Annotated in this window: 60 protein-coding genes and 1 pseudogene (1 of these 61 only partly in view); 35 read left to right on the forward strand and 26 right to left on the reverse strand. The window is 60.6% G+C overall.

Going from position 1 to position 54,690, the window contains the following annotated elements; genetic code table 11:
- The 13 genes from AC2VNM_RS05135 to AC2VNM_RS05195 all read right to left on the reverse strand — a co-directional run.
- A partial coding sequence (locus tag AC2VNM_RS05135) for a class 1 fructose-bisphosphatase (RefSeq protein ID WP_486912985.1) occupies positions 1-950 on the reverse strand: 950 nt, incomplete at its 3' end.
- A 23-nt stretch (positions 951-973) separates the two neighbouring features.
- A complete protein-coding gene (zapD, locus tag AC2VNM_RS05140) occupies positions 974-1,723 on the reverse strand; it encodes a cell division protein ZapD (RefSeq protein ID WP_486912986.1) in 750 nt (249 codons plus the stop codon).
- 63 nt (positions 1,724-1,786) lie between these two features.
- Positions 1,787-2,383: a dephospho-CoA kinase gene (gene coaE / locus AC2VNM_RS05145; RefSeq protein ID WP_486912987.1), complete on the reverse strand. Its 597-nt coding sequence runs from the start codon at positions 2,381-2,383 to the stop codon at positions 1,787-1,789.
- The gene (locus tag AC2VNM_RS05150; RefSeq protein ID WP_486912988.1) at positions 2,380-3,183 is read right to left on the reverse strand and encodes a prepilin peptidase; all 804 of its coding nucleotides are present in this window, start codon (positions 3,181-3,183) and stop codon (positions 2,380-2,382) included. Before AC2VNM_RS05150 ends, coaE begins: the two co-directional genes overlap by 4 nt.
- Positions 3,167-4,531, reverse strand: coding sequence for a sigma-54-dependent transcriptional regulator (locus AC2VNM_RS05155; protein ID WP_486912989.1), 1,365 nt, complete (start codon positions 4,529-4,531; stop codon positions 3,167-3,169). Before AC2VNM_RS05155 ends, AC2VNM_RS05150 begins: the two co-directional genes overlap by 17 nt.
- On the reverse strand, positions 4,528-6,081 hold the full coding sequence (locus tag AC2VNM_RS05160) for a two-component system sensor histidine kinase NtrB (RefSeq protein ID WP_486912990.1): 1,554 nt from the start codon (positions 6,079-6,081) through the stop codon (positions 4,528-4,530). Before AC2VNM_RS05160 ends, AC2VNM_RS05155 begins: the two co-directional genes overlap by 4 nt.
- Before the next feature lie 37 nt (positions 6,082-6,118).
- Positions 6,119-7,819: a type IV-A pilus assembly ATPase PilB gene (pilB, locus tag AC2VNM_RS05165; RefSeq protein WP_483165198.1), complete on the reverse strand. Its 1,701-nt coding sequence runs from the start codon at positions 7,817-7,819 to the stop codon at positions 6,119-6,121.
- Positions 7,795-8,649 (reverse strand): shikimate dehydrogenase, encoded by an 855-nt coding sequence (locus AC2VNM_RS05170; protein WP_486912991.1) that lies wholly within the window; start codon positions 8,647-8,649, stop codon positions 7,795-7,797. Before AC2VNM_RS05170 ends, pilB begins: the two co-directional genes overlap by 25 nt.
- Entirely contained in the window at positions 8,643-9,821 is a 1,179-nt protein-coding gene (locus tag AC2VNM_RS05175; RefSeq protein ID WP_486912993.1) for an anhydro-N-acetylmuramic acid kinase, read from the reverse strand. The genes AC2VNM_RS05170 and AC2VNM_RS05175 overlap by 7 nt, the downstream gene beginning before the upstream one ends.
- Complete coding sequence (locus AC2VNM_RS05180; RefSeq protein WP_483165201.1) at positions 9,793-10,278, reverse strand: FKBP-type peptidyl-prolyl cis-trans isomerase; 486 nt, start codon at positions 10,276-10,278, stop codon at positions 9,793-9,795. Before AC2VNM_RS05180 ends, AC2VNM_RS05175 begins: the two co-directional genes overlap by 29 nt.
- Positions 10,275-11,324, reverse strand: coding sequence for a ferrochelatase (gene hemH, locus AC2VNM_RS05185; RefSeq protein WP_483165202.1), 1,050 nt, complete (start codon positions 11,322-11,324; stop codon positions 10,275-10,277). The genes AC2VNM_RS05180 and hemH overlap by 4 nt, the downstream gene beginning before the upstream one ends.
- Entirely contained in the window at positions 11,321-12,094 is a 774-nt protein-coding gene (gene xth, locus AC2VNM_RS05190) for an exodeoxyribonuclease III (protein ID WP_483165203.1), read from the reverse strand. Before xth ends, hemH begins: the two co-directional genes overlap by 4 nt.
- Positions 12,095-12,104: 10 nt before the next feature.
- Positions 12,105-12,698, reverse strand: coding sequence for a glutathione S-transferase family protein (locus AC2VNM_RS05195; RefSeq protein ID WP_486912994.1), 594 nt, complete (start codon positions 12,696-12,698; stop codon positions 12,105-12,107).
- 110 nt (positions 12,699-12,808) lie between these two features.
- Between AC2VNM_RS05195 and rlmJ the strand changes: the two genes are divergently transcribed.
- Genes rlmJ through prmB form a run of 4 tightly spaced genes read left to right on the forward strand, consistent with a single transcriptional unit; the run spans position 12,809 to position 15,623 of the window.
- Positions 12,809-13,675, forward strand: coding sequence for a 23S rRNA (adenine(2030)-N(6))-methyltransferase RlmJ (rlmJ, locus tag AC2VNM_RS05200; protein ID WP_486912995.1), 867 nt, complete (start codon positions 12,809-12,811; stop codon positions 13,673-13,675).
- On the forward strand, positions 13,672-13,947 hold the full coding sequence (locus AC2VNM_RS05205) for a DUF2322 family protein (protein ID WP_483165206.1): 276 nt from the start codon (positions 13,672-13,674) through the stop codon (positions 13,945-13,947). Before rlmJ ends, AC2VNM_RS05205 begins: the two co-directional genes overlap by 4 nt.
- Complete coding sequence (locus AC2VNM_RS05210; protein WP_483165207.1) at positions 13,948-14,709, forward strand: exodeoxyribonuclease III; 762 nt, start codon at positions 13,948-13,950, stop codon at positions 14,707-14,709. It begins immediately after the preceding gene.
- A gap of 8 nt (positions 14,710-14,717) precedes the next feature.
- Complete coding sequence (gene prmB, locus AC2VNM_RS05215) at positions 14,718-15,623, forward strand: 50S ribosomal protein L3 N(5)-glutamine methyltransferase (protein ID WP_486912996.1); 906 nt, start codon at positions 14,718-14,720, stop codon at positions 15,621-15,623.
- Here the strand turns inward: prmB and AC2VNM_RS05220 are convergent.
- Positions 15,581-16,522 carry a LysR family transcriptional regulator gene (locus AC2VNM_RS05220; RefSeq protein WP_486912997.1) on the reverse strand — a complete coding sequence of 314 codons (942 nt, stop codon included), beginning with the start codon at positions 16,520-16,522 and terminating at the stop codon, positions 15,581-15,583. The two genes, prmB and AC2VNM_RS05220, sit on opposite strands and share 43 nt — an antisense overlap.
- A 90-nt stretch (positions 16,523-16,612) precedes the next feature.
- Here AC2VNM_RS05220 and AC2VNM_RS05225 point away from each other — a divergent pair, with 90 nt between their 5' ends.
- Complete coding sequence (locus AC2VNM_RS05225; RefSeq protein ID WP_486912998.1) at positions 16,613-18,118, forward strand: MFS transporter; 1,506 nt, start codon at positions 16,613-16,615, stop codon at positions 18,116-18,118.
- Here the strand turns inward: AC2VNM_RS05225 and AC2VNM_RS05230 are convergent.
- Positions 18,079-18,984, reverse strand: a complete 906-nt coding sequence (locus AC2VNM_RS05230; protein ID WP_483165211.1) for a mechanosensitive ion channel family protein — start codon at positions 18,982-18,984, stop codon at positions 18,079-18,081. The two genes, AC2VNM_RS05225 and AC2VNM_RS05230, sit on opposite strands and share 40 nt — an antisense overlap.
- 107 nt (positions 18,985-19,091) lie before the next feature.
- Here AC2VNM_RS05230 and argS point away from each other — a divergent pair, with 107 nt between their 5' ends.
- Together argS and AC2VNM_RS05240 are read left to right on the forward strand one after the other, a co-directional pair.
- Positions 19,092-20,834 (forward strand): arginine--tRNA ligase, encoded by a 1,743-nt coding sequence (gene argS, locus AC2VNM_RS05235; protein ID WP_483165212.1) that lies wholly within the window; start codon positions 19,092-19,094, stop codon positions 20,832-20,834.
- Between the two features lie 6 nt (positions 20,835-20,840).
- Complete coding sequence (locus AC2VNM_RS05240) at positions 20,841-21,641, forward strand: SPOR domain-containing protein (protein WP_483165213.1); 801 nt, start codon at positions 20,841-20,843, stop codon at positions 21,639-21,641.
- On the opposite strand, the gene AC2VNM_RS05245 is transcribed toward AC2VNM_RS05240, so the two are convergent.
- Positions 21,610-22,074: a YbjN domain-containing protein gene (locus AC2VNM_RS05245; protein WP_483165214.1), complete on the reverse strand. Its 465-nt coding sequence runs from the start codon at positions 22,072-22,074 to the stop codon at positions 21,610-21,612. The two genes, AC2VNM_RS05240 and AC2VNM_RS05245, sit on opposite strands and share 32 nt — an antisense overlap.
- Positions 22,071-22,889 (reverse strand): 16S rRNA (adenine(1518)-N(6)/adenine(1519)-N(6))-dimethyltransferase RsmA, encoded by an 819-nt coding sequence (gene rsmA / locus AC2VNM_RS05250; RefSeq protein WP_483165215.1) that lies wholly within the window; start codon positions 22,887-22,889, stop codon positions 22,071-22,073. The genes AC2VNM_RS05245 and rsmA overlap by 4 nt, the downstream gene beginning before the upstream one ends.
- A gap of 65 nt (positions 22,890-22,954) precedes the next feature.
- Between rsmA and AC2VNM_RS05255 the strand changes: the two genes are divergently transcribed.
- Complete coding sequence (locus AC2VNM_RS05255; protein ID WP_483165216.1) at positions 22,955-23,509, forward strand: HNH endonuclease; 555 nt, start codon at positions 22,955-22,957, stop codon at positions 23,507-23,509.
- Here AC2VNM_RS05255 and pdxA read toward each other — a convergent pair.
- Genes pdxA through AC2VNM_RS05295 form a run of 8 tightly spaced genes read right to left on the reverse strand, consistent with a single transcriptional unit; the run spans position 23,506 to position 28,732 of the window.
- Positions 23,506-24,507, reverse strand: a complete 1,002-nt coding sequence (gene pdxA, locus AC2VNM_RS05260; RefSeq protein ID WP_486912999.1) for a 4-hydroxythreonine-4-phosphate dehydrogenase PdxA — start codon at positions 24,505-24,507, stop codon at positions 23,506-23,508. The two genes, AC2VNM_RS05255 and pdxA, sit on opposite strands and share 4 nt — an antisense overlap.
- Complete coding sequence (locus AC2VNM_RS05265; RefSeq protein WP_483165218.1) at positions 24,504-24,767, reverse strand: RNA-binding S4 domain-containing protein; 264 nt, start codon at positions 24,765-24,767, stop codon at positions 24,504-24,506. The genes pdxA and AC2VNM_RS05265 overlap by 4 nt, the downstream gene beginning before the upstream one ends.
- Positions 24,760-25,692, reverse strand: a complete 933-nt coding sequence (locus AC2VNM_RS05270) for an ABC transporter ATP-binding protein (RefSeq protein WP_483165219.1) — start codon at positions 25,690-25,692, stop codon at positions 24,760-24,762. The genes AC2VNM_RS05265 and AC2VNM_RS05270 overlap by 8 nt, the downstream gene beginning before the upstream one ends.
- Positions 25,685-25,996, reverse strand: a complete 312-nt coding sequence (locus AC2VNM_RS05275; RefSeq protein WP_486913000.1) for an STAS domain-containing protein — start codon at positions 25,994-25,996, stop codon at positions 25,685-25,687. Before AC2VNM_RS05275 ends, AC2VNM_RS05270 begins: the two co-directional genes overlap by 8 nt.
- The gene (locus AC2VNM_RS05280; protein ID WP_486913001.1) at positions 25,986-26,642 is read right to left on the reverse strand and encodes an MlaC/ttg2D family ABC transporter substrate-binding protein; all 657 of its coding nucleotides are present in this window, start codon (positions 26,640-26,642) and stop codon (positions 25,986-25,988) included. Before AC2VNM_RS05280 ends, AC2VNM_RS05275 begins: the two co-directional genes overlap by 11 nt.
- A gap of 14 nt (positions 26,643-26,656) precedes the next feature.
- Positions 26,657-27,136, reverse strand: a complete 480-nt coding sequence (mlaD, locus tag AC2VNM_RS05285) for an outer membrane lipid asymmetry maintenance protein MlaD (RefSeq protein ID WP_483165222.1) — start codon at positions 27,134-27,136, stop codon at positions 26,657-26,659.
- Between the two features lie 10 nt (positions 27,137-27,146).
- Positions 27,147-27,923 carry a lipid asymmetry maintenance ABC transporter permease subunit MlaE gene (gene mlaE / locus AC2VNM_RS05290; RefSeq protein WP_483165223.1) on the reverse strand — a complete coding sequence of 259 codons (777 nt, stop codon included), beginning with the start codon at positions 27,921-27,923 and terminating at the stop codon, positions 27,147-27,149.
- The gene (locus AC2VNM_RS05295) at positions 27,920-28,732 is read right to left on the reverse strand and encodes an ABC transporter ATP-binding protein (protein WP_483165224.1); all 813 of its coding nucleotides are present in this window, start codon (positions 28,730-28,732) and stop codon (positions 27,920-27,922) included. The genes mlaE and AC2VNM_RS05295 overlap by 4 nt, the downstream gene beginning before the upstream one ends.
- Before the next feature lie 353 nt (positions 28,733-29,085).
- Here AC2VNM_RS05295 and speD point away from each other — a divergent pair, with 353 nt between their 5' ends.
- Positions 29,086-29,487, forward strand: a complete 402-nt coding sequence (gene speD, locus AC2VNM_RS05300; RefSeq protein WP_215872941.1) for an adenosylmethionine decarboxylase — start codon at positions 29,086-29,088, stop codon at positions 29,485-29,487.
- A gap of 44 nt (positions 29,488-29,531) precedes the next feature.
- On the opposite strand, the gene plsY is transcribed toward speD, so the two are convergent.
- Entirely contained in the window at positions 29,532-30,140 is a 609-nt protein-coding gene (plsY, locus tag AC2VNM_RS05305; protein ID WP_483165225.1) for a glycerol-3-phosphate 1-O-acyltransferase PlsY, read from the reverse strand.
- Positions 30,141-30,240: 100 nt separating this feature from the next.
- Here plsY and folB point away from each other — a divergent pair, with 100 nt between their 5' ends.
- The 26 genes and pseudogenes from folB to AC2VNM_RS05435 form a co-directional block, all read left to right on the forward strand.
- Positions 30,241-30,606, forward strand: a complete 366-nt coding sequence (folB, locus tag AC2VNM_RS05310; RefSeq protein WP_483165226.1) for a dihydroneopterin aldolase — start codon at positions 30,241-30,243, stop codon at positions 30,604-30,606.
- 146 nt (positions 30,607-30,752) lie between these two features.
- Positions 30,753-31,100 carry a DUF4168 domain-containing protein gene (locus AC2VNM_RS05315; protein ID WP_483165227.1) on the forward strand — a complete coding sequence of 116 codons (348 nt, stop codon included), beginning with the start codon at positions 30,753-30,755 and terminating at the stop codon, positions 31,098-31,100.
- 95 nt (positions 31,101-31,195) lie between these two features.
- Positions 31,196-31,624: a 50S ribosomal protein L13 gene (gene rplM, locus AC2VNM_RS05320; protein ID WP_483165228.1), complete on the forward strand. Its 429-nt coding sequence runs from the start codon at positions 31,196-31,198 to the stop codon at positions 31,622-31,624.
- A 12-nt stretch (positions 31,625-31,636) separates the two neighbouring features.
- Entirely contained in the window at positions 31,637-32,023 is a 387-nt protein-coding gene (gene rpsI, locus AC2VNM_RS05325; RefSeq protein WP_215872946.1) for a 30S ribosomal protein S9, read from the forward strand.
- A gap of 63 nt (positions 32,024-32,086) precedes the next feature.
- Positions 32,087-33,120: pseudogene (gene argC / locus AC2VNM_RS05330) on the forward strand (N-acetyl-gamma-glutamyl-phosphate reductase).
- Positions 33,121-33,357: 237 nt separating this feature from the next.
- Positions 33,358-36,459, forward strand: coding sequence for a bifunctional diguanylate cyclase/phosphodiesterase (locus AC2VNM_RS05335; RefSeq protein ID WP_486913002.1), 3,102 nt, complete (start codon positions 33,358-33,360; stop codon positions 36,457-36,459).
- A 134-nt stretch (positions 36,460-36,593) separates the two neighbouring features.
- Complete coding sequence (locus AC2VNM_RS05340) at positions 36,594-36,932, forward strand: hypothetical protein (protein WP_483165231.1); 339 nt, start codon at positions 36,594-36,596, stop codon at positions 36,930-36,932.
- A 22-nt stretch (positions 36,933-36,954) separates the two neighbouring features.
- Positions 36,955-37,209, forward strand: a complete 255-nt coding sequence (locus tag AC2VNM_RS05345; protein ID WP_483165232.1) for a hypothetical protein — start codon at positions 36,955-36,957, stop codon at positions 37,207-37,209.
- Positions 37,210-37,300: 91 nt separating this feature from the next.
- Positions 37,301-38,272: a pyruvate dehydrogenase (acetyl-transferring) E1 component subunit alpha gene (pdhA, locus tag AC2VNM_RS05350; RefSeq protein WP_483165233.1), complete on the forward strand. Its 972-nt coding sequence runs from the start codon at positions 37,301-37,303 to the stop codon at positions 38,270-38,272.
- 2 nt (positions 38,273-38,274) lie between these two features.
- Positions 38,275-39,252, forward strand: a complete 978-nt coding sequence (locus tag AC2VNM_RS05355) for an alpha-ketoacid dehydrogenase subunit beta (protein WP_483165234.1) — start codon at positions 38,275-38,277, stop codon at positions 39,250-39,252.
- A gap of 48 nt (positions 39,253-39,300) precedes the next feature.
- The gene (locus AC2VNM_RS05360) at positions 39,301-42,255 is read left to right on the forward strand and encodes an FAD-dependent oxidoreductase (RefSeq protein WP_486913003.1); all 2,955 of its coding nucleotides are present in this window, start codon (positions 39,301-39,303) and stop codon (positions 42,253-42,255) included.
- Positions 42,256-42,260: 5 nt separating this feature from the next.
- Positions 42,261-42,737 (forward strand): phosphate-starvation-inducible PsiE family protein, encoded by a 477-nt coding sequence (locus AC2VNM_RS05365; RefSeq protein WP_483165236.1) that lies wholly within the window; start codon positions 42,261-42,263, stop codon positions 42,735-42,737.
- Between the two features lie 75 nt (positions 42,738-42,812).
- Positions 42,813-43,184 (forward strand): iron-sulfur cluster insertion protein ErpA, encoded by a 372-nt coding sequence (gene erpA / locus AC2VNM_RS05370; RefSeq protein WP_483165237.1) that lies wholly within the window; start codon positions 42,813-42,815, stop codon positions 43,182-43,184.
- 106 nt (positions 43,185-43,290) lie between these two features.
- On the forward strand, positions 43,291-44,454 hold the full coding sequence (locus AC2VNM_RS05375) for a citrate synthase (protein WP_486913005.1): 1,164 nt from the start codon (positions 43,291-43,293) through the stop codon (positions 44,452-44,454).
- A complete protein-coding gene (gshA, locus tag AC2VNM_RS05380) occupies positions 44,451-45,746 on the forward strand; it encodes a glutamate--cysteine ligase (protein WP_483165239.1) in 1,296 nt (431 codons plus the stop codon). The genes AC2VNM_RS05375 and gshA overlap by 4 nt, the downstream gene beginning before the upstream one ends.
- Positions 45,743-46,678, forward strand: coding sequence for a glutathione synthase (gshB, locus tag AC2VNM_RS05385; protein WP_483189614.1), 936 nt, complete (start codon positions 45,743-45,745; stop codon positions 46,676-46,678). Before gshA ends, gshB begins: the two co-directional genes overlap by 4 nt.
- Before the next feature lie 12 nt (positions 46,679-46,690).
- Positions 46,691-47,275: a YqgE/AlgH family protein gene (locus tag AC2VNM_RS05390; protein ID WP_483165241.1), complete on the forward strand. Its 585-nt coding sequence runs from the start codon at positions 46,691-46,693 to the stop codon at positions 47,273-47,275.
- Complete coding sequence (gene ruvX, locus AC2VNM_RS05395) at positions 47,268-47,708, forward strand: Holliday junction resolvase RuvX (RefSeq protein ID WP_483165242.1); 441 nt, start codon at positions 47,268-47,270, stop codon at positions 47,706-47,708. Before AC2VNM_RS05390 ends, ruvX begins: the two co-directional genes overlap by 8 nt.
- The gene (pyrR, locus tag AC2VNM_RS05400) at positions 47,687-48,199 is read left to right on the forward strand and encodes a bifunctional pyr operon transcriptional regulator/uracil phosphoribosyltransferase PyrR (protein ID WP_483165243.1); all 513 of its coding nucleotides are present in this window, start codon (positions 47,687-47,689) and stop codon (positions 48,197-48,199) included. Before ruvX ends, pyrR begins: the two co-directional genes overlap by 22 nt.
- Positions 48,196-49,170, forward strand: coding sequence for an aspartate carbamoyltransferase catalytic subunit (locus AC2VNM_RS05405; RefSeq protein WP_483165244.1), 975 nt, complete (start codon positions 48,196-48,198; stop codon positions 49,168-49,170). Before pyrR ends, AC2VNM_RS05405 begins: the two co-directional genes overlap by 4 nt.
- Positions 49,167-50,453: a dihydroorotase gene (locus AC2VNM_RS05410; RefSeq protein ID WP_483165245.1), complete on the forward strand. Its 1,287-nt coding sequence runs from the start codon at positions 49,167-49,169 to the stop codon at positions 50,451-50,453. Before AC2VNM_RS05405 ends, AC2VNM_RS05410 begins: the two co-directional genes overlap by 4 nt.
- Positions 50,450-51,931, forward strand: a complete 1,482-nt coding sequence (locus AC2VNM_RS05415; RefSeq protein WP_483165246.1) for a HAMP domain-containing sensor histidine kinase — start codon at positions 50,450-50,452, stop codon at positions 51,929-51,931. The genes AC2VNM_RS05410 and AC2VNM_RS05415 overlap by 4 nt, the downstream gene beginning before the upstream one ends.
- On the forward strand, positions 51,918-52,253 hold the full coding sequence (locus tag AC2VNM_RS05420; RefSeq protein WP_483165247.1) for a hypothetical protein: 336 nt from the start codon (positions 51,918-51,920) through the stop codon (positions 52,251-52,253). The genes AC2VNM_RS05415 and AC2VNM_RS05420 overlap by 14 nt, the downstream gene beginning before the upstream one ends.
- Position 52,254: 1 nt before the next feature.
- Positions 52,255-53,628, forward strand: a complete 1,374-nt coding sequence (locus AC2VNM_RS05425; protein ID WP_483165248.1) for a sigma 54-interacting transcriptional regulator — start codon at positions 52,255-52,257, stop codon at positions 53,626-53,628.
- Between the two features lie 23 nt (positions 53,629-53,651).
- Positions 53,652-53,999: a hypothetical protein gene (locus tag AC2VNM_RS05430; RefSeq protein WP_483165249.1), complete on the forward strand. Its 348-nt coding sequence runs from the start codon at positions 53,652-53,654 to the stop codon at positions 53,997-53,999.
- Between the two features lie 44 nt (positions 54,000-54,043).
- Positions 54,044-54,690 carry the 5' end (the start) of a diguanylate cyclase domain-containing protein gene (locus AC2VNM_RS05435; RefSeq protein WP_483165250.1) on the forward strand. 1,474 nt of this gene lie beyond the right edge of the window, so 647 of the gene's 2,121 nt are visible here — the first part of the coding sequence; it begins with the start codon at positions 54,044-54,046; the stop codon falls past the right edge of the window.

Raw genomic sequence — 54,690 nt, forward strand, 5'->3', positions numbered from 1 at the left:
ACTGGTACGCGCTGATGCAGGCCCTCGGGCTGAATGTCAAGGATGCGCTCCCTGCCGGTACTTGCCGCGCCGCCCGCCTGCTCGATCAGAAAGCCCATGGGATTGGCCTCGTAGAGCAGGCGTAGTTTGCCCGGTTTTTTGGGATCCTTGGTGTCAAAGGGGTAGAGGAAGATGCCACCGCGGCAGAGGATACGGTGTACGTCGGCCACCATGGAGCCTACCCAGCGCATATTGAAATCCCGTTCGCGGGGACCTTCCCTGCCAGCATTCAGCTCATCGATATAGCGCCGGACGGGTGCCTCCCAGTGCCGATGGTTGCTCATGTTGATGGCATATTCGCTGGTATCTTCTGGAATCCGCATCTGCGGATGGGTGAGCACGTACTCGCCCACCTCGGGCAAGAGGGTGAAGCCATTGACTCCGAAACCCGTGCTGTACACCAGCATATTGCTGGAGCCGTAAAGGGCATAGCCGGCACAGACCTGCTGCGTGCCGGGCTGTAGAAAATCCTCCAGTTTGGCGTCTTTGCCGGCGGTCGGGGCCTTGAGAATGCTGAAAATGGTGCCAACGCTGATGCCGACATCGATATTGCTGGAGCCATCGAGGGGATCGAAGAGCAGGAGGTACTTGCCACGTGGTATCCCTGCCGGGATCTCGTAGGGCCCATCCTCTTCCTCAGAGACCATGCCCGCCAGATGCCCGGTCCAGTCCATGGACTTGAGAATGGCGTTGTTGGCAATGATGTCCAGCTTCTTTTGCACTTCGCCCTGCACATTACCGGTATCGGCGCTGCCGAGGGCACCGACCAGCGCGCCACGGTAGACCTGGGAGCCGATGAATTTACAGGCGACCGTCAGGTCATTGAGCAATGCCGCGAAATCTCCGGAGGCCTCCGGATACAAACGGGTTTCTTCGATGATGAATTGGCTGAGAGTGGTACCGATCTGCATGCTGGGAGATCCTTTGGCAGGGTTCAACAGGCGCTGAGCGCCAGACGAAATGGGATGGTAGATTCTAGCGCGCGGCTTGGTCCGGGGTCCATCCATTGGAGAAACTGAATGTGCAAGCGATGCATGCCACCACTGATTTTGGGATAGATTTCGGGTGTCTGCACTTCGAGTTGCAGGAGGGAAACAGGTTGTCTCGGGTTGAGTGGCGTTCCAAAGCGTCCATGTTCCGCGCTTTGGAAACTCCAATCGAGGGATTCCCGCAGAAAAAGCAGGATGAGCGCGGCGCTGTCTTCGAGAAGGTGGAAGTGGGCGCGCCAGCGCTGCAGTTGGGCGACGCGGAAGGCCGGCTCCTGTTGCTCCCAAAAAGCCAGCAAGGGCAGATCGGCGCCGCTGAGGCCGCCAGCGACGGCCTGGCGTCCCCGCGCCAGTTGCAACAGTTCCTGGCGTCGCAAGCTCTCGGCGAAGTTTTGCGGGCCACTGCGCAAGGCCTGCTGCTGCGCGTGCAGCCGATCTTCCCAGGCGCGCAGCGCGCCTTGATCGACCAGTTGCGACTCCTTCCATACATGCAAGGCCTGGATCAGGCGGTCCAGCTCGAGAAGCAGATCCACGCGCAATTCGGGTCGCTGGCAAAAATCGAGGAGCTCCAGAAAGGTCCGTAGCAGGGCGCGCAAGCTCTCTGGCGCAGAAAAATCCTGATCCAGACACTGAAAGAGAGTTTCCAGGCGCAGCAAAGACCTTGTCCTCTCTTGTAGAGCAGTCTCGTATCGGGCCATCACTATTTTCTTTCCAATCTCGGGTTTGAGAGTGCCACAAGCCCCGCCCCGAAGCAAAAAGGCTTATGGGTGCAGGGCTTGCCACCAGCGTTGCAAATGGAGTTGTAAATCGGCTGGAGTTTTCTGGTTGGGAAGAATCCAGGTGGCAACCCGGCGGCGTTCTTCGGGATGGATCTGTTGCGCAATCGCCGCCTGCGCCGTCTCGGGATCCCAACCCCGCGCCGCCAAGCGCTCGATCTGTAGCGAGGCTGGGCAATCGATCAGCAACACTCCGTCCAGAAGCTCTGCGTAGCGGTTCTCCACCAGCAGGGGAACGACCCAGAGAATGGTCGCCGCGGGGTCCTGGTTGCCAATCGCGGTGCTTTCCGCAAGAAAGCGTTCTCGGATTTGCGGGTGTAATAGTTCTTCGAGCCACTGTTTGGCGTGGGTATCGGCGAAGATGATCTGGCGCAGCTGCGCGCGATCCAGGCAGCCATCCGCATGCAGGATGCGCGCACCAAAACGCTTGGCAATCCGTTCGAGATTGGGATGACCAGGTGCCACCAGCTCGCGGGCAAACAAATCGGCGTCCAGAATTTTCGCCCCCAGCGACGCGAGAAAATCCGCAGCGAGGCTCTTGCCGCAGGCAATGCCGCCCGTCACGCCGATACGACGGCTCATCCCGGTGCCGCCAGATGCAGGAATTGCTCGATCACGACTTGCGGCCAGAGCAGCAGGATTGCTCCACCCAGAGCGAGATAGGGACCAAAGGGGATGGCGTAATCGCGGCCCTTGCCGAGGCCAAGGAAGACGATCGCCACCAGCCCCCCGCTCAGGGCGGCGATGAACAGCGCCAGAAACATATCCTGCCAGCCCAGCCACGCACCAATCATGCCCAGCAGCTTGAAATCGCCATGCCCCATGCCCTCCCGTCCGCTCAGACGCAGGTAGATTTCTGCCAGACCGCGCAGCAGTCCGTAGCCGAGCAGTAGGCCGAGGAGGGCGTCGAGGGGGCGGGTTAGGGCAAAATCTGGACTGAAAAAGGCCGTGGCGTTGACGAGCAGGCCGAGGAGCATGCCGGGTTTGGTAATGCGATCGGGGAGAAGGTAAGTCTCGAGGTCGATGAGCGTCAGGGCGAGCAAGGCCCAGAGCAGAAGCAGTGCGGGCAGGAGTTGTCCACGCCAGCCGAGGACCGCAGCGGCAAGGAGAGCCAGCAAAGCGGCAGAAAGCTCGACCAGGGGATAGCGCCAGGAGATGGGGGCCTGACAATAGCGACAATGACCACGCAGGAGCAGCCAGCTGAGCAGGGGAATATTGTCCCAGGGACGCAGGGCGTGCCCACAACTCGGGCAATGCGAGCCGGGGAATGCGATCGACTCCTGCCGCGGCAGGCGATGGATGACTACATTCAGAAAGCTGCCGACCAGAAGACCAAGGATGACCAGGAGTGTCCAGGCCAGGGGCTCAAGTGCTGTCGGCATGTGGGTCTCTCTTTGCGCAGAGTTGCAGACGCAGGGCCAGTGAGCGTTGGCCGATGCCCAGATTTTGTGCGCAGGCTGCAGCATCGTTCTGGACAGCCGCGAGCTGCATGCGCAGAAATTCCTGCTCGGCGCTCCGCAGTCGCTCTGCCAGGGGGGAAAGACGCGCCATGCTGGGTATCTGCGCGGGACGGATCGTGTCCTCCGCGCTCAGATCCTGCAGCGTAATCTCCGGCCCGGTGTGGAGGGCGAAGGCGCGTTCCAGGAGGTTTTCCAGCTCCCGAACGTTCCCGGGAAAGGATTGCTGCGCAAGCCACTGGATGGCGGTCGCTGCCATGCCCGGCGGGGTCTTCCCCTGACGTTGGGCGATTTTGCGCAAGAGGGCAGCGACGAGCAGAGGAATATCGCCCTGGCGCTGCCGCAAAGGGGGAATCTGCAGGGGTACCACATGGATGCGGTAGTAGAGGTCCGCCCGGAAGGTGCCGGCATGGACCATCTCTTGCAAATTCCGATGGGTAGCGGTGATCAGGCGGATGTCGACAGGAACTTCGCTACTCGCACCGATCGGTCGAATACTGCGCTCCTGCAGAGCGCGTAACAGCTTGACCTGCATCGCCATAGGTACGTCACCGATTTCGTCGAGAAACAGGGTGCCGCCATCGGCGGCAAGAAAGAGGCCTTCACGCTTCTGGTTGGCGCCGGTAAACGCCCCCCTCTCGCTGCCGAACAACTCGCTTTCCAGTAGTCCTTCTGGAATGGCCGCGCAGTTCACCGCAATAAAGGGTTTGTCGCGGCGTGGCCCCGCGTCGTGTATGGCGCGGGCACTGAGCTCTTTGCCAGTGCCTGATTCGCCTGTGAGGAAGACCGGTGCATTACTGCGGGCCAGGAGTTGGATCTGCTGGCGCAAGGCGCGCATCGGTTCACTATCGCCCACCAGGCGATCGATTCCGTTGTTGGCTCCGTCGGACGTCAGCACGGCCAGCGTCCGTGCCTGTTCGACCAGGCGCCGTAGACGTTTGAGGTCGATAGGCTTGGTCATGAAGTCGAAGGCGCCGGCCTGCATGGCTTCGACCGCACCGTCCGTTGAGGAATAAGCGGTGATGACGGCAACGGGAACTTGCGGTGCATGGCGGTGGATATGCCGGACGAAGTCCAGGCCGCTGCCATCCGGCAGGCGCAGGTCAGTCAGGCACAACGCGTAGCTGTGCAGTTCGAGGGCCTCGCGTGCACCGCGCAGATCGTGCGCAACTTGTACCGAGAAGCCCATCTCCGCGAGGGTGATATCGAGCAGTTCCGTAATCGTCTGTTCATCATCCAGAACCAGCGCCCAGGAAGCGGCCTTCTCATTCATAACGGTGTACCCAGATGCCACTCCCGCAGCCGGAACCAGAATTCCGCACCACCATTACGATGATTCTGGACGCCAATATCCCCATGGTTGGCACGGAGCAATTCGCGCACCAAAGGCAGACCCAGTCCTGTGCCTTGGGATTCCGTCGTGAAAAAGGGTTCAAAAATACGTTCCAGGTTTTCTTCGGGAATGCCCGGGCCGTGATCGCGCACGCGGATTTCCAGTTCTTCCCGGTCACGGAAAGCCACAACCGAGATATCCACTTGCCGGATTTGCTCTTCGCCTTGCCCGTAGCGCGCCGCATTCACCAGCAAATTGGCGAAAATCTGCTGAAGTTGCTCTGAATCACAGCTGGCCAGGGGAAGGCTATTGGGGATGTCGAGTTTCACCTGGAGATCTTTTAACAACGGATCCTCGCGTAGTTGATTCAGGACCACCGGCAACCAGGCGCTGAGAGAAATGGGTTCCGGGTGGGCCGCCCGTGGGCGCGCCATTTCCAGCACGGAGTCGACGATGCGGTTCAGACGCAGCGACTCACGGTCGATGATGCTCAGCAAGCGGCTTTCACTCTTCTTTAGTGCCCGTTCCCCTAACAGTTGTGCGGCGTGGCGAATGGCGCTGAGCGGATTGCGAATCTCATGCGCAATGTTCGCCGCGAGCCGCCCCAACGCTGCCATCTGTATTTCCCGTTGTCGTTCCCAAAGAATCGTTGCATCGCGTAATGTTAGGATTGTATAGGGGGTATTCGGAAGTGGAATACTCTGCACCCAAAAACTCCGTTTGCCGCCATCTGCTGCGGAAAGGACCAGTTCCTTCTCGCTCTGCGGCGCTTTGGCGTAGAGGAAGCCTGCGAGCTCCGGGCGCAACAGATCGAGCGCTTCCGGTAATTCAGAATCTTGCGGCAGATTGATCATGGCGCGGGCAATGGGATTGCTGAATAACGTGCGATGCTGCCGGTCGAGGACCAGAATCCCGACATCACTTTGTTGAATGATTTCTTGATTCAGAGCGTTTAAATCGAGAATTTCCTGTTCTCTGGCGGCATTCCAGATAGCCGCGCGCTCGCGGTTACGCACGAGGTTGTCGGCAAGAAAGGCAACGGTGAGCAGGGCAACCAGGTACATCAACGTGCGGCTGGAAAACCATTCGATATCCTGCCAGCCGCTGATCAAAAAAATGAGCAGGATCAGGATCCAGACAAAGGCGAGGGCCGCTTTGCCGCGCAACTGATAGGCATTGGCAATGAGCAGCAGCAGAGGAAGTATGACGAGGGTTCCGGATAACCCGCCAGTGAGGGCAAAGAGGGTCAGAACCAACGCCATATCGATGATACTGATAAAAAGCTTATTTCTTTCCTGCCAGAAACCTGGCCACAACTGCAATGTAAAGAGAATGCCCAGACTCCAGAGGAGGGCGATGACGCTGGTATCGCGAACCGCAGCGCTTGGCCCGGCCGGCTCGAAGATCAGGCTCTTGCTGGATAACGTACTGATCAGGACGAGAGCGGTACTTACCAGAAGGCGCGAAAGGGCGAGGCTCCAAACCCCCATTGTGAGGCGATGCTGGTTGACAGCTTGCATAGTGCCGTCAGAGGTTGGTGACGCGAAGGACTTCTTCAAGGCTGGTTATGCCTTCTTTGACCCGCAAAAGTCCGGATTGGCGCATGCTGAGAATGCCTTCCGCCGCGGCCTGGCGGGACAGGTCCATCGCCGATCCCCCTCGCAGAATGATCTCGCGCATGGCGTCGCTGATGGGCATGACCTGATACAGACCCATACGGCCGCGATAGCCGCCGTTGCACTGCTCGCAGCCGACCGGGCCCATGGGCTGCAGACCTGCAAGATCCTCGGGCGTGAAGCCTGCTTCCAAGAGTGCCGCCTCCGGTATTTTTTCGGGCTTTTTACAGGCGACACAAAGCTTCCGCACCAGGCGCTGCGCCATGACCAGATGCACGCTGCCAGCGATGTTGTAGGTCGGAATCCCCATGTTTTCCAGGCGGGTGAGGCTTTGCGGCGCGTCATTGGTGTGCAGGGTGGCGAGCACCAGGTGTCCGGTCTGGGCCGCCTTTACCGCGGTCTCGGCGGTTTCTAGATCGCGGACCTCACCCACCATGATCACATCGGGGTCCTGACGCAGAAACGAGCGCAGCGCCGCGGCAAAGTTGAGTCCGATGCGTTCGTTGATGTTCACCTGGTTGATGCCGTAGACGGGGATTTCTACCGGGTCCTCCGCCGTGCTGATGTTGACATCGCCGGTGTTGAGGATGTTGAGCGCAGTGTACAGGGTCGTAGTTTTGCCGGATCCGGTCGGGCCGGTAACGAGGATCATCCCGTAGGGCCGGTGGATGGCATCGTCGAAGGCGCGCAATTGTTGCGGCAGAAAACCCAGCGCTTCGATGGGCACTTTGGCGCTGGCCGGATCGAGCAGACGCAGGACGATGGTCTCGCCGAAATTGGTCGGCAGGAAAGAGACGCGGAAATCGATGATTCTTGCCGGGGGAACGCGAACTCGTAGGCGGCCGTCCTGGGGCAGGCGCCGCTCGGAAATGTCGAGACGACAGAGGATCTTCAGACGAGAGGTGATCCCATCGCGCAGGCCGATCGGGGGGTGGAGCATGTCCTGCAGCACGCCATCGAGGCGATAGCGCACGCGAATGTCCCGCTCATAGGGCTCGATATGAATATCCGATACGCCCTTTTGGATTGCATCGAGGAGGAGCTGCTGGACGAAGCGCACGACGGGGGCGTCTTCCCCTTGGGCATCGCCGGCCAGATCGAATTCATCCTGCTCTTGCTGGGCGTCATCAGGGGCGAAGAATTCTTCGAGCTGATTCTTGAATCCTCCGGAGAATTCCGCAACCGCCTTGGCCAGCTTGTCGGCCTCGACCAGGATGGGATTGATTTGCAGGCCGCCCGCGTTGAAGCGGATGTCTTCGGTAGCCTTGACATCAGTGGGGTCGGCCATCGCCAGATAGAGCGTATCGCGATGCAGCGAAATGGGGAGGACCTGATACCGATCCAGAAGCGCGCGGTCGATGCGATGAATGACGGTTTCGTCCAGTTGCACGGCACCCAGATCGAGCATTGGCATTTTGTAGCGTTCGGAGAGATATTCCATCAAGGCGCTTGCCGAGATGGCCTTCTTTTCGACCAGAAAAGGAAGCAGCGGCTGCTTGCCGCGCGCAGGATCGTTCAGCAGGGCGCGGAGAGAGCTCTCATCCGTCAGGCCTGCCCCCACCAGTCCACGCAAAAGGGGGGTCAAGGTTATAGCTTCGGGGTTTGCAGCCATGTCCGCAGGATTTTCTCCACAGCTCCGGAGTTTGGCAACTGACCGGTCCAGATACGAAAACTTTCTGCCCCCTGCTCCACCAGCATGCCCAGGCCGTCCACGCAACGCAGCCCATGGGCCTTGGCCGCCGCCAGCAAGGGGGTTTGCAAGGGTTTATAGACGATATCACAAACAATGCCGGATTCAGGTATCTGCTGCAGATCGATTTCCGGGTGATTTTCGCCGCGTAGACCCCGACTGCTGGTATTCACCAGTAGTTGGATACAGCGCAAGTGTGGCTCGATGGCCGTGCGGGAAAGAGCCAGCGGACGGATGGGTAGGGTCGGAAACTCGGCTGCCAGGGCCTCGGCGCGGGCCAGGGTGCGGTTGGCCAGGTAGATGGGCGTGGCGCCTTCCCCCGCCAGGGCGTGGAGTATGGCCCGCGCCGCCCCGCCCGCCCCAATCACCAGGCTGGGGCCGCTGATCGTGCCGGCATGGCGGCGCAGGGAGCGGGCAAAACCGGTGATATCGGTGTTTTCGCCCAGAATGCGCCCGTGCTCGAAGAGCAAGGTGTTGACGGCACCGATGGCAGCAGCGCGCGGCGAGAGTTCATCGACGAATGGCAGCAGCGCCTCTTTGTGCGGAATGGTGACATTGATGCCGCGCACTCCCAAGGCCTGCAGCCCGCGAAGGGCACTGGGCAGATGTTCTGTAGCGACGGGAAAGGGCGCGTAAAGAAAATCTAGCCCCAGTTGTTCGGCAAACTGCCGCTGCATCCAGGGTGACAGACTGTGCTGCAAGGGATCGCCGATGATGCCGCAGACCATTGCCCCACCAGTGGGTTTCAGCATAGCTGCTCCCGCAAGCGCAGAACTTGGGACCAGTTTCTCCCTGGATACAGGCTACCGAGGACGACCGCCTCCCGTTGCCCGGTAACCCCGTGCAGATCGATCGGGCGGCCGAGCAGACACTGTCCGCCCAGCCAGGCGAAGGCCAGGGCTTCCATGGCAGCACTGGGGATTCCACTCACCTGTTCACCCATTTCCACAGCCACATCCGGCAGCGCGGTCTGCAAGTTGGCAAGCAGGGTACGGTTGCAGGCGCCACCGCCAAAAACCAGCATCCGTGCCGCCGGCGGCAGCCAGCGCTGCGCCGCCTGGGCGATGCTGCTGGCGGTCAAGGCGCAGAGGCTCGCGAGAAAATCCGCTTTCCTGTCTTGCCAAGCCGACCATTGCGCCTCTACCCAGCGGGCATTGAATAGCTCCCGTCCGGTGCTCTTGGGTGGTGGCCGTTGAAAGTAGTCGAGAGCAAGCCACTCCCGCAGCATGGTTTCCTGCACTCGACCCTGTGCCGCCCAGGCGCCGTCGGCGTCATAGCGCAGTTCTCCGTCGCTCAGGAGTTGCACTGCGGCATCGATCAGGACATTGCCGGGACCAGTATCGAAGGCGCGGATCCTCCCTTCACTGCCGCGCGCGGGAACCCAGGTCAGGTTGGCCATGCCCCCAAGATTCAGGACCAGCAGGGGCCGCTCCGTGGCGAGCAGCGCGCTATGAAAGGGGGGTACGAGGGGTGCACCCTGTCCACCGGCTGCGAGATCGGCGCGGCGAAAGTCATGAGCTACGGTGCAGCCGGTTGCCTGTGCGAGCTCGTAGGCAGAGCCGATTTGCCAGGTGTAGCCGTCGGGTCCATCGGGCTGGTGGGCGACGGTTTGCCCATGCAGGGCAAGCAGATCGAACTGCACTCCGGAAGCAAGAATTTGCTGAGCAAATTCGCCATGCAATCGCCCGATCTCCCGATCGATGGCGAGGAGTGGACGAGCGGCGTCACCTTCCTGTAGGCGAAACAGCCGCTCCTGCAATGCTGGCGGATAGGGAGAGTGCCAATGAGCGCGGAGCTCCCCCGCGCTCAGGGCCGAAAATTCCAGGAGAGCGGCGTCGATGCCATCGGCACTGGTGCCGGACATCATCCCCAGGATCAGCAAGAGCGCTCCCCGATCAGTCGTGCTCGTGTCCGTGCGGACCATGCACGTGGCCGTGCGCGAGCTCCTCGGCGCTGGCGGCGCGCACGTCGAGCACCTTGACGGCAAAATGCAGGTTCATGCCGGACAGGGGATGATTGAGGTCCACGGTGATGTCTTCCCCCTCCATCTCGATCACCGTGGCGATCCGTACGCCCTCGTCGGTGTCGACCTCGAACTGCGCGCCGACCTCGAGTTCTTCGGGGTCGTCAAAATCTTCCTTGCCTACGACGTCGACCAGGTCTTCGTCCCAATCGCCATAGCCATCTTCCGGGCTCACGTCCGCCTCGACCTGATCGCCAACCTGATGACCATTGAGGGCGCGTTCCAGCCCTGGCACGATGTCGCCATGGCCATGCAGGTAGACCAAAGGCTCGTCGCCTTCGGAGCTATCGAGAATTTCACCGTCCTCGTCGGTCAGGGTGTAGTCCAGGGTGACAACGCAGTCCTTGGCGATCTTCATGGCGCAGCTTCCTTCGTGGGTGGGTTTTCCAGGGGCAGTGTAGCCGTTGCCGCTGGGCTGCGCAAAAGCTCGTCGTCGTGGGGAATATGTTCATCGAGGATGCCGCGAAAATCCGCGATCCACGCAGCATCGGCATTGAGACAGGGGATATAATGCATCTGTTTGCCCCCCGCATGGAGAAAGATCTCCTTGCCGCCGATGGCGATCTCTTCTAGCGTTTCCAAGCAGTCGGTCACAAATCCTGGGCAGAGGCAGTCTACTCGGCCGACGCCGGCCTTGCCCAGTTCCTGCAACGTGACCGAGGTGTAGGGTTCGAGCCAGCGCGCTGGACCAAAACGGCTCTGAAAGGTCTGTATCCATTGCTCTGGTTGCAGTCCCAATGCGCTAATCAGCAGTTCCGTGGTCTTTTCGCATTCCGCGCGATAGGGATCGCCGAGGGCGACATTACGCGCCGGCAGGCCATGGAAGGACAGCAGCAGACGATCTGGGCGGCCGGTCTGTTCCCAGTGAGCGCGCACCGAGCGGGCAAGGGCATCGATGTAGCGGGGATGCTGGTGCCAGTCGCGCAGAAAGACCAGTTCGGGAAGATTGCGCCAGCTGCGCAGTTCAGCGCTTACGGCATCGAAGATCGCTGCCGTGGTGGTGGCAGAATACTGTGGGTACAGCGGCACCACGACGATCTTTTCGCAGCCGGCATCGCGCAGGGCACGCAGTCCCGTGGCCACGGAAGGTTGCCCATAGCGCATGGCCAGACGCACCAGGACAGTGCCCGGCTGGCGGGAATCATATTGTTGCTGCAAGCCCGCGGCCAGATTCTGGCTATGCACGAGCAGTGGCGAACCTTCATCCAGCCAGATACTGCGGTAGGCGCGCGCCGAGCGGGCTGGTCGCGTCAACAGGATGGGGCCGTTGAGGATGGGCCACCAGAGGACGCGCGGGATCTCCACCACCCGGGGGTCGCTGAGAAACTCGCGTAGGTAGCGTCGTACCGCCGGGGTAGTGGGGGCCTCAGGGGTACCTAGATTGACCAAGAGAATACCAATCATGCGGATTCCTTCAGGGTGAGGCAGACCGGGGCGTGGTCCGAGGGGCGTTCTGCCGCCCGCGCGGCGCGGTCGATGTGCACTTCCTGCAGGCGGGGTAAGAGGGTTTTGCTGCCCAGGAGCAGATCAATGCGCAGACCAATGTCGCGGCGAAAGCCGGCAGCGCGATAGTCCCACCAGCTCCAGGCGCGCGTTTTTGGATGCTGGTGGCGAAAGAGATCGATGAGTCCCAGATCGAAAAGTCGCTGTAGGGCGGCGCGTTCGGCCGGCGAGCAGAGGATGTCCTCGCCCCAGGCAGCGGGATCGTGGACGTCAAGGTCAGTGGGGGCGATGTTGAAGTCACCGAGCAGCAGTAGATTGGGCGATTGCTGCAACTCCTCACGCAGCAGCCCTTCCAGGCGCGCGAGCCAGGCGAGTTTGTAGTGATATTTGTCACTGTCGACGGCCTGGCCATTGGGCACGTAGACATCGATGATGCGCAAATTGCCGATGCTGGCGGCACAGATGCGTGCCTGGCCGTCACTGCTATCCGGCCAATCGCAACGCGGATCCTGCAGAGGCAAACGACTGAGGATGGCAACGCCATTGTAGGTGCTTTGTCCGTGGTACAGGCTTTGATAGCCGATCTCCTGCAGCGCTAGCACGGGAAAACGTTCATCGGTGAGTTTGGTTTCCTGCAGGCAGAGTACGTCTGCTTCTTCCGCCTGTAGCCAGTCGAGCACCTGCGGCAGGCGCACCTTCAGGGAGTTGACGTTCCAGCTGGCAATTTTCACGCGGACATGCTCATTGCGGGGCAGTTTCGGCGACACTGGGCCGGTCGCGCAGGGATTGATACCAGCGATGCAGGTCGGCGTAGGGGACGAGCAGCTCGGGGGCGCGCAGATCGACGTAGCCAATGGCGGCAATCGCCCCGATCCGGCCCAGATCGAGAGGGCTGTCCGGGCTCCAATCCCGGCTTTGCGTCTGCAGAAAGGCGAGACCATCCTGTACCTTGCTGCGCTGCTTCTTCAGCAGGCTCGGATCTTGACAATCCTTCCTGCGACGATGCTCCTGTACCCAGGCAATGGTCGCGTCCATGATGCCGTCGGCCAGGGCCTCCAGGCGCAGGCAGCGGACCTTATCCATGGGATCGCTGGGGAGCAAGGGCGGCTGCGGATGCAACAGCTCCAGATACTGCAGAATGACCGCGGAATCATAGATCGCCTCGCCATCGTTGCGCAACAGGATGGGGATCTTGCCTAGCGGGTTTTGTTCCTTGCCGGCATGTTCCGGATCGCGCAGATCGACAATTTCGATCTCGCAGGGGAGATTCTTTTCCCGCAGGGCGATGTGGACCTTGCGGGCGTAGGGGCTGGTGGGCGTGCTGAGGAGTCGCATGGCAGGGTTCCTGTGCGCAATGGGCTTGACCCTATGATGACCAATGCCCGCCAGCAAGCCAAGTGCGTGGCCCTTCCCACGCGCACGGGAATGTCGCAGCATTCGCGGTTATGAACTACCGACATCAATTTCATGCGGGCAATGCTGCCGATTGCATGAAGCATCTGGCCCTGGTGCTGGCCTTGACGCAGCTGCTGCGGAAAGATCGGCCCCTGTATTTTGTCGATACCCATGCTGGTGCTGGTCGCTATGCCGTGTCTGCGGAGGGCGAAGCGAAGGACGGCATCCACCGGCTTTGGCCGCAGCGGCGGGAGCTGGCGGAGTTGCGTCCCTGGCTCGATCTCCTGCTGCCAGACAATCCCGGCAAGGAGTTGCAGCACTATCTCGGCTCGCCGCTCCTCGCCGCCCGCCTGCTGCGTCCCCAGGATCCTCTCTTCCTACTCGAAAAAGTGCCGGGAATCGCGCAGGAGCTGCGCCAGGCACTGGCCGGCCGGGGGCAGACGAGCATTCTCCAGGAGGACGCCTATCAGTTCCTACGTCGGCCTGCGCCGCCGGCGGCGGGGCGGGGTCTGGTCTTGGTCGATCCCGCCTTCGAGGTGGCAAAGGAATGGGAGTTGTTGGCGGAAGCCTTGATTGCGGCGCTGCAGCACTGGCCTCTGGCGAGTTTCCTGGTGTGGTACCCCATCAAGATCCGCGGTAAGATTTCGCGTTTGCTGTTGCAGTTGCAGGCACAGACGGCACTACAGAGTATAGAGTTGCTCTGGGAAGCGGGCGCCGGGCAAGAGCGCCTGCGCGGTTCCGGGCTCCTGATCCTGCGGCCGGTGTGGGGTTTCGTCGAGCCCTTGGCTGCGGCCTTGAGTCGTATGGGGCCCTTGCTTGCCATGCAGGGGGAGTGGTCGGTACAGCTGCGTGGCTTGCCGCAGGTCGCCCGTCGCGTGCACGCCCCAAGTGAAAGCATAGGAAAGAAAAGGACATGAATCCGTTGCCCCCAGTCGATCAGATCCGCACCCTGCATTTTTATGGCGGGCCCAAGGCAGAGTTACAATTGTCTCTGCCGCAGCGGCCCGACAACCGCTTGTCCATCCAGGTGCTCTATCAGCTCGCCCTCCGTCATGGTGTCATCAGCCCCAGCGGCGCACGCGAAACTCTGGCAGAGTTGCCGGCGGTAGCAGAGGCCACAGACGCCCGGGTGTTGCTACAGGGCGTGCTGGAGCGCGGAGAATTTCTCGCCGTGCGGGTACAGCGCTGAATGCGCCTGTACAGCTGGAACGTCAACGGCTGGCGGGCGGCCTTGCGTAAAGGCTTGCGGGACTGGGTCGCGGACAGCCAACCCGATGTTCTCTGTGTGCAGGAGACCAAGGCGGACCCAGAACGACTCACGGAAAACGAGCGCGAGTTGCCGGGGTATCGGGGTGACTGGGCTGTCGCCGAGCGCCCCGGATACAGCGGTGTTGCCACCTTCGCCCGCGCCGACTTCCCCTTGCTGCAGCGGGGCTTGGGGAATCCCCGCTATGACCGGGAAGGGCGTGTTTTGGCCCATGACTGCGGCGACTTCGATCTCTACAACGTATATTTTCCCAATGGCAAAAAAGACGCCGACCGGCTGGCCTACAAGCTCGATTTTTACGCCGACTTCCTCGCCCAGATCGAGGCACGGGTGGCGGCTGGGCGTCCGGTGGTATTTTGCGGTGATGTGAACACTGCCCATAACCCCATCGATCTCGCCCGGCCCGCCGAGAATGCTAAAATTTCCGGTTTCTTGCCACAGGAGCGGGCCTGGCTCGATCGCTGGGAGGCCGCCGGGTGGGTGGACAGTTTTCGCCACCTGCATCCGGAAACGCAGTGCTACTCCTGGTGGAGTCAGCGCACCGCGGCGCGGGAGCGGAATGTCGGCTGGCGTCTGGACTATTTTTGGGTACATCGCAGCCTGTTGCCGCGCGTACGCGGCGCCGGAATCGCTACGGAGGTCCTGGGTTCGGACCACTGCCCGGTCTGGCTGGAAATCGACTAGAGGACCCCATGCGTTGGCAGCAATATCGGGAACTCGCAATAGGGTTGGAGAGTATCGAGGATTTCTGGCGCTATGGGCAGAGCCGCTTCTCTCGGGCGGGCATCGATTGCAGTCAGGGGTACCAGACCCCGCAGGCCGAGGCCGCTGCCCTAGTCGCCCGTCGCCTGGCCCTGGAGCCGGAGGAGCTCCCGGAGCTACGGGCAGCAAGGCTCACCGCCAGCGAGCGCGATGCTGTGCTCGATGCCTTCTATCAGCGGGAGATCCTGCGCCGGCCCACGGCGTACATCCTGCAGGAGGCCTGGTTTGCCGGCCTGCGCTTTTTTGTCGATGAACGGGTCCTGATCCCGCGCAGCCTGCTCGAGCCATTCATCGAGGAAGGCTTTGCTCCCTGGCTGCAGGCGGAGCGGGTAGGGCGGATTCTGGAGATCGGCACCGGCTCCGGCTGCATGGCCGTTGCTCTGGCGCAGCGCTTTCCCGAGGCACAAGTCGATGCCGTCGATATTTCCCCCGCTGCTCTGGAGGTGGCCAGGCACAATGTCGCGTTGCATGGCCTGTCCGCGCGGGTACAGCTGCAGCAGTCCGACCTTTTTGCCGCTCTTGCGGGGCAGTGCTACGACCTGATTGTCAGTAATCCCCCCTATGTCGATGCCGCGGCCATGGCAGAACTGCCGCCGGAATATCGCCATGAGCCCCGGTTGGCCCTGGCCGCTGGCGACGACGGTCTGGATTGCCTATTGCCCATACTGCGAGAAGCGCCAGCCCATCTACGCCCCGGCGGGATTCTGGCCCTGGAGACCGGCGATGCAGAGGCGGCCTTGCTGAGCCAATATCCGGATCTTCCCCTGATTTGGCTGGAACATCCCGCAGGCGGCTACGGCGCCTGCCTGTTCCTCGTCGACGAAGCGTCGCAGTGAGCGACGCCCGCCGGCGCAAGCAGCTGGAGAAAGGCGCGCAGGGCGTGCGAGGCGACGGCAAGCTGCGGATGCACCAGATACAAGGTCCAGAATAACCCGCGCGGAGGTTCCAGACGCAGGGAGGCCAAGGGCCAACGTATCTTATCCAGGGCCTCGACCGAGGCAAAACCAATGCCGAGACCGGCGGCCACGGCCTCGCGCAGCGCCTCCACGCCCGTGACCTCGACCGTGTAAGTGGGTTTGAGCCCCGCAGCGCGCAACGCTGCGGCAACGCGCCGGCGAATGCCGGAATGTGGCTCGCGCCAGACAATGGGTTCCTGCAAGATCTCCGTCCAGGTGACACTTTGTTTTCCCGCCAGCACCCAAGGGTGTTGCAAGGGTAGGATCGCCACCAGTTCGTCCTCGCGCCAGGGACTCTGGCAGAAGTCTTCGGGTAGCAGCTCTGGTGCTATGGCCTCTTCGGTAAAGAGCAGATCCCAATCCTTCCAGTTCCAGTCTTCCCAGGCCAGGGCCCCGGTCTGCAGACGGAGCTCGACACCGGGGTAGAGACTGCGAAAGCGCGCCAGGTGTTCCATCAAAAAATAGTTGGCGACGGTACTGCTGGCGGCAATGCGGAGCTGGCCTTCCTGCTGCTGTTGCCGGCGGCTGACCCAGTCCTCGATACGCTGCAGATCGCTACGCAGGCTGCGCAGGAGGGGTACAAGTGCCTCACCAGCGGGGCTGAGGCGAATGCCCCGCCCCTCGCGCAGATATAAGGGCTCACCGACAATGCGCTGGAGCCGTTGCAGGCGGCCGGAGATGGTCGGTTGACTGCGATGTAGTCGTTCGCTGGCGTGCGCAACACCGCCTTGTTCTGCTACCTCAAGAAAACTCAGCAGATCTTCTGGGGATATTTTCATTGAAAATCCCGATCAATAACGCAAAACAATTCCATTGGACCAATATAAGACGCAGCGCTACCGTTGCCTAGTCCAGTTTTGGGGAGAGCGATGACACAGCGCAGCGAGACAATGCCGTGGATGTTGTTTCTCGGTGTGGGCCTGGGGCTTGCAATGGGGTCTTTCGACGGCGCTGCGGTGCAAGGCATCTTTCCCTATATTGCCGGCGGCGTTGCTACCAGTAGCGACCACGCGCTATGGGCGCTGACGTATTTCATTGTCAACTGGTCGGTGGGCATTACCCTGATGCCGTGGACCCATGCCCGTTTTGGCGCGCGGCAGGTATTTCTGGGCGCCTGTTCTCTGGCTACCCTGGGCAGTCTGATCAGCGCTAGTACCGGCAACCTCTGGATTTTGCTCCTCAGCCGCGCGATGGAAGGGATGGCGGCGGGTTTGCTGGTGCCCCTCAGCCAAAGCCTGTTTCTGCGGGCCAGCCCGGCATCACAGCACGGGCCGGTTATGGTATTGTGGAGTAACGCCATGCTGGTGCCCTTTTTTATTGGGCCGGCCCTTGGCGGTTATCTCGCGGTCACCTTGGGTTATCGTTGGATCTTTGCTCTGTCGGTCCCCGTTTGGCTCCTCGCCGCCTGGATCGGCAGTGGACAGATTCGCGAAGAGCGCGGGCCACGACCGCCAGGCTTCGATCTTCTCGGCTTTCTCCTTCTCTACGCAGGTCTGATGGCCCTGCAGATCGTTCTCGACAATGGCGAGCAATACGGCTGGTGGCATTCGCGTTTCATCTTGCGCACCAGTCTAGTGGCTATTGTCTTCCTTGCTCTCTTCGCTTGGCGCGAAGCGACTGCTCGCCATCCCCTCCTGCGTTTTCACTATCTGCGCCAGCGTAATTATTGGCTTGGGCTGCTCTTGCTCTGCTTGGGTTGGGCACTGTTCATGGGCTGGGCATCCTTGCTGCCGCTCTGGGCGGAGGAAAACCTCGGCTTCAATGGCTGGTGGGGCAGCAGTATCCTCATTCCCATCGGTCTCGCCGCGGTACCCCTCTCTATCCTGATGGATCGCTTGCATGGGCTGGTGGGGCTGCGGCGCCTGGCCAGCGCCTGTTTTCTGCTCTTTGCCCTTGCCTACGGCACCGCCTATCTCAGTCCGATGATGAGTCTGGGTGATCTCTTCTGGCCCGTTTTTCTGCTTGGCCTGGGCGTTGGAGCGCTTTTCGTGCCCCTCACTCTCATCATTCTCTCGGGCGTCGACAAAGAAGAAATCCCTGCCGCCAGCACCACCAGCAACTTCATTCGCGTCTTCAGTGCCAATATCGGCGTGACCCTGCTGGAGGTCTTTTGGACCCGTGGCTCGGCCCTAGCAGAGTCCAACATGCGCGCCGACGTGCAGCCCTTACCGGGCCTGCCCTTGCCGGTGCTCGTTCAGCATTTACAGAGCCTAGCTGCCACCTTGAGTCTCGACAATCTACTGCGCCTGTCGATGTGGGTTGCCCTGGCCGCTGCGGCAGTGGCCTACCTCTTCCTAATCTCTCCACGGCGGCTGGCAGCTACCGCCGCAAGCAGCTATGTCGAAGAAATAGAGCGGGAAAGCTCTTCGGCGTAGACCTTGGCATCATCAGATCGGGCAAAGCTGATCTCCTGACGCGGACGCGGGATCTCGATGCCTGCCTTCTCTAGTGCCTCGGCCAGTAACCAATGGTATTCGGCGCGGGTGCCGCCGGGGCGCATCAGGGCATCGCGCGCGACCCAGACGATCATCTCGCAATCATAGCCGGCCTCGCCAAAGGCGCTGATCCATAGATTCGGCCTTTTGCCGTCTACATCCAGGGTATGCTCCGACTGGTACGCGGTAGCAATGACCAGTTCGCGCAGCGTCTCGCGATTGGTGCCGTAGGGGACGCGGAAGGGGATATGCAGGCGCATGGTATTGTCGCTGAGGCTCCAGTTGATGACCTCGCCGTTGATGAACTGGGAATTGGGTACCAGGATATCGACGTTGTCATTGGTACGCACCTGGGTGTAGCGCACCCCCAGATGGACCACCGCGCCGTGCAGGCCATTTTCCTTGAGCTGGATGTAATCGCCGACCTTGATGCTTTGCTCGATGAGGATGATGAGGCCGGAGGCGAAATTGCTGAAGATATTTTGCAGACCGAAACCCAGCCCGACGCCGACCACGCCGCCTAGGATCGACAGGCTGCTCAGGTTGACGCCCATGCTCTGCAGGGCAATCAGGGCGCCGAAGGCGAGAACGAAGTAGTAGCCGATGCGGGAGATGGCATAGGCCAAAGAGGGATCGAGACGCCGACTGAGCAGAACGCGGGTCGCTTTGCGCAACCAACGCGCACCCCACCACAGGAAGATCAGAACGATGATGAGCGCAACAATCCGCACCGGTTCGATGGCAATGCCGCCCGGGAAATGGATTGGCGAGAGGAACCAGGTCCAGATGCCTTCCAGTTGTTTCACAGGTATGTTCTCACAGCATTCATTCCCCGAATAGCCCATAGCCCCTGACGGAAGGGGCAGCTTGGAGTACACTGCAGCAAAAATTCCTTTTGCTCAAGGTTTGTTTTGTGAAAAACTTCGTTGCCGAACCCCTTTTGCTGGCCTTGCAGGCCCTGCAGCAGCAAGGCTTGCTACAGGGTGTCCCCATCCAATTGGACTTCGACCGTCCGCGCCAGCCGGAGCATGGTCACCTGGCCAGCAATGTCGCTCTGCTCCTTGCCAAGGGCGCGGGCAAAAAGCCCCGCGATCTCGCCACCAGTATTCTCGGCGCCCTACCCGAGTCGCCCTGGATCGAGCGGGTGGAGATTGCCGGCCCGGGCTTTCTCAATTTTTTTCTGCGGCCGGCCGCTTTTCACGCGGTAATTGCCCAGGTTCTGGGGCAGGGGCGGGATTTCGGGCGGCAGAATCTGGGTGGCGGCCTGCGCTTGCATCTGGAGTTCGTCTCCGCCAATCCTACCGGCCCTTTGCACGTCGGGCACGGTCGGGGCGCCGCCTATGGCGCGAGTCTGGCCGAGATACTGCGCTTTTGCGGTTATGACGTCTTTTGCGAGTACTACGTTAACGACGCCGGACGGCAGATGGATATCCTCGCCGCCAGTGTCTATCTGCGTTACCTCGAGGCTGCAGGTCATGGCCTGCCCTGGGATTTCCCGCAGAGTGCCTATCGGGGCGAATATGTCCGCGAGATCGCCGCACATCTTTTGGCGAGGGAGGGCGATGCCTTGGTATTTGCGTCCAAGAACATGCCCGATTTGGCCGCCATTGCCGATGGCGACGCAGCTATCGACCAGCTGATTGCCCATTTGAAGGACGCTCTGGGGGCTGCAGCCTATGGAAGATTGCATGCCGCAGGCCTGCAGGAAATCCTTGCGGACATCCGCGACGATCTCGCCGAGTTCGGTGTCGTCTACCAAAATTGGTATTCCGAGCGTTCCCTCATGGAGCAGGGCGCGGTGGAGCGCGCGATTGCGCGGCTGGAAGAGGGCGGACACTGCTATCGTGCCGAGGGCGCCCTGTGGTTTCGTTCTACTGACTTCGGTGATGACAAGGACCGGGTACTGCAACGGGAAAATGGCGCTTATACCTATTTTGCCTCCGATGTTGCCTATCACTTCGAAAAGGGTACGCGCGGTTTCTCCCAGCTCATCGATATGTGGGGCGCCGACCACCACGGCTATATCCCGCGCGTGCGTGCGAGTTTGCAGGCCCTCGGCGCGGATGCGAACGCCCTCGAAGTATTGTTGGTGCAATTCGCCATTCTCTATCGCGGTACGGAAAAGGTATCGATGTCCACCCGCGCTGGCGAGTTCGTCACCCTGCGTCAGTTGCGCGAAGAAGTGGGAAATGATGCGGCACGGTTTTTCTACGTCCTGCGGCGCGCCGATCAGCACCTGGATTTCGATCTGGAACTGGCGACCAAGCACTCCGAGGAAAACCCGGTTTTTTACATTCAGTATGCCCATGCGCGGGTACACTCTTTGCGCCGACAGGCGCTAGAGCGGGGACTGTCGCTCCCCACCCAACCTCCGGATCTGGCCTGTCTTACGGACCCACGCGAACTGGAGCTTGCGGATCGGCTCTGGCGTTTTCCGGAACAGGTGGCCAGTGCGGCCCGGGATCGCGAGCCGCATCAGATTGCTTTCTACCTCAAAGACTTGGCAGCAGGTTTTCATACCTACTACAACGCTACCCGCATCCTGGTGGAAGAGGATGCGCTGCGCCTTGCGCGCCTGAGTCTTGCCGACGCAATTGCGCAGACCCTCGCAAATGGCTTGGCCCTCTTGGGGGTGTCGGCGCCGGAGACGATGTGATCGGCAATGCGTGACTACAAGGGCCATAGCAGTCGCCAGCCGCCAGCAGAAGAGCATCGCCCTCCCATTCCGCGCGCGCAGCCCGCTCCGCTAGCGGCAGAAACGGATGACGATGTGGACATCGCCCCCGCCCCGCGCCGATCTGGCCATGGCTGGATCTGGTTGCTGCTGATCGCTTTCTTGCTGCTTAGTGGTGCGGTCTGGTGGTGGGTGGCCAGCCTGCCTATGGCCCGTGGCCAACTGGGCCTGCTCCCCAGCGTTGCCAAGCGCCCGACGAGCTCTGCCAACTCTTCTGCCGTACGGCCGGCATTCCCCGTGAGTAGCACCATTGCGGCAGCGAAATCTTCGAACAACGCAGTGGCTGCGCAGAACAACGCAGTCGCCGCCCCCGTCAGCAGTGCGACCGCTTCCACGCAGAGTACCGTGCACTTCAACTTTTACCGCATACTGCCACAAATGAAGGTGGATATTCCCGGTGATATTCTCGGCAGCGGGCCGGGCATCCCCAGCGCCCCGACCAGCAGCGCAGCTGCCGGAGTGCCAGTGCGCATACAGGTGGGGGCGCTGAATAATCTGGCTGGAGCACAAGTGATCCGGGAACGTCTGGAACTGCTCGGCATCCCCAGTCATCTGGAAAAGCTGCGCGGCAATGACGGTGCCAGCTACTACCTGGTATTCACCCGCCGCTACGCCTCTCCCGCCGATGCACAGGCGGCTCTGACAAAGATTCGCGGCATGGGGATAACCCCCCTGTTGCAGCCCGTCAGCCCTGCCCTCAGTGTGCCGTCGGCACCTCCAGCGCCTTGATCGCCGCCGCGGCGCTCTGCTTGCCTTCGGCTACTGCCCGCAGGCCGGGAAGGTAGTGATTGCAGGTTTCCACTGCCGACAGAAGATACCCCTGCAGTAGTCCGGCGTTGACGCAGGACTCCGGGACCTGCACGCTGCTCTTGCAGTTCAGTTCCAGATCTTCCCAGTCGAGCTCGAAATTCCCCAGCGGGAGTCCATAGTTGGCCCGGGTCAAAAATTCGGCCACTGCCGGTAGGCGTGCCGCGGGAAGCTCCAGACCCTGCGGACGCACATAGAACAGGATCCGCTCCAGCTCGGCATGGACATGACAGAATATGTCCAGGGTACCGTTGGGTACCGCCACGGCGCAGGTGATGACCGGATAGTCCTGCAGGGTCTTGGCGTTCCAGCCAAGATGACGAAACAAGGCCTCAGCGGCCTCCAGATGCTTCACGATGTCACTCCTTTCTGCGCGAGTGCCTCGGCGAGGCGAACAAAAGTTGCAAAATCCAGGGTCTCGGCGCGGGCCGAGGGGGTAATGGCCAAGGCTTCCAGCATAGCGCCATCGAGAACGCCCTTGAAGTTGTTGGCTAGCGTCTTGCGTCTTTGCGCAAAGGCAAGGCTGACGGCCCGGCTGAAATGCGGCAAGAGCTCTGGCGGCAACCGAGAGGGGCGGTAGGGGCTGAGGCGGACAAAGGCGGAATCCACCTTCGGCACCGGATGGAAATTGCCGGGGGCTACGGGAAACAGTAGCTCGACTCGGGCTTGCGCCTGGACCATCAGCGACAGGCGGCCATAGGCGGAACTGCCGGGGCCGGCGGCCAGACGATCGGCCACCTCTTTTTGCAGCATGAAATGCATGTCGACAATCGCATCCTTCTGCGCCAGCAGGTGAAACAGCAGAGGTGTGGAGACATTATAGGGCAGATTGCCGACCACCCGCAGGGGCCCGCCTGCCTCTGCGGCAAGATGGGCAAAATCGACCTGCAGGGCATCACCGGCAATCACCTGCAGTCGCTCGGCAGAGGCTAAGGCGTGCAGATTGGGCAGAAGATCGCGGTCGAGCTCGATGACCCGCAAAGGGCCCATACCAGCCGCTTGTGCTGCTAGCAGTGCTTGGGTCAGGGCGCCCGGTCCGGGTCCGATCTCGACGAGAGCATCGCCTGGGCGCGGCGCGATAACCGCCACGATGCGAGTGATGATCGCCGGCTGCACCAGAAAATTCTGACCAAAACGCTTTTTTGCCTGGGGCAGTTTTGCTACTTGCAATTCTTGCCGTCCTTCATGGTATATTGGCTTGACGCCCCCAGCGGGCGCTAAGCAACGGAAAGCCAATGCATCTCGTGCTTCGTCTCGACGTCAGCGGCCGCCCCATGGCTTGGGAAACCTGGGAAGAAGCTGCTGCCCATTATGCCCGCGGCAATGTCGCCTGGACATTGGGAGATCCTTTTTTCACCGCACATGGTGGCATGTCGCGGCACAGCGGGGAAACCTCCCTGCTCGATATCCACCCGCTGATCGCAGTGCGCGGACGGCATCAGGGTAAGATTCGTCCCCCGGCCCTGAACAACCCTACCCTGTTTCATCGCGACCGCCATCTTTGCCTCTACTGTGGTGGCAGCTTTCCGCAACGAGATCTCACCCGTGATCACGTCGTACCTCTGTCGCGCAAGGGGCGGGATGTCTGGACCAACGTCGTTACCGCCTGTCGCTGGTGCAACAGTCGCAAGGACAACCGCACGCCGGAGGAGGCCAATATGCCCCTGCTGGCCGTGCCGTTCACTCCTACCTGGGCGGAGTACCTGCTGCTCAGTAATCGCCGGATTCTCGCCGACCAGATGGAATTCCTGCTGGCGCAGGTACCGGTCTCGCGGCAGCACATCTTCTAGGCCTCCGGCGTCGTGTTCAGGCGGCGCTGGCGCACGATTTCCGCGGCTGCTTGAATGGCGTGCAGCAGGCTGTGGATCTCGGCCCGGCCCGTGCCCGCCAGTTCCAAGGCAGTACCATGGTCGACGCTGGTACGCACGATTGGCAAGCCAAGGGTGATGTTTACGGCCTCGCCGAAGGCATGATATTTCAGCACTGGCAGGCCCTGGTCATGGTACATCGCCAGTACGGCGTCGGTGTCCTCCAGAAAGCGCGGTGTGAAAAGCGTATCGGCGGGCCAGGGTCCAGTGATGGCCCAACCTTCGCCCTGCAGTTTGTCGATCACCGGTGCGATGACCTCGATCTCCTCCCGTCCCAGGTGACCACTCTCGCCCGCATGGGGGTTGAGTCCCGTAACGCGGATGCGTGGCTCTGCCAGGCCAAAATCCTGCTGCAAACCCTGCTGCAAAAGGCGCAGACTGCGTTCCAGATCGTGGGCATTGATGGCGGCGGCAACGTCCCGCAAAGGGAGGTGTGTGGTCGCCAGGGCTACGCGCAGTCCGCGCCCCGCCAACAGCATCAATACCTCGCTTTGCCCACAGCGGGCGGCCAGATACTCGGTGTGGCCACTGAAGGGGATGCCCGCGTCATTGATCACGCCCTTGTGCACCGGGCCAGTAACCAGCGCGTCGGCCAGCCCGGCTTGCAGCAGGGATACGGCGCGGTCCAGTCCCTCCAGAACGGCAGGCGCATTGGCCGGATCGAGCTGTCCGGCGCGACAGGGGTGTGCGAGTGGGACAGGCCAAACGGCCAGTACATGCCGGCCCTCGGGCCAGGGCATGCCGGGATCCCAGGGCTCCAGTGCCACCGGAATCCCGAGTTGCAGGGCGCGGTGGCGCAGACAATCGATGTCGCCAATCAACACCAGAGGCGGCAACGCATGCTGCGCGAGGGCAACGCAAAGATCCGGTCCGATACCGGCGGGTTCGCCGACGTTCAGCAGGAGTCGCGGGTGACTCATGTGGATTCCGCTGTGCTCAGGATGCTGACCACGCCATCCGGCCCTTCCACCCGCGTGGGCAGGCGCAGTACCTCCACCTCGACCAGGCCTTGCGGCAGGTCTAGGTGCAGAAGATCGCCAGCTTGTACCGGTGTCCCCGCCTTGGCAGTGCGCCCGTTGATTTGCACCCGTCCGGCATCGCAGAGGGCTTTGGCGACGCTGCGCCGTTTGATCAGACGCGACATCTTCAAAAACAGGTCGAGGCGCTGGCCCTCAGCCATTGCTACGGGCCTCCTGCAAGAGGTCGGTAAAGACCTCCTCCAGACGGGGCTCCTGCAGATGCAGATCGATGATCTGGGCGGGCAGTCCCTGCAGGATGTGCAGCACTTCGCTCATCGGGTGCAATACCTCATCGACCTGCAGGACCCGAGTATTGCCATTGGCTCCCAACAGCACCTCATCGAGGCCACTAGGCAACTCCCCTGGGTCGCGATCAAATTCGAGGGTCAGCGTGCGTTTGCGTCGATTTTTGGCGAGCAGACGCTCCTTTCGGTCGAGGGCAATGATCTGCCCATGTTGCAGGATGGCGATACGTTCACAGAGCTCTTCCGCCTCCTCCAGATAATGGGTCGTCAGGATGACGGTATGGCCAAGGCTGTTGTATCGTCGCACGAAACGCCAAAGACTTTGGCGCAGCTCCACGTCGACCCCTGCCGTCGGCTCATCGAGAACCACGACCGGCGGCTGATGTACCAGCGCCTGGGCGATGAGCACGCGGCGTTTCATACCGCCGGAGAGTGCGCGAAGGTTTGTATCGGCCTTGTCCGTCAGGTCCAGTTCGGCCATCAGTTCATCGATCCAGTCGTCATTGCGGCGCAGGCCAAAGTATCCCGATTGCCAGCGCAAAAACTCGCGAACGGTGAAGAAGGGATCGTAGGCCAGCTCCTGGGGTACCACTCCTAGCAGTTGCCGACTCTGGCGATACTGGCGTTCGACATCATAGCCGAACACTTCCGCGACGCCGCTGGAACGGTGCACGACCCCGGAGAGGATATTGATGAGGGTGGACTTGCCCGCTCCGTTGGGTCCGAGAAGGCCAAAAAATTCTCCTGGCGCGACGTCCAGGTCGATGCCGGCAAGGGCAAGGAAACCAGTGCCATAGGTCTTGCGTAGACTACGAATGTGGACGGCCGTCGCCTCAGGCATGGATATTTTCCTGCCAGAGTTGCGTCAGGCCATACAACTTTGCCAGATCGAGAAGCGTCCGCGGCGGGGCGCGGAGTTCCGCCTGGCTGCCCAGGGCGCGCTGGGCACTTTGCCAGTCCAGAACAAAAGCCAGCGTGGCACTATCCAGCGCCGTGACCTTGGCGAAGGACAGATACTCCCAGCGTTGCCGAAGAAGGCTCGCGGCATCGCGTCGCAGCAGCTGATCGAGGGGGCGCAGGCGCCAGTCCCCGCATAACAGCAACCCGCCGCCACTGTCCCGCTCCCAGGCTGCCTCAGCTGGCATGGGCGTTGCTGCTGCTTCCCGCATCCGCTACCTTGTGTTTCAGGTCCTGCAGGAGGGCGGGAATGCCCCGTTGTCCGGCGATATTGCCGAAGACCTGACGATAGTTGAGGACCAGGCTCACCCCATCCACGTAAATATTGTATATCTTCCATTGGTTCTGGTTCTCGATCAGGGCGTAGATGACCGGGATGGTTTTGCCCTGGCTCTGGTCGATGTCCATGTTGACCTGCGCGACCGGAGGATTCTGCGAAATTTGCTGGCTGCCCTCCACCCGGACCTCCTGCCCGTGGTACTGGTTCAGCGCATTGCTGTAGGTCTTGACCAGCAATTCCTGGAAGAGCTCAGTAAATTCCTTTTTCTGGGCAGCGTCCATCTGGCGCCAGTAGCTCGCCATCACATAGGCCGACATGGTGTTGAAATCGATATGCGGAATGATCGCCGCGGCTACCTCTTTCTTGAGTGCGGGAGTGACGGGTTTTCCTTCATTCTTCTGCAGAATCTGCAAAACGGTATGGGTCATGTTCTGGACGACGCCTGCAGCAGCCTCTGCATCGCTTGTCGCGGCAAAGGAGGTCTGTCCCAGCAGGAACGAGAACAGAAACACCGCCAGAAACCAGAATGATTGCGCCCGCTGAATCTTGTGCATGGTAGTCTCCCGAATCAATGTGTGCTGGTGCCAGAGGAACTGCCACTAGCCTTGTCAAAGACCATCTGTCCAATGAGCTGATCGATATTGACGGCTCCCTGGGTCAAGGTGATGGTGGCGCCCGGCTTGAGGTTCTGCGGCATGCCGCCAGGCTGAATGGCGACGTACTGCTCGCCGAGCAGTCCCTGCGTGTAGATCGATGCGCCGGTATCGATGGGGAGCTTGATGCTGGGCTCGATGCGCATCGTTACCTCGGCGCGAAAGGTCTGCGGATTCATGCCGATATGGGTGACCTCGCCAATGGTCACGCCCCCCAGCTTGACCGGGCTACGATCCTTGAGGCTGCCAACATTGTTGAAATCGGCGTGCAAGACATAGCCGTTACCGTAGGCAAAACCCGAGAGATTGCCGACGCGCAGGGCCAGTACTGCCAGGGCCGCGATCCCCAAAAGAACGAAGATGCCCACCCACCAGTCGATTGCCCGTTGACTCATAATCTCTTCCTCAAAAAAGTAGCGCGGTCAAAATGAAATCCAGGCCCAGAACGGCCAGTGATGCCATGACCACGCTGCGCGTGGTAGCGGCACCGACCCCCTCCGCCGTAGGCTTGGCGGAAAAGCCCTGCCAGACCGCGATCCAGGTCACGATCAGACCAAAACAGAGGGCCTTGAGCAAGCCGTTGAGGATATCCCCGCTAAGTGTCACATTGGACTGCATCTGGCCCCAAAAGGTGCCCCCGTCGACACCCAGCACTGGCACCGAAACCAGATAGCCGCCGAATATTCCCACCAGATCGAAAATGACACACAAAATCGGTACGGCGAAAATCCCACCCCAAAGCCGCGGGGCAACCACCCAGGCGAGCGGATTCACCGCCATCATCTCCATTGCTGCGAGCTGCTCGGTCGCCTTCATCGAGCCGATCTCGGCGGTCAGGGCCGAGCCCGCGCGGCCGGCAAAGAGCAGGGCAGTGAGTACCGGCCCCAACTCGCGCAGCAGGGAAAGAGCGATCAAGGTTCCCAAGGCCGAGGTGGCACCAAAGCGGACCAAGGCGTAATAGCCCTGAAAGCCCAGCACCATTCCAGTGAAAAATGCCGCGACGATCATCAGCGCCAAGGACAGGACACCAAGCCCGTACACTTCCCGGAGCCATTGGCGGAAGCTGAAATGACGGTTGCCGACTGCGCCCAGGCCCCCCAGTAAGAGACGGGTGGCGGCACCAAGACGCGGTACGCTCTCCCAGACCGTATGGCCGAGACGAGGGATGAAAAACTCGTTCATTTGTTCACCTGCAATCCCAGATCCTGGGCAAAGGTCGTCGCCGCTGGATAATGAAAGGGCACCGGTCCTTCCGGACTACCCCGCAGAAACTGCTGTGCCAGGGGGGATTCGCTGCTGCGCAAGGCATCGGGGCTGCCTTCGGCAATCACCTTGCCGCCCCCCAGGATGTAGCCATAATCGGCAATTGCGAAAGTCTCCTTGACATCGTGACTGACCACGATGCTGCTGGCCCCGAGGGCGTCATTGAGTCGGCGAATCAGACTCGCGATGATCCCGACGCTAATCGGATCGAGACCGGTGAAGGGCTCATCATAAAGGATGAGCAGAGGATCCATGATCACCGCGCGAGCGAGGGCAACGCGGCGCGCCATGCCGCCGGAGAGCTCCGCTGGCATCAGTTGCGCGGCGCCACGCAGGCCCACCGCCTCGAGTTTCATCAGCACCAGCTTTTGCAGTAGGGACTCGGGCAGGCGAAAATGACGACGCAGGGGGAAGGCGACGTTCTCGAAGGCGCTGAGATCGGTAAACAGGGCACTGTGCTGAAACAGCATCCCCATCTGTTGCCGCAGGCGATATAGTTCGGCGCGGGAAAGGCTGGTGGTGTCTTTGCCGGCGACGAGTACCTGGCCGCGTTGACCCTGCAGGCTGCCAGCGACGAGGTTGAGCAGCGTGGTCTTGCCCCCCCCGCTGGCACCCATGACGGCAATAACCGCCCCGCGCGGAACATGCAGGTCGATCCCGTCGAGGACGACGTGCTCTCCGCGCGCAAAGTGCAGGCCGCGTATCTCTACCAAGTTTTCCTCTGCCAAAATTCCTCTTCCACTCCGCCGTTCACCCATCAATTATACGGGGTCGAGGCACTTCTAGGCCAATCGTGGATGTTACAGAGTTTTTCGTCATGGAAATTCGTAACAGTTGCTGATAAACCTTCTTTCTCTTGAGGGGGTTGCGATGTTTTTGGGAGACCTTGCATCACCGCGCAAAACCTGTATAGTTGCGGGCCTGTTTCCACGGCACCGAAAGCAGTTACGGAGGGGTCAGTCCTTAAGAGACTCGGAGCGCGGCACTGCCGGTTCCAGCAAGGTAGGGCATAAAACCAAGTACTGTCTGGGGGTGCACGGGAGCTACTTCTTAACCTTTTTGCTAGTTAGGGGGGGCACCTATGCGCTCATTGGGACATCAAATCGTCGCGGACTTTTACGGATGCGACAGCAGTACCTTGTCGGATGTAGATTTTGTTACCGATGCCATGCTCGAGGCCGCTCGTCGTGCCAACTGCACCATCGTCACCCAGACCTTCCATCACTTTTCTCCGTATGGAGTCAGTGGGGCGGTCATCGTCGCTGAATCCCATCTGGCCATCCACACCTGGCCGGAATATGGCTACGCTGCGGTGGATGTCTTCACTTGCGGCGACGTCATCCAGCCGGAAGATGCCCTAAGTTTCCTGCGGGAGGCCTTTGGCGCGGCGCAGGTCTCCACCATGGAGATGAAGCGCGGGCAGGTAGAAATGATGGGCGTGCCTAGCCATGAGCTGCGCGTCAAGCCCGCACTCTGCGCCTAGGGATTCGTAACGCAAACGCAGGCACCTCGACGAGGTGCCTTTTTTTATTGGCGCCGTCGGAACGCTCGTTCCTCGCCACTGCGCAGACGCTGAATATTGCTGCGATGACGCCAGAGTACCCAAAGTGCCAGCACCAGAACGAGCCCGCGTAGACTGGGCTGTGGCAACAGGAACCAGGCATAGACCGGTGCCGCAACTGTGGCGCTGAGTGCGGCAAGCGAGGACACCCGGCTGACGGCAAATACCAGTAGCCAGGTAGCGAGGGTGGCGAGACCCAGCAGCGGAGCGATGGCCAGCAGGATGCCCAAGGTCGTGGCCACGCCTTTGCCGCCGCGAAAGCCGAAATAGAGGGGGTAGAGATGACCGAGGAAGGTCGCCAAGGCCACCAGGGCCACGACCCAGGCCGGTAATCCTGCCAGGCGAGCCGCCAGGACCGGCAGCAAGCCCTTGAACAGATCCCCGAGCAAGGTCAATGCCGCCGCCTTCTTCCCGCCCAGGCGCAGTACATTGGTCGCCCCAGGATTGTACGAACCTGCCTGTCGCGGATCAGGCAGTCCCAAGGCACGGCTGACAAAGATGGCTGTGGCGAGGGAACCGACAAGATACGCGGCCAGACACCACAACAGGACTAGCCAGGAAGAGGAAAATAGCAAAACCGGGTCTCTCAGTGCATGGCAGCTGCCGGAGAAAGCGGTATCATAAAGCATTCCCTGGCGAAGAACAGGCTTTGCCAGGCAACAGAATGGAGAGCCCATGGATATCCTTTTCGTGCGCGAACTCAAGGTCCAGACCCGAATTGGTATCTACGACTGGGAGCGTGAGGTGCCGCAGACGGTCCTGATCGACCTGGAAATTGCCGCAGACGCAGCGCGGGCTGCCGCGAGTGACAGGGTAAACGCCACCATCAACTACCAAACTGTGTGTGACCGTATTGTCGAATATCTGGAAGCAACGGAAACACAGCTGGTCGAGACCGTGGCGGAAACCCTTGCGCGTATGGTGCGCGAGGACTTCGGCGCGCCCTGGGTGCGGGTAGGTGTGCACAAACCGGCGGCGGTGCGCGGTACCCGCGACGTGGGCGTACGCATCGAGCGGGGAACGCTACAGACTGGCAGTTGACTGCCAGCGGAACTGGGGTCAAGCGATCTCTCTCTAGCTTGCAATCCCCCTGCCGAGGCGCTAGGGTGTTGTCAAGAATATCGGAAAACCTGACGTAACTTGCTGATATACTGGTTTATTATCGTTACTGTGGGAGGAGAAAGCAGATGCAGAATGTATCCATTTCGCCGCTACGCGCGGGCATCATTGGCGTCGTATTCCTGGGCCTTGCTGGCCTTGTCAGTGTTTCCGCGTTAGCGGCTACAGCCGGGCAGGTTCAGGACTTCGCCCGGGCCGTAGAGCAGATCAAGCCATTGAACGAGCAGGTCCATGCCGCGATCAACAAGCCTGGGGTTACAGACGCGCAGAAGCAGGCAATGAAGAAATCTTACATGGACAAGGTGAATGCCATTTTGGCGAGTCATCACCTGACGGCGGAGCAATATTCCAGCATGCTGCAGGAGACGCAGAAAAATCCTGCCTTTGCCAAGGAAGTCGAAGCCGCTATGCGTTGAGGGCGCTTCCTCGCTGTGGGCAGATTTTTATTGACAGGGGCGGCACTTCACTTTATCCTCTCGCGCCTTGACGTACAGGTAGAGCGGAGTGCTGCATGAAAACCTATTCTGCCAAATCCCATGAAGTACAAGGGGATTGGTTTGTTGTCGATGCCACGGACAAGGTCCTTGGCCGTCTTTCCGCGGAAATTGCCAAGCGCCTGCGCGGCAAGCACAAGCCGGAGTACACTCCGCATGCCGACATCGGCGACTACATCGTCGTCATCAATGCCGACAAAATCGCGGTGACTGGCAACAAGGCCAAGGATAAGATGTATTATCGGCATACCGGTTACGTCGGCAACCTGAAGAGCGCGTCTTTTGAGAAAATGATGGAGACGCATCCAGAGCGAGTCATCGAGCTCGCCGTCAAGGGCATGCTGCCGAAGAATCCCTTGGGTCGAGCCATGTATCGTAAACTCAAGGTCTACACCGGCGCGCAGCACCCGCACGCGGCGCAGCAGCCCCAACCCCTGCAATTCTAAGGCGGATTTCGTATGGAACAGTATTACGGTACCGGTCGTCGCAAGAGTGCTACCGCGCGTGTCTACCTGCGGCGCGGCAGCGGCAAGATCAGCATCAACAAGCGCAGTCTGGAAGAGTATTTTGGCCGCGAAACCTCGCGCATGATCGTGTTGCAGCCCCTGGAGTTGACCGGTAACGGTAGCCAGTTCGATATCCTTGTCAACGTCAGTGGCGGTGGCGCCAGTGGTCAGGCGGGTGCGATTCGTCATGGTATCACCCGTGCCCTGATGGCTTACGATGAGACCCTGCGACGTCCTCTGCGTAGCGCGGGTTTCGTGACCCGTGACGCACGCGAGGTAGAGCGCAAGAAGGTCGGTAAGCACAAGGCGCGGCGCAGCCACCAGTTCTCCAAGCGCTGAGAGATATCGCGCTCGGTCCAGCCGCCTCCGGGCGGCTTTTCTATTTGTTCGGGGGACGACATCATGATTCGCGTCGGTATAGTTGGCGGTACCGGGTACACAGGCGTCGAGCTGTTGCGTTTGCTGTTGCCGCATCCGGAAGTCGAAGTCGCTGTTATTACCTCCCGAGGCGAAGCAGGGCAGCGGGTCGATGGTCTATTCCCTAGTTTGCGTGGGCATACCGATCTAAAATTTTCGGCGGTTTCCAGCAAGGATCTCCAGGGTCTGGATGTAATATTCTTTGCCACTCCCCATGGTGTGGCCATGGAAATGGCGCCTGAGCTTCTGGCGGCGGGGGGCAGACTGATCGACCTTAGCGCCGATTTCCGTCTTTCCGATGCTGCACTCTTTGCGGAGTGGTACCATCAGGAGCACTCCAGTCCCGCGCTTCTGCCGCAGGCCAGTTACGGCTTGCCAGAGCTCTTTCGCGACGAAATCCGCGGCAGTCGCCTGGTCGCCAATCCCGGCTGCTACCCGACGGCGGTTACCCTGGGCTTTGCTCCTCTGCTGGAGGCGGACCTGCTTGATCCAGACTGCCTGATTGCCGATTGCAAGTCCGGTGTGAGTGGCGCCGGTCGCACGGCCCGTCTGGGCCTGATCTTGCCGGAAAGCGCCGATAGCGTGACTGCTTATGGCGTGAGTGGGCACCGCCACCGTCCCGAAATCGAGGAGACTCTAAGCCGGATCGCGGGCGCAGCATCCAAGTCCAGTTTTCGCCGCACCTGATGCCGATGATCCGCGGTATTCACGCGACCCTCTATGGCCGATTGCACAAGCCGATGAGCAACGAAGCATTGCAGGACCTCTTTGCGCAGCGTTACGCTCAAGAACCCTTTGTCGACGTGCTGCCCTTCGGCGAGCATCCCAGTACCCGCACGGTGCGCGGCGCCAATGTCTGCCGCATTGCCCTGCACCAGCCACGCCCGGGGCAAGTGGTGGTCCTCTCGGTCATCGATAATTTGGTGAAGGGTGCCGCCGGGCAGGCGGTGCAAAACCTGAATGTACTCTTTTCCTGGCCGGAAAATCTGGGATTGGCGCAAATCCCGCTCTTACCGTAGCCGTAACTTATCAAAAAAGTTGCGCCATATACCATCTATTTTAAAAGCGCGATGTAAACTTGCCGAATCACGTTTTTCGACTATAGTAACTGGTATGGGGGCGCTGGCTCTGCGTACTGGAGTCTGGTGACTGATATCATCTTGGGAAGAGTGGCGCTTCCCAGAGTACTGGGGATCCAGTGTTGTATAGCGTAGAACGAATCATCCATTGCCTGCGTTTGCCGCAACGCAATCGCTATGTCCAATTCTGACTTCGCCATGCTCGCCGCGCAGGGTCAGCACGACTTTGATCGACGACGCCGGCGACTACGGCGCAGTATCCGCGCGTTTTTTTGGGGTATTGCCATCATATTTTTCCTGCTGTACGGTTGGCTGGTCCGCACAGAAATAGAGCGTCAGCAGGAAAACTTCTTCCATCTCAAAACGCATCAGCTCAATACCATGGCACAGCAGATACGGCGACGTCTGGATGGCCATTTTCATGATCTCCTGTTTTTGCGGGAAACCCTGCGTTTTGATGCGGGGCAATCGCCCTATCCGGATCTCGAGAGCCGTAAGACTCTGAAGAGTTATCAGAAGAACCACCGGAATTCTTTGGCGACCAATATCCAGGATGCCAGTGGGAATATCATTGTCTGGTCGACCAATCGCGCACAAAGTCCGCATGCGATGGTCCCGGGGAGCGCGTTTTTTACTGCCAGTGGCGAACGCGACTGGCTCGTTGCCGAACCCCTCTATGCCGCGAGATATGGGTTGTGGATCCTTCCCACACGTATCCCTCTCTACGATGCACGGGGAAAACCAGTAGGGTTTCTGGGCCAACCGGTTGCCATGCGGGATTTGCTAAGTCAGGTACCTCAACCGGGAGTGCTGGTCTGGGTAGAGCGCCTTGGTCAACCCATCGCGGAACTCGATGCCGGTGGGCATTGGGGGCCGCCGGACCCGCAGAATGTCTCAGATCTGCAGCGGGTACGGGCTCCCATACCGGGCCTACCCTGGGTCCTGGAGATGCGCTGGCGCCGTAGTGGTTGGCTGGATACCCTTTCTTTTGCTCAATGGTTGCAGCTCAGTCTGCCGTTTGTTGCGCTGATGATCCTCCTTTGGGTTTTTTATCGAATAGCAATCAAAAATGCGGATTCCTTGCTTGGCTTGCGGCAATTCCAGTCGGCAGCGCTTGCCATTCATCATCGTTTGTTGCGGGTGAAGAATCTGTTCGATCTGTACCCTGCGATCTGCGATGCGGTAGTCCAGGAAAGTGGCATTCACAGTTGTTTTCTCCTGCAGGCCGATATCAATGAATCCACCGCAAACTTGTTGGCCATGGCGAGTACCGATCGCCAGTTTGTCGACTTGAAGGATCTCTCCCTGCCGGTGGGGACGGCTGGAGAAGTACCTCAGACCTTGGTGGGCCGGGCGCTGCATCGTGGTAGTGTACTGCGCATCGACCGTATACAGGACTGTGTACTGCTGGCCTCGCTGAAGGAGTCGCTGGCGAGGGAAGATCTGTGTTGCGCAATCGCCCAGCCCCTATTCCTGGAGGGGCGCTCCCAAGCCTGGGGCGCGTTGCTCTGTTTACTGCGAGAGCAAAGCCAGACGACGAATGCTGCTGTCGAACCATTCCTGCAGCAGGTTGCGGAAAGCTTCGGCCTGATTTTGAGCCTTTGGCAGCGCCGGAATGCGCTGGAACAAGCCCAGGGAATGCTGGATCTTCTGGCGGACTTCGATCCCCTTACCGGTGCCGCGAATCGCTCGCGGCTGGAACAAGCCTACACCAGGTTTCACTTTCAGGTCGTAGAGAGTGGTGAGGGGGCGGCCCTGGCGGTGCTAGACATTGATGATTTCCATCAGATCAACGAACGTTTCCAACGCCAGATCGGAGACCAGATCCTGTCGCTTGTACGGGAGCGTTTGGAGAGTGTTTTGGGACCGGACGATCTGGTGGCACGTCTTGGTGGAGATGAATTCATCCTGCTGTTTTTTGTCGTGGGTGGCGTGCCGGGTCTGCGGCAGAAGCTCGACGATGTGGAAGCTGCGCTCGGCATCGATTTTGCGCTGCCTGACGGCAAGCTGCAGTTGACAGCCAGCATGGGTGTGGCAATGCTCGCCGGTGATGAGGAACATTACCTCGATAGTCTCCTGCGTCAGGCACGGCAGGCATTGAGCTTGGCCAAGGCGCACAAGGCCGACCGTTTGCACAGTTGGGCGATTGCCGGGCAGGAGTTGGAAACCAAGGCTCGCACTCTCGCACAACGCCTCCTGGCGGAAAATGGCCTTGAGGTCTGGTATCAACCGATCATCGACGGTTTTGATGGTGGTGTCCGCGGAGTGGAGGCGCTTGCCCGTCTGCGGGATGTGGATGGCCGTGTCCTGACCCCGGCAGAATTTCTTCCCCATCTCAAATTGGGGGAGCTCCAGAACCTGAGCTGGCAACTGCTCACAGCCGCTCTGCAGGACATCGGCGCACTGGAGACGGAGGGCTGGCTCCTTGGGCTGTCCTTCAATGTCCCGGCACAATCGTTCACGCGTTACTGCCTGCCTTGCCTGCGCGGTATCCTGGCGGCAAGCCCTGTGTCGCCGGACCGCATCACCATGGAGATCCTGGAAAGTGGAGATTTCCTCGATCAGCCCGTGGCGGCAGAGGTGATGGCTGAGATTCGTGCCATGGGCATCCATCTGGCTCTCGATGATGTGGGTACCGCTTATGCCTCCTTGGAGCGCCTGCGCGATCTACCGATTGACAAAATTAAGGTGGATCAACATTTTGTGCGCGCGTTGCCGGAGCATCCAGAGGATCTGCACTTCATCCGGGTCCTGCAGGATCTCGCCGAGGAACTCGGCGTGGAGCTGGTGGTGGAAGGTGTCGAAACTGCCGAAATCCTCGACGTGCTTCTGACGCTCGGGGTCGCTAAGTTGCAGGGCTATGGCATCAGTCGGCCCCTTCCCTTCAAGGATCTGCGCCGCTTTCTGGAAGTCCCTCTGCGCTTGGATGGCGCAAGACCGGCAACATTGTTCGGATTGTTTGCGGGGATTTTGAGCATTCACGCGGTCATCAAGAAAACCTTGCAACCCGCAGGGCGGCAGTTGTTTATCTTGGAGAGTGCCTTGCGTCGCGATGGTCCCTATGATGCCGCCTTGTCTCGTCTGGGCTACAGCGCAGGAGACTCCCTGTACATCGCCTATCGCCAGTATCAATCGATGCTCTCTCGCGCTTTGGCGGGCGGAGCCGATTCTCCGCGCAACCATTACTGGCAGGATGTGGAGGAGGCGCTGCGCAATCTTCAGAGCCAAATCCTTGCCGAGCGTCAGCGAGAGATTCCCGGCAATGGAGACGAGCCCTAGGCGAAACTGTCGACATTCGGCGACAGTTGCCGAAACCAAAGCGATGGTAGAACCTTGATATTCCAGCATCTTCATTTCCGGCATGTACTTTGCTTGGCTTTCTCTCCGAAGGATCAAAACACGGAGGTGTAGCCATGAAATTCTTTGACAAAAAAGTCGTTGCTGCGATGGTGGGAGCGGTGTTGGGCCTTGCCTCCCTGGGCTACAGCGTGGCCGCAAGTGCCGACGATTTGAATCTTGGGGTCGCGGTCCCGGGCCTGAGTCTGTATCTGGGGAATGCGCCCGGTTACTATGTCGCTCCACCGGTGATCTATGCGCCGCCACCCCGTCGGGTCTATTACGCGCCCCCGCCACCCCGGGTAGTGGTATACCAGCCAGCACCGCGCTGGCGTCCGGGCCCACCGCCATGGGCCGGTCGTTGGCAGCGCGATCGCGACTGGGATGATGGCTGGCATCGTGATTGGCATCACTAAGAACCAGAGAAGAGGAGATCGTATGAACAACATGACAGGCCGTATTGTAAAATCTGCGGTTCTGCTGCTACTGGTCGCTGGCTTGGCAGGCTGCGCCAATATGAGCCCCACCGGCCAGCGTGCCCTGAGTGGTGGCGCTATCGGCGCCGCCGGAGGCGCCGTTCTGGGTACTGTCGTCGCTGGTAATCCTGCGGTGGGGGCGGCCGTCGGGGGCGCGGTCGGCGCCGGTGTTGGGGCGGCCCTGCCGAATATCGAGCGTTCCCTAAACGGGAATTGAAGTGGTTGCGGGGCGGCAGCGCTCCGCTTGACGCTTGTCCAACCCCTTTGCGATCATGACGTGATCTATCGGTTATGATCTTTGGGGGAATATGGAAGCCAGCGACCGAAAGCGCCTGCTGCGTGAAATGCTTTTTGCGCGTCGTTTTGAAGAGCGATGCGCCCAGGCTTACCAGGAACGGGAGATCGGTGGCTTTCTCCACCTCTATCCCGGTCAGGAGGCCTGTGCCATTGGGGTGCTGGAAAAGGCACGCAAGGGTCAGGACTATGTGGTTACCGGGTATCGTGACCACATTCACGCGATTCAGTGTGGCGCCGATCCCAAGGAGGTCATGGCCGAGCTCTACGGTAAGGAAACCGGGTCTTCCCGTGGTCGCGGTGGTTCCATGCACATCTATGACGTCGATCACCATTTCATGGGTGGCTATGCCCTGGTCGGTGGCCCTTTCCCTCTTGCCGCCGGCTTTGCCAAGGCCATCAAGTTGCGCGGCGGGGACGAAATCGCCATCTGTTTTCTCGGCGATGGCGCCAACAATCAGGGTACTTTTCATGAAACCATGAATATGGCCAGCCTATGGAAGCTGCCGGTGCTCTTCGTCTGCGAAAACAATCTCTACGGCATCGGTACGGCAATCGAACGCGCCTCCTCCGAGATCAATCAGTACCTGCGTGTCGCCCCCTATAAGATCGCGGCTTCCCAGGTGGATGGTCAGGATATCGATGTGGTCATGGCAGAGGCCGAGAAGGCCATCACCCATGTCCGCGAGAAGAGAGAGCCTTATTTTCTCGAGTTGATGACCTACCGTCTGCGTGGGCACTCCATGTCCGACTCCGGCGCCTATCGTAGCAAGGAAGAAGTGGAGCAATGGGCGCAGCGTGATCCCATCGGCATCTACAAGAAACGGCTGGAAGCAGCGGGCATCATCGATGCCGCCGCTTTCCAGGCGATGGACGAGGAAATCCTGGAGCAGATTGAAAACGAGATCGTCCGCTTTGCTCTCGAAAGTCCGGAGCCCCGGGTCGAGGATCTGGAGCGGTATGTGTACGTGGCAGAGGGGGCGTAAGCATGGCAGAGATGATGTATTGGCAGGCCATTTTGCGTGCCCACGACGAGGAGCTGGCACGGGATCCGCTGGTGTTTGCAATGGGCGAGGATATTGGTGTGGCCGGGGGGACCTATAAGGCGACATCGGGTCTCTACGCGAAATATGGTCCGGAGCGGGTAATCGACACCCCCATTTCGGAGAATAGCTATACCGGTATCGGGATCGGTGCAGCCATGCTTGGTTGCCGCCCCATCGTCGAAATCATGAGTGTCAACTTCGCCTGGCTGGCGATGGATCAGCTCATGAACAACGCTGCCAAGATCCACTATATGTCTGGCGGCAAGATCCGCTGCCCCTTCGTCATGCGGGTGCCCGGCGGCACCGCGCATCAGTTGGGGGCACAGCACTCGGCACGCATGGAAAAGGTGTTCATGGGAATTTCTGGCCTGCGCGTTGTGACCCCTGCTACCCCCCGCGACGCCTATGGCTTGCTCAAGAGTGCCGTGCGCTCCGATGATCCGGTTGTGCTTATCGAACATGAAAGCATGTATAACCTGAAAGGCGAGGTGCCGGACGAGGAGTTTTTCACTCCGCTGGAAGGCGTGAAAGTAATGCGTCCGGGGCGGGATCTGAGCATCTTTGCCTATAACATCAGTGTCCACTGGGCCTTGCAGGCAGCGGAGCGTCTGGCCAAGGAGGGGGTCGAGGCCGAGGTCATCGACCTGCGTGCCCTGAAACCTCTGGATCGTGCAGGCATTGCTGCCAGTGTGCGCAAGACGCACCGTGCCCTGATCGTCGAGGAAGATGAGGCCCCGGTGGGAGTGGGTGCCGAGGTGATGGCCTTGATCAACGAAGATGCCTTCTTCGAGCTCGACGCCGCGCCCGTGCGCGTACACGCGAAGGACGTGCCCATCCCCTACAATCGCCGCCTGGAAAAGGCGGCCATTCCCAATGCCGACGACGTAGTCGCAGCAGCCAAAAAACTGCTGGGCAAGTAATTTCCGGCGCCCCGCGAGGGCGCGCCCACCTTTTTGAAATGGTGAGATATGGCTGAAGCATACGTCATCAAAATGCCCCAATTGTCGGATACCATGACCGAGGGCGTGCTGGTCTCCTGGGAAAAGCAAGCCGGCGAGCGCGTCGAACGCGGGGACGTGGTTGCGACAGTGGAAACCGACAAGGCCATCATGGACGTCGAGGTCTTTCGCTCCGGCTACCTGGCTGGTCCGCTGGCAGCTGTCGACGCCGTAGTGCCGGTGGGTGAAGCCATCGCCTATCTGGTCGATAGTCCTGACGCGAGCGTGGAGGCCAGTCCGGCAGCGACATCGAGCAGCCCGCCGCCAGCCGCGTCGAACGCCGACCTGGGGTATGCCATCAAGATGCCGCAACTGTCGGACACCATGACGGAAGGCGTGCTGGTCTCCTGGGAAAAACAGCCCGGCGAGCGTGTCGAACGCGGGGACGTGGTTGCGACAGTGGAAACCGACAAGGCCATCATGGATGTCGAAGTCTTCCGCTCTGGTTTCCTGTCCGGCCCCTTGGTGGCGGCAGATGCCGTGGTTCCGGTGGGCGAACCCGTTGCCTATCTGGTGGATGAGCCTACGCAGGTCCGGCGCGATACCGCCTCAGTGGCTGCGACGCCCGCCAAGTCCAATGCAGAAACGGCTGCGGCAGCGCCTGCGCCCATGCCCTCTGCTCCCGCTGCCAGCGCGCAAGCTCCACTGCGGACAAGTGGCGTCGTCCAGCCGGCCCCCCGGCCGACGAGCGCTACGGCCAGCCCTTATGCCCGCCTGCTGGCCGGGGAGCGCGGCGTGTCTCTGGAAGAGCTTCGTGGGTCGGGTCCAGCGGGCGTCATCGTGGCTGCCGATGTCCTCGCCCGGAGTTCCGCGCCGGCCGCCGTTGCCGTCCCGGTGGCAGCGCCGGTGCCTGGCAATGGCCGTGCGATGACTGCCATCGAAAAGGCCATCAGTCAGGCCATGACGGCTTCCCTCAGCATCCCGGTATTTCATGTGACCATCCACGTGCAGCCGGATGCTTTGCTGCGGGTGGCCAAGGCCAGCGGGGTCTCGGTCACCGTGGCCTTGGCCAAGGCTGCCTCCGCGGCCCTCGAAAAGCATCCCCTGATCAACGCCGCCTATCAGCCGGGGGATCGCATCGTCGACAATCGGTCGCACGACATTGGTATTGCCGCCACCACGGAAGACGGCGGTCTGGTGGTACCCGTCTTGCGCGACGTGGCCAGCCATTCCCTGAGTGAATTGCAGGCGGCGTGGAAGCCTTTGCTGGAGAAGGCGCGCAAGCGGCGCATGAGTCCGCCGGAGTATCAGAACCCAACCTTCACCATTTCCAACATGGGCATGTACGGCATCAGTCAGTTCGATGCCATCGTTACTCCGGGTACGGCCGCGATCCTCGCGGTGGCGGCGACGGGTCCGCAGGGCATGCCAATCACCATCACCGCCGACCACCGGGTGGTCAATGGGGCGGAGGCGGCAGCATTTCTCAAGGATCTGAAAATGGCCATCGAGCAGCCCGAGGCTTGGGCTGGAAGCAGCGGTCCCGTCATCCCCGAGGGCGACTACGATACCCAGGTGCTGGTCATTGGCGGTGGTCCTGGTGGTGAGGATTGTGCACGGGAGCTGGCCGAGCATGGCATTCGGGTTACCCTGGTGAACAATGCCCCCTATCCCGGAGGCGAGTGTCTCTGGCGCGGTTGTATTCCCTCCAAGGCGTGGCGCGCGGCGGCCGACCGCATTCGCGATCGCGCCCACGACGCCGCCATGGGTATCGCCCTGGGCGAAGCCAAGCTGGATTGGGCGCAACTGGAAAAACATCGCCGTGGTATCCTGCAGACGCGCGGTGAGATGGCGCTGAAGACTGACCAAGGCATGAAGATTCAGGTACTGGAAGGCTTCGCTCGATTCACCGGGCCGCATAGCGTCGAAATCGCGGGCAAGGACGCCCGCAGCCTGAGCTTCGGCGCCTGCGTCATTGCCACTGGTGCGCCGGCCTTCGTGCCGCCCATTCCCGGCGCGCGGGAAGCGCTGGCCGCGGGTGCTGCGGTGACCTCGGATACGGTCTGGGACCTTGCTGCGCCCCCGAAGAAACTCTGTGTCATCGGCGCCGGTGCGATCGGCATGGAAATGGCGCAGATGTTCCACGATTTCGGTGCCGAGGTGCTGGTGCTGGAGGCCCTGCCACGTCCGGTCGCCGAAATGGAGAAAGAGGTTGCCGAGCAACTGATGGCGGTGCTGGCCAAGAACAGCCCGCGTCTTACGGTGCGCACCAGTGTGGCGGTGCAGAAGATCAGCGGTGGCAAGGGAGATGTGACGGTATGCTATCGTGACGCCGAAGCTCAGGAGCACGACTATGTCGCCGAGCTGCTGCTGATCGCTACCGGTAAGCGTCCGCATACCGAAGCCCTGCAACTGGACAAGGCCGGCGTACAGCTGGGCGAGCGCGGCGCCATTGCCACCAATGATCGCTGTCAGACCAATGTCCCGCATATCTTTGCCGTCGGTGACGTCATTGGCGGCTACATGCTTGCCCATACGGCCGGCCAACAGGGGCGGGTAGCGGCGGCCAATCTGCTGGGTGAATCGGCGCGCTACGATCAGCGCAAGGACAGTGGCGTGACCTTTACCCGCCCGCAGGTGGCCTTCGTCGGCCTTTCCGGTGAGCAGGCCAAGGCCGTCGGGATGGATGTGGCAGAGGTCAAGGTGCCCTTGTCCATCGACGCCAAGGCGATGATGACCGGCGAGACCGAGGGCTTGATCAAGTTGGTCGCGGACAAGCAGAGTCAGCGCATCGTCGGGGTACACTTCCTGGCGGATCATGCCGATACCCTGGTCGGCGAGGCCGTCTTGATGGTCCATGGCGAACTGACGCTGGAACAGGTGGGCAGCGCCATTCATCCGCACCCGACGCAGACGGAGCTCTTTGGCGAAATGGCGCGGCGTCTGCAATCTCGGTTGCGGCGCTCGGCACGCAATAAGCAGTAAATCCCTTGAGCGAGCGCGCGCAAAAATCCGCCGCCAGCTACAGCGAGATCGCCGGCCTGCGCGGTTCCGTGATCCGTTTTTATGGAAGGATGCTGGATTTTGTCATCACAGTCCTCATCTTCCTCATGCTGATCACTTTGCTCTATGCGGTCTGGAGCCTGATCGGCGATGTCTACGCGGCATTTTTCAGTCTGCACCAGGAAGAGGTCATCTCCAATCTGGTCTCGGATGTGCTCTCGGTTTTCGTGCTCATCGAGCTTTTCCGCACCTTTACCGATTACCTCGAGTTTCACCGCATTCGCCTGCGGGTCCTGGCAGAAGTCGCCATTGTCTTCATCCTGCGCGAGGTCTTCATTGGCCTCTATGCCCATCGGCTGGGCCCTTTGGATCTGCTGGCCACGGCGGCGCTCCTGGCAGTGCTGGTGGCAGCCCGCGTTGCCGCCATTCAGTTCGTGCCCAAGCGCGGTCAGGACGGTTCTTGACGTCCGCAGGTAAAGACGAGCAAAATTGTCGGGTATTTCTGATGCTACGCGCACGTGCGTGAGGAGAATGTGGGAATGAGCACAGCTACGGAAACCATGACGGATCTGGATACCCTGCCGCCGGTGATGACCCTGACCGACAGCGCTGCGGACAAGATCAAATCCCTGATCGAAGAGGAGGGCAGCCCGGATCTCAAGCTGCGGGTCTTCGTGACCGGGGGGGGCTGTTCGGGCTTTCAGTACGGCTTCACCTTTGACGAAAACGTCAATGATGGCGACACCGAGGTGGAGCAGTTTGGCGTCCGCCTCTTGATCGATCCGATGAGCTATCAGTATCTGGTCGGTGCGGAAATCGACTATAGTGAGGGTCTGGAAGGCGCGCAGTTCGTTATCAAGAACCCCAACGCTACGACCACCTGCGGTTGCGGGTCGTCCTTCTCCGCCTGAAAGGCCCCGGCAGAGCAAGGCCGAAAGGGAGGCATCCGTCTCCCTTTCTTTTTTTGCGCGGGGTATGATGCAGTAGTTCCCTGCCCCTGTCCAAAGGAGAAACGCCATGACTGATGCCACTGTCGTCCCCGGACTGGAAGGGGTGCCCGCCACCCATTCCGCTATCTCTCATATCGATGGGACGGCGGGCTTGCTCTCGTATCGCGGCTATCCCATCGCCGAGCTGGTTGCGCAGAGTAACTATGAGGAGGTCGCTTTGCTGCTCCTCGACGGGGAGCTGCCCCAGGCCAAAGATCTCGAACGTTTTGATGCGGGACTGCGGGCGCATCGCCAGATCAAGTACAACGTGCGGGAAATCATGAAGTTTCTGCCGGTGACCGGGCATCCCATGGACATGCTGCATTGCGCCATTGCCAGCCTGGGGATGTTCTATCCGCAGCAGGAGCTATCCGATGCCGAACGGGACAATGCCTCGCATCTCGATGCCATGGCGATGCGCATCATTGCGCGGATACCCACCATTGTCGCCATGTGGGATCAGATGCGCTTTGGCAATGATCCCATCCCACCGCGCAGCGACCTGTCGCATGCCGCCAACTTTCTCTACATGCTGCACGGGCGTGAGCCGGATCCGCTGCACGCGCGGATTCTCGATGCCTGCTTCATCCTGCATGCGGAGCACACCATCAACGCCAGTACCTTCTCGGTCCTGGTCAGCACCTCCACCCTCACCAATCCCTATCATGTGATTGCCGGGGCAGTGGGCACCCTCGCGGGCCCTCTGCATGGCGGTGCCAATCAGCGCGTGGTGGAGATGCTCGAGGAGATTGGCAGCGTGGATAATGTCGTGCCTTTTCTGGAGGCGCGCCTCACGGCCAAGGAAAAGATCTGGGGCTTCGGCCATCGGGTCTACAAAACCACCGACCCGCGTGCGGCCATCCTCAAGGAGATGATGGCGGACTTGGCGCAGGCGGGACATCTGCGGCAAAGCAAGCAGTTCGCCATCGCCCGCGCCCTGGAGGAGGCCGCTGCAGAACGCCTGGGGCCGAAAGGGATCCATGCCAATGTCGACTTCTACTCGGGTGTGCTGTACCACGAGATGGGGATTCGCAGCGATCTCTTTACCCCCATCTTTGCCATGGCGCGTAGCGTCGGCTGGCTGGCGCACTGGCGCGAGCAGCTCAGCAATAACCGTATCTTCCGCCCCACACAAAATTATACGGGGGCCTCCACCCGCGCCTATCAACCTCTGTCGGAGCGTCACGCTTGATTTCCGTTCTTTCTACCCCAACGCGCCTGGTGACCAACCAGGTCGATCCGCTGCACGAACTGGAAGAGCACCTGGTTCGTAACCAGTGTGCCATCGAGCGCTGGTTCCGCTGTCAGTGGCAAAGCACCCCGCCGCCTTTTTATGGCTCGGTGGATCTACGCAACGCCGGTTTCAAGCTGGCGCCAATCGATACCAACCTGTTCCCCGCGGGCTTCAACAATCTCAACCCCGAGCATGAAGCGCTGCACATCACCGCGATCCAGCATTACCTGGATCAGTATCACCCGAGCCTGCAGCGTCTGCTGCTCATTCCCGAAAACCACACGCGTAACTTGTACTATCTGGAAAATGTGGCGCGGCTCGCGGAGTTGCTGCGGGAGGCGGGACTCGAGTTGCGCATTGCGTCCTGGATGCTGGAAGAGGCACAGGCCCATGAGCTGCCCTCGGGCGAGCGCCTGCTGATCGAGCCACTACGCCGCGTGGGAGCCCGCCTGCAGCTCGATGATTTCGATCCGCAGATGATCCTGCTCAACAATGATCTCTCGGGTGGCGTCCCCGAGATCTTGCAGGGGCTGGAGCAAACCCTGTTGCCGCCGCTGGCCGCCGGTTGGCAGACGCGGCGCAAGAGCCAGCATTTTGCCCATTACCGGCGCTTGGCTGTGGATTTTGCCGAGGTCGTCGATATCGATCCCTGGCTGATCGATCCTTTCTTTCGCCGCTGCACGGAAATCAACTTTCTGCAGGCCGAGGGACTGGATTGCCTAGTCACCAATGTCGACGCGGTCATCGCCGAAATCGCCGAGCGCTACCGCCACTATGGCATCGACGCGCGCCCCTTCGTCATCGTCAAAGCCGATGCCGGGACCTATGGCATGGGAGTGATGACCGCCTACTCGGGTGCTGAGCTGCGCGAGCTTAACCGCAAGGCGCGCACGCGCATGGCCAAGAGCAAGGAAGGACTGCCAGTGAGCGATGTTTTCATCCAGGAGGGCGTGTATACCTTCGAGCGGACGCCGGAAGACTTCGTTGCCGAGCCTGTTGTCTACCTGCTCGGACAACAGGTCCTCGGGGGGTTCTATCGCGTACATCGGGAGAAGGGTGAGGATGAGAGCCTCAACGCCCCGGGTGCCCATTTCGAGCCGATGGCCTTTGCCGAGCCTGGGATCAACCCCTGTCATAAATCCGCGCCTGACGCCCCCATCAACCGTCATTACGCCTATGGCGTCATAGCCCGACTGGCGTTGCTGGCGGCGGCACGCGAGGCCGAAGACTGGGCCAAGGCGAGGCGATGACAATGCGCGTTGTCATAGTCATGGATCCCATCGCCGGGATCAAACCCGCCAAAGACAGCACCTTTGCCATGTTGCTTTCCGCCCAGGCGCGCGGTCATGAATGCTGGCTCTGTACTCTGGATGGATTGTCTTTGCGAGATGGGCAGGCTTGGGGTCGGCTCCAGCCGGTGCAGGTCTGGGACGATAGTGAACGTTTTTTTGCATTGGGTGAAGCGGTTGCGCGACCCTTGCGGGATTTTGATTGCGTGCTGATGCGCAAGGATCCGCCGGTGGACATGGACTTCCTGCATGCCTGCCAGATTCTTGAACATGCCGGCACCTGGGTGGTCAACGATCCGGCCTCGATCCGGCTGGCCAACGAAAAGCTTTTCCCGTTACAGTTTTCCCGTTGGCTGCCCCCCTACCTGGTCAGCCGCGATATGGCGGAATTGCGGGGTTTTCTGCTGCAGCACGGGGAAATCGTCGTCAAACCGCTGGCCGCGCGGGGTGGCGAAGGAATCTTTTACCTGCACACTGAGGACCGCAACCTGGGTTCCATCCTCGAAACGATCACGGTGCGCGGCACGCATTTCGTCATGGCCCAGCGGTATCTGCCGGCGATCCGTCAGGGCGACAAGCGTATCCTGCTGGTGGATGGAGTGGCAGTACCCGGTGCCATGTTGCGGGTCCCCGCGGCGGATGATTTCCGTGGCAATCTCGTGGCGGGCGCGCAGGCCGTAGCTGCGGAGCTCAGTCCCGCCGAGCAGGAGCTTTGCGCCGAGATTGGACCCGTCCTGCGCGAGCGGGGTCTGCTCTTTGTCGGCATCGACGTGATCGGCGAGCGTCTCACCGAAATCAACGTGACGAGCCCGACCGGCGCCCGTGAAATTCGCCGCTTTTTCGATATCGACGCGACGGATTTGCTATGGGCACGGATCGAACAAGGTCGCTGAGACTGCCCTTCGATGGGCAAAGCGCGGTATCATAGCGGCATGGAATTCTCGTCGCTCAAAAATCACCTCTTGATTGCCATGCCCAGCCTGCATGATGGCCTCTTCGACCGTAGCGTCATCGTCGTCTGCGAGCACAATGCCGAAGGAGCGATGGGGGTGGTCATCAATCGTATCCTCGACATCAATATGGCCGACGCCCTCAAGGCCATCGACATTAGGCCATCGGAAGAGATGATTCACCTTCCAGTCTACTGGGGTGGACCGGTCAGCCCGCAGCACGGCTTCATTCTCCATCAGCCCCCGGGTGACTGGGAGTCCTCTTTGCTGGTAAGCGATACCCTGGCCCTGACTAGTTCGCCAGATATTCTCGCGGCGATCGCCGAGCACCGCGGGCCGGAGCAGTACCTGCTGACCCTGGGCTATGCCGGTTGGGGCGAAGGGCAGCTGGAGAAAGAAATCAGCGAAAATTCCTGGCTGCATGGCCCGGTCGATCCTCGCGTGCTATTCCAGCTCCCCGCTGGCGAGCGCTGGCAGGAGGCAGCGCGGGTGCTTGGTATCGATATGCGTCTGCTCAGTGGCGCGGTGGGTCATGCCTGAGCTTGGGCCCTGGCTCGGGATCGACTACGGCAGTAAGCGGATTGGTGTCGCCTTTCTCGGGGAAGCCGGTCTCGGCGCGCAACCTCTGGCCACCGTTCGCAACGGAGCGGGCGGGCCAGACTGGAGTGCGCTGGGGCGCTTGATCGCCGACTGGCAACCGCGCGCCGTGGTCATTGGCCTGCCATTGCAGGCGGATGGCAGCGAGGGGAAGACCGCTGCTGCGGCAAGACGTTTTGCGCAGACGTTCGCGCAGCGTCATCCCTTGCCGCAGCACTGGATCGACGAGCGACTCAGCAGCCATACGGCCGAGGCGCAAATGTGCGCGCGCGATCTCTCCCGCGCCGAGCGCGATCGTCTGCGCGACCAGCTTGCTGCCTGTGCGATCCTGGAGAGCTTTTACGAGGAGCAACGATGGCATCGACCTGGGATCTGAGTACCCTGATCGACTCCTTGCAGCGCGATCTGCAGGCCCGGATCGATCCGCAGAGCTGCGTGATGGTGGGGATCTACACCGGGGGCGTCTGGATTGCGCGGGAGCTGCACCGGCGCCTGGGGGTTTCTGCCCCTCTGGGAGAGCTCGATATTTCCTTTTATCGGGACGACTTCAGTCGTGTCGGGCTGCATCCCGAGGTCAAGGCCTCGCGTATCCCATTCTCCGTTGATGGCAGCCATCTGATCCTGGTCGACGATGTTCTCTACACCGGCCGTACGATTCGCGCCGCGCTGAACGAAATCTTCGATTATGGCCGTCCGGACCGAATCACCCTGGCAGTCCTCGTCGACCGGGGTCTGCGGGAGTTGCCTATCTGTGCCGATGTCGCCGCCCTGCGTTTGCGCAGCAACCCCTCTGATTACATCAAATTGCGCGGACCGAACCCGCTGTCCCTGGAGTTCCTCCCGGGTGGGGAGGTGGCACCAGCATGATGCCCTGGCGCATGGGGGAAGGCGATCCGCAGCGGGATGCCGAGGGACGTCTGCGCAACTTGCTGGCGATTGAGGGCTTGCGCGAAGGGGAGATTCTCGAAATTCTCGATAGTGCGGAATCTTTTTTGGGGATCGGCGAGCGCATGGTCAAGAAAATCCCCATCCTCCGGGGGCGGACCCTGGTGAATCTGTTTTACGAGAACAGCACGCGCACCCGCAGCACTTTTGAGCTTGCCGCCAAGCGCCTGTCGGCGGACGTGCTGAATATTGCCGTGGCGAGTAGCAGTGCCAGCAAGGGCGAATCCTTGCTCGACACCGTCGATAATCTGCTCGCCATGCAGGTGGATGGTTTCATCCTGCGCCATCCGGAAGCCGGGGCCGCGCACCTCCTGGCTCGTCATCTCGGCGAGCGCGCCTGGGTAGTGAATGCCGGCGACGGACAACATGCCCATCCTACCCAGGCCCTGCTCGATGTCTTCACCATTCGCCATCTGCTGGGACCCATTTCGGAGCGAGTGGTGGTCATCTTGGGAGATATTCTGCATTCCCGGGTGGCCCGCGCCCTGATCCACGCCCTCTCCATTCTCGGTTGCCCGCAGATTCGCGTGGTCGGTCCACGTACCCTCGTCCCGCCCGAACTCCAGGACCTGGGCGTCCATGTCTTTCATGAGCTGGAGCCAGCCCTTACCGGTGCCAATGTCGTATATGCCCTGCGCATGCAGCGCGAGCGCATGGACAGTCAGCGTCTGCCCAGCCTGGAGGAATATCACCGCCGCTTCGGCCTCAGCGCAGCGCGCCTGCGTCTAGCGGCGGACAATGCCGTGGTGTTGCATCCGGGTCCCATGAATCGCGGCGTCGAGCTCAGTGCCGAGGTGGCCGACGGTCCGCAGGCCATTATCCTGGAGCAGGTGACCCACGGCCTGGCCCTGCGCATGGCCGTCCTTGCCCGCCTAGCTGGAGGCAATCCATGAGCCTGCGTCGACGGATTCGTAACCTGCGCTTGATCGATCCGGTCAGCGGCAAGGATTACCGCGGAGATCTCGCCCTGGCGGCAGGAAAAATCCTTGCGCTGGGCGAGATCCCCGACGACTTCCAGGCGAACGAAGAGATCGATGGCAGTGGCCTCATCGCCTGTCCGGCCTTCCTCGAAACGCAGTTCCAGGCGCATACCCCGGGGTCGGGGCTGCATGGTGACCTGCGCAGTGAACTACACGCGGCGGCGGCCGGCGGTTTTGGCAGCGTCGTATTAGATCCGGATACCGCTCCGGTTGCCGATACGCCTGGCGTCCTCTACCAACAACGAGCGGCAGCGGAGGCCGTCGATTATCTGCGCGTGTACCTGAGCGGCGCCTTGACAAGGGAGCTGCAGGGAGAGAGCCTCAGCGAGATGGCGGCCCTCGCCGAGGCCGGGGCGCAAATCTTCAGCCAAGGACGACAATCCGTAGCCGATAGCCAACGTCTGCGCCTGGCCCTGAGCTATGCCGCGGATCTTGGACGCACGGTCTTTCTCTGGCCGGAGGATCGTTGCCTTGCCGGTAACGGCGTCATGGATGAAGGTCCGTTGAGCCTGCGCCTGGGGCTCGCTGCGCGTCCGCAGGCAGCCGAGGAGATTGGCGTGGAACGCGATCTGCGCGTTGCGCGCCTGGCGGGTGCGGCGGTGCATTTCCCCAGTCTCAGCTCGGCGGCGGCCATTGCCCGGGTTGCCGAGGCACGGCGCGGGGGGCAGGTGGTAAGCTGCGGGGTCAGCCTGCACCACCTGCTGCTGAGTGCCGAAGATATCGGTTATTTCAACACCCACAGCAAGATCCTGCCGCCATTACGCAATCAGAAAAATCGTGACGATCTGCTGCGCGCGTTGGCGGATGGGGCCATTCAGTGTCTTACTAGCCAGCATGTGCCGTGGGGCCGCGAAACGGAAGGGCAGACCTTCGCGCAAGCGCCCTTTGGCATCGCTGCAGTGCAGTGGACCCTGCCTCTTGCCCTGCGCCTGGTCGAAGAAGGCAGCTTGGACCTGCTGCAAATGATTCGTCTGTTTACTACCGGCCCCGCAGCTGTTCTTGGCCTGCCGCCACCGTCCCTGGCGCCGGGGGCAAACGCTGATCTTTGTGTCTTTGACCCTGACGCCGAGCTGCAGCCAAGCGCGACGGGCTTCAGTCGTGCCCGCAATCATCCCTACGCGGGCTGGCCACTGCGCGGGCAGGTACGCTACCTCTTTGTCGACGGACGGCTTCGTTACTGCAGTGCCGCCGGATGAAGCGACCTAATTCCCTTTCCTGGCTGACGGTTTTTGGCTTCGGTTTGGCCATTGTGCCGTTGGTCCTGGTGATCGTGAGCATCACCCTGACCATCTCCCGTTTTGCCGAGGAGGGTCAGAGCAGCATCCTGCGCGCCGTAGCCCTGAGTGATAGCGCCAACCGTATGGCTAATGCGGTCCGCTCCATGGAGCGTTATGGCCTGCAATATACGGTGCTACAGGACTCTGCGCTGCTCGTGCTCTTTCAGCAAAGTTTTGAAGAATATCAACAGGTCAGCAAGCGTTTTGCCGCCGCGGGTCCAAATGTGGTCGATCAAAAGCGTTTGCATCGTCTAGATGAGAACCTAGCCAAGGCCCGCCGCGCCTTGCCTCTCGCCGCCCTCGAGGGGGGGCGGGGCAGCCTGGATCAGAATTTCAGCACGGCCAGCCGCGAAATGCAGCAGCTCCAGGAAGATGTCAATGATGGCATCAGTGCGCAGGTCAAGCACCTTGGCGACCGTGCGCTGAAGATCAAGCGTCTGACTCTCTACGAAGTGTTGCTGGCGCTACCGTTGACCATCGTCGTGGCTATCTTCTTCATCATCCTCATTACCCGCCCCATCAAGCGGCTCGATCGCGCGATTTCCAGTCTCGGAGATGGCGACCTCGCCAGTCCTATCCAAGTGAACGGTCCCAAGGACATTGCTGCGCTCGGCGATCGACTGGAGTGGCTGCGACAACACCTGCAGGAGCTGGAGGCGACAAAAATTCACTTCCTGCGGCAGCTTTCGCATGAGCTGAAAACGCCACTCACCGCGATCCGTGAGGGTTCGGAACTGCTGCAGGAGGATCTTGGTCAAGGCCTGGCCGCCGAGCAACGCGAAATCGTCGATATCGTCCGCGACAACAGCCTGCGTCTCCAGCGTCTCATCGAAGATCTCCTGCGTTTCAGTGTTGCCGAGGGGCCAGCGGTGAGCGCCGGCATGCGCCATCCGATCCCGCTGCACGACGTCATCGAAGAGCTGTTGCAAAGCTATAAGCCGTTGCTCCGCAGCAAGGGTATGCGCATAGACCAGCAGATTGCCGAACTCTGGACGGCGGCACACCGCGACCGGATCCGCACTATCTGCGATAATCTTTTGTCTAATGCCGTGAAGTTCTCACCGCAAGGGTCTACCATACGGGTGCGCCTGTGGCAGGATGGCGAAGAGGCGGTTCTCGATGTCATCGATTCGGGCCCTGGAGTGGCGCCCAAAGAGCGCGACAAAATTTTTGATATTCTGTATCGGGGTAGTGCCAGCGAATCGGGAAAGATCGAGGGCAGCGGACTGGGTTTGGCCATTACCAGGGAATATGTTTTGAGTTATGGGGGAAGTCTTGAAATTCTCGACAGTGAGGGGCAAGGGGCACATTTTCAAGTTCGTCTCCCCAGTATTCAGCATGACTCTTTTAGCCCTGAGTCTGAGCGGTTGCGCCGAGATGCCGGTGAGCAAACCTGAGCCCCATAGCGTCGTTCTCCAAGCGGACCAGATCATCGTCTCGCGCGCCGCCTACCAGCAGCTGCAGGAAAGGGCTGCACAGGCGCAGAGTCAGGCGGCAGCCACGGCTGCCTGTGTTTCCGCGCAAAGCCGGATCGCCGGCCTGCAAAAAGAACTCGCAGACTTACGCGCCGGAGATCCAAGTTACCAAAATCTACAAGACAAGATCAACGACTTGCAGAGCCGCCTCAACCAATCCCAACAACGGGAAGGGGAGTTGCGAAAAAAGCTCAGCGAATTGATACAAATCGAAAAAAATTCCCGCATGGTGGGAGGGCGATAAATTGGCCAAGCAAGCGAAAATCTTACTTGTAGATGACGACGCCGATTTGTTGCGCCTTTTGTCGTTGCGGATGAAAAGCGCGGGTTACCAGATCAGTACCGCGGCCAATGGGCGGGAGGCCCTTTCGCAGCTGGCCGTCGAACATCCGGCCCTGGTCGTCACCGATCTGAAAATGGATGAAATGGATGGCATGGCGTTGCTCGATGCGATCCGCCGCGACTATCCCACTCTGCCGGTCATCATTCTAACGGCCCACGGCTCCATCCCCGATGCCTTGCTGGCCGCCAATCAAGGCGTTTTTGCTTTCTTGACCAAACCGTTTGATGGCAAAGAGCTCATGGCCGAGGTCGAACGCGCTTTTCAGTTGACCGCTGCCGCCCCTCAGGGAAAGCACGGCAAGGAAGCCGCAGGCTGGGAGCGTATCCTGACCCGCAGCGCCAAGATGCAGGCGTTGCTCGATCAGGCGCGCCTGGTGGCGGCTGCGGATGCCAGCGTTTTCATTCACGGTGCCAGCGGTACCGGTAAAGAGCTTCTGGCGCAAGCCATTCATCAGGCGAGTCCGCGTCGTGATCGCCCGTTTGTGGCCGTCAATTGCGGGGCATTTCCCGAGCAGCTCCTGGAATCCGAACTCTTTGGCCACAAAAAAGGCGCATTTACCGGGGCTGCCAGCAATCATGTGGGCCTGTTTCAGGCGGCGGATGGCGGCACCCTCTTTCTCGATGAAATCGGCGACATGCCTCTTGCCTTGCAGGTCAAGCTCCTGCGTGCCTTGCAGGAGCGGCAAATCCGTCCGGTTGGCGCCACGGAGACCATTCCGGTGGACGTCCGGGTGATTTCCGCCAGCCACCGCGACCTGGAGCGGGAAATGGCCGAGCGACGTTTCCGCGACGATCTGTATTATCGGCTCTGCGTGGTGACCCTGGAGCTGCCGGCGCTGGCCGAGCGCGCCGAGGATATCCCGCTGCTGGCAGAGCATTTCCTGCGCGAGGCGGCCACGCGCAACCGCAAAGACGTGCGGGGTATCGCGCCCGAGGCTATGGAGTTGTTGGTTACCGCCCCCTGGCCCGGAAACGTTCGCCAGCTGGCCAATGTCATCGAACAAGCGGTAGTGCTCTCGACCACACCGCGCATCGGTGCCCCCCTGATCCGCCATGCCCTGCGCGATCGTGACGGCGAAGTCGTCCCCCTGGCCGACGCCAAGGGCCGTTTCGAGATGAACTATCTGATTCAGCTCATGCGCATGACCCGTGGTAACGTCAGTCAGGCCGCACAGCTCGCGCAGCGCAATCGTACTGAATTCTATCGCTTGCTGCGCCGTTATCATCTCGACCCGGCGACCTTCAAAGAGGGCGAGGAAGAGAATCCGGAAACTTGAACAGGGAACCAGGAGAATAGTCCATGCCGATGGTAACTGTCCTTGCCTATGTGGAAGTGCTGATTGCTCTGCTGATCCTGGTGTTTTTGCTACTCACGTTTTTTTATTTGATTGCCCCGCAAGGGCTGGATATTTTTTTGCGGCGGCTTGGCGTGCGCCGGGGGATTGGCGCCCTGAGCGCGCGCAATGTCTTCGCGGCTCTCCGCCAACTCAGCATTCTGCTCTTCGTACTCGGGGTCATTACCCTGGCGATGATTGTCTTTCGCGCCTGGCCACAAGGCTGGCTGATTCCAGCCATCCAGGAACTGGTCATGGCAGTGGTGCTGTTTTTTGTTGGCCACTGGGGTGCCAAGGGTCAAAAAAAGCCATAGACCGCTATCTTCTCTCACTTTCCCAGAACGAGCGTGTCCAAGTGATGCCCGAGGGTTCCAGCACCCCAATCTTTGTAGAATCGGAACTGCAGCGCGCAGAGTTCTTCGCAGCGATCGAAGAAGCTTCGCACCAGGCATTTGCGGAGCTTTGTCGGGAGCCGGAGGTTGCGGCGTATGTTACCACTCTGGACAGTGCCACGCTGGAGCATATGCAGGCGGCACAGCACCGTCACTTCGCGTGCTTGTTACTGGAAGATGATCCCGTGGCACGTGCGGAGCTCAGTCGGAAAGTGGGCGCAGTTCACCATCGTTTGGGCCTGCCCGCCGACTGGTTGGTGATGGCCAGCGGACTGTTTTCGGCACAGCTGCGGCGCGCCCTCGCGGCCTTTGTACGGCCGCTGCCAGAGCTGGATCAGCGCATCAGTCAACGGCTGGCCAGCGACTTGGTCGTACAATTGCGCAGCATGCGACAGTTGGAATCGGACGAAGAGCAGATCATCGAAAGAATCGACATCCTCTTGCTTAGCGAGGCGGATGAGAAACAATTGCTGCAACGCATGATCAACAAGATCGTACTGTTGCCTGGGGTGGATGGTGCGTGGGTCGGTAAACCCCATGCGGGGGAACTGCAGCCTATCGCCGTTGCTGGTGCGCAGATGGCAAGCTATCTCGAGCAGGTGCATATCCGCGT

Source organism: Acidithiobacillus sp. TH-A67, assembly GCF_057473545.1.

Bases quoted from the DNA above. Each gene is read 5' to 3' on its own strand.
- AC2VNM_RS05375 (WP_486913005.1), top strand. From the start codon at position 43,291: ATGACTGATGCCACTGTCGTCCCCGGACTGGAAGGGGTGCCCGCCACC.
- AC2VNM_RS05390 (WP_483165241.1), top strand. From the start codon at position 46,691: ATGGGCAAAGCGCGGTATCATAGCGGCATGGAATTCTCGTCGCTCAAA.
- AC2VNM_RS05340 (WP_483165231.1), top strand. From the start codon at position 36,594: ATGAAATTCTTTGACAAAAAAGTCGTTGCTGCGATGGTGGGAGCGGTG.
- ruvX (WP_483165242.1), top strand. From the start codon at position 47,268: ATGCCTGAGCTTGGGCCCTGGCTCGGGATCGACTACGGCAGTAAGCGG.
- AC2VNM_RS05210 (WP_483165207.1), top strand. From the start codon at position 13,948: ATGCGCCTGTACAGCTGGAACGTCAACGGCTGGCGGGCGGCCTTGCGT.
- rplM (WP_483165228.1), top strand. From the start codon at position 31,196: ATGAAAACCTATTCTGCCAAATCCCATGAAGTACAAGGGGATTGGTTT.
- AC2VNM_RS05195 (WP_486912994.1), bottom strand. From the start codon at position 12,698: ATGCGACTCCTCAGCACGCCCACCAGCCCCTACGCCCGCAAGGTCCAC.
- AC2VNM_RS05275 (WP_486913000.1), bottom strand. From the start codon at position 25,996: ATGCCAGCTGAGGCAGCCTGGGAGCGGGACAGTGGCGGCGGGTTGCTG.
- AC2VNM_RS05220 (WP_486912997.1), bottom strand. From the start codon at position 16,522: ATGAAAATATCCCCAGAAGATCTGCTGAGTTTTCTTGAGGTAGCAGAA.
- AC2VNM_RS05240 (WP_483165213.1), top strand. From the start codon at position 20,841: ATGCGTGACTACAAGGGCCATAGCAGTCGCCAGCCGCCAGCAGAAGAG.
- AC2VNM_RS05345 (WP_483165232.1), top strand. From the start codon at position 36,955: ATGAACAACATGACAGGCCGTATTGTAAAATCTGCGGTTCTGCTGCTA.
- AC2VNM_RS05415 (WP_483165246.1), top strand. From the start codon at position 50,450: ATGAAGCGACCTAATTCCCTTTCCTGGCTGACGGTTTTTGGCTTCGGT.
- AC2VNM_RS05155 (WP_486912989.1), bottom strand. From the start codon at position 4,531: ATGAATGAGAAGGCCGCTTCCTGGGCGCTGGTTCTGGATGATGAACAG.
- coaE (WP_486912987.1), bottom strand. From the start codon at position 2,383: ATGAGCCGTCGTATCGGCGTGACGGGCGGCATTGCCTGCGGCAAGAGC.
- AC2VNM_RS05360 (WP_486913003.1), top strand. From the start codon at position 39,301: ATGGCTGAAGCATACGTCATCAAAATGCCCCAATTGTCGGATACCATG.
- AC2VNM_RS05205 (WP_483165206.1), top strand. From the start codon at position 13,672: ATGAATCCGTTGCCCCCAGTCGATCAGATCCGCACCCTGCATTTTTAT.
- AC2VNM_RS05335 (WP_486913002.1), top strand. From the start codon at position 33,358: ATGTCCAATTCTGACTTCGCCATGCTCGCCGCGCAGGGTCAGCACGAC.
- AC2VNM_RS05410 (WP_483165245.1), top strand. From the start codon at position 49,167: ATGAGCCTGCGTCGACGGATTCGTAACCTGCGCTTGATCGATCCGGTC.
- AC2VNM_RS05315 (WP_483165227.1), top strand. From the start codon at position 30,753: ATGCAGAATGTATCCATTTCGCCGCTACGCGCGGGCATCATTGGCGTC.
- AC2VNM_RS05170 (WP_486912991.1), bottom strand. From the start codon at position 8,649: ATGCTGAAACCCACTGGTGGGGCAATGGTCTGCGGCATCATCGGCGAT.
- hemH (WP_483165202.1), bottom strand. From the start codon at position 11,324: ATGATTGGTATTCTCTTGGTCAATCTAGGTACCCCTGAGGCCCCCACT.
- AC2VNM_RS05160 (WP_486912990.1), bottom strand. From the start codon at position 6,081: ATGGGGGTTTGGAGCCTCGCCCTTTCGCGCCTTCTGGTAAGTACCGCT.
- AC2VNM_RS05270 (WP_483165219.1), bottom strand. From the start codon at position 25,692: ATGCCTGAGGCGACGGCCGTCCACATTCGTAGTCTACGCAAGACCTAT.
- AC2VNM_RS05430 (WP_483165249.1), top strand. From the start codon at position 53,652: ATGCCGATGGTAACTGTCCTTGCCTATGTGGAAGTGCTGATTGCTCTG.
- prmB (WP_486912996.1), top strand. From the start codon at position 14,718: ATGCGTTGGCAGCAATATCGGGAACTCGCAATAGGGTTGGAGAGTATC.
- AC2VNM_RS05355 (WP_483165234.1), top strand. From the start codon at position 38,275: ATGGCAGAGATGATGTATTGGCAGGCCATTTTGCGTGCCCACGACGAG.
- AC2VNM_RS05225 (WP_486912998.1), top strand. From the start codon at position 16,613: ATGACACAGCGCAGCGAGACAATGCCGTGGATGTTGTTTCTCGGTGTG.
- pilB (WP_483165198.1), bottom strand. From the start codon at position 7,819: ATGGCTGCAAACCCCGAAGCTATAACCTTGACCCCCCTTTTGCGTGGA.
- erpA (WP_483165237.1), top strand. From the start codon at position 42,813: ATGAGCACAGCTACGGAAACCATGACGGATCTGGATACCCTGCCGCCG.
- rlmJ (WP_486912995.1), top strand. From the start codon at position 12,809: ATGAACTACCGACATCAATTTCATGCGGGCAATGCTGCCGATTGCATG.
- pdxA (WP_486912999.1), bottom strand. From the start codon at position 24,507: ATGAGTCACCCGCGACTCCTGCTGAACGTCGGCGAACCCGCCGGTATC.
- AC2VNM_RS05180 (WP_483165201.1), bottom strand. From the start codon at position 10,278: ATGAAGATCGCCAAGGACTGCGTTGTCACCCTGGACTACACCCTGACC.
- gshB (WP_483189614.1), top strand. From the start codon at position 45,743: ATGACAATGCGCGTTGTCATAGTCATGGATCCCATCGCCGGGATCAAA.
- AC2VNM_RS05255 (WP_483165216.1), top strand. From the start codon at position 22,955: ATGCATCTCGTGCTTCGTCTCGACGTCAGCGGCCGCCCCATGGCTTGG.
- rpsI (WP_215872946.1), top strand. From the start codon at position 31,637: ATGGAACAGTATTACGGTACCGGTCGTCGCAAGAGTGCTACCGCGCGT.
- zapD (WP_486912986.1), bottom strand. From the start codon at position 1,723: ATGGCCCGATACGAGACTGCTCTACAAGAGAGGACAAGGTCTTTGCTG.
- mlaE (WP_483165223.1), bottom strand. From the start codon at position 27,923: ATGAACGAGTTTTTCATCCCTCGTCTCGGCCATACGGTCTGGGAGAGC.
- speD (WP_215872941.1), top strand. From the start codon at position 29,086: ATGCGCTCATTGGGACATCAAATCGTCGCGGACTTTTACGGATGCGAC.
- AC2VNM_RS05280 (WP_486913001.1), bottom strand. From the start codon at position 26,642: ATGCACAAGATTCAGCGGGCGCAATCATTCTGGTTTCTGGCGGTGTTT.
- AC2VNM_RS05175 (WP_486912993.1), bottom strand. From the start codon at position 9,821: ATGGTCCGCACGGACACGAGCACGACTGATCGGGGAGCGCTCTTGCTG.
- AC2VNM_RS05150 (WP_486912988.1), bottom strand. From the start codon at position 3,183: ATGCCGACAGCACTTGAGCCCCTGGCCTGGACACTCCTGGTCATCCTT.
- mlaD (WP_483165222.1), bottom strand. From the start codon at position 27,136: ATGAGTCAACGGGCAATCGACTGGTGGGTGGGCATCTTCGTTCTTTTG.
- AC2VNM_RS05405 (WP_483165244.1), top strand. From the start codon at position 48,196: ATGATGCCCTGGCGCATGGGGGAAGGCGATCCGCAGCGGGATGCCGAG.
- AC2VNM_RS05265 (WP_483165218.1), bottom strand. From the start codon at position 24,767: ATGGCTGAGGGCCAGCGCCTCGACCTGTTTTTGAAGATGTCGCGTCTG.
- folB (WP_483165226.1), top strand. From the start codon at position 30,241: ATGGATATCCTTTTCGTGCGCGAACTCAAGGTCCAGACCCGAATTGGT.
- pdhA (WP_483165233.1), top strand. From the start codon at position 37,301: ATGGAAGCCAGCGACCGAAAGCGCCTGCTGCGTGAAATGCTTTTTGCG.
- pyrR (WP_483165243.1), top strand. From the start codon at position 47,687: ATGGCATCGACCTGGGATCTGAGTACCCTGATCGACTCCTTGCAGCGC.